At 39.4% G+C, this 57,671-nt stretch carries 42 protein-coding genes, 3 tRNA genes and 1 other RNA gene (2 of these 46 running past the window's edge); 5 read left to right on the top strand and 41 right to left on the bottom strand.

What is annotated here, in order from left to right; genetic code table 11:
* Window positions 1-1,747, bottom strand: the start of a protein-coding gene (gltB, locus tag BLV53_RS05700; RefSeq protein ID WP_090298352.1) for a glutamate synthase large subunit. Its footprint begins 2,786 nt before the window's first position; 1,747 of the gene's 4,533 nt are visible here — the first part of the coding sequence; it begins with the start codon at window positions 1,745-1,747; its stop codon lies off the left edge, out of view.
* A gap of 366 nt (window positions 1,748-2,113) precedes the next feature.
* On the opposite strand from gltB, the gene BLV53_RS05695 reads away from it, so the two are divergent.
* Window positions 2,114-6,364 carry a 2-hydroxyacyl-CoA dehydratase gene (locus tag BLV53_RS05695; protein WP_090298349.1) on the top strand — a complete coding sequence of 1,417 codons (4,251 nt, stop codon included), beginning with the start codon at window positions 2,114-2,116 and terminating at the stop codon, window positions 6,362-6,364.
* 58 nt (window positions 6,365-6,422) lie between these two features.
* Here BLV53_RS05695 and BLV53_RS05690 read toward each other — a convergent pair whose 3' ends face one another.
* The 26 genes from BLV53_RS05690 to BLV53_RS05565 form a co-directional block, all read right to left on the bottom strand.
* On the bottom strand, window positions 6,423-7,826 hold the full coding sequence (locus BLV53_RS05690) for an alpha-amylase family glycosyl hydrolase (RefSeq protein WP_090298346.1): 1,404 nt from the start codon (window positions 7,824-7,826) through the stop codon (window positions 6,423-6,425).
* A gap of 214 nt (window positions 7,827-8,040) precedes the next feature.
* On the bottom strand, window positions 8,041-10,119 hold the full coding sequence (htpG, locus tag BLV53_RS05685) for a molecular chaperone HtpG (RefSeq protein ID WP_090298343.1): 2,079 nt from the start codon (window positions 10,117-10,119) through the stop codon (window positions 8,041-8,043).
* Window positions 10,120-10,227: 108 nt separating this feature from the next.
* Window positions 10,228-11,205: a LacI family DNA-binding transcriptional regulator gene (locus tag BLV53_RS05680; protein WP_090298341.1), complete on the bottom strand. Its 978-nt coding sequence runs from the start codon at window positions 11,203-11,205 to the stop codon at window positions 10,228-10,230.
* A 189-nt stretch (window positions 11,206-11,394) separates the two neighbouring features.
* Window positions 11,395-12,249, bottom strand: coding sequence for a carbohydrate ABC transporter permease (locus BLV53_RS05675; RefSeq protein ID WP_090298338.1), 855 nt, complete (start codon window positions 12,247-12,249; stop codon window positions 11,395-11,397).
* The gene (locus BLV53_RS05670) at window positions 12,249-13,127 is read right to left on the bottom strand and encodes a carbohydrate ABC transporter permease (RefSeq protein WP_090298335.1); all 879 of its coding nucleotides are present in this window, start codon (window positions 13,125-13,127) and stop codon (window positions 12,249-12,251) included. Before BLV53_RS05670 ends, BLV53_RS05675 begins: the two co-directional genes overlap by 1 nt.
* 105 nt (window positions 13,128-13,232) lie before the next feature.
* Complete coding sequence (locus BLV53_RS05665; RefSeq protein WP_090298332.1) at window positions 13,233-14,528, bottom strand: ABC transporter substrate-binding protein; 1,296 nt, start codon at window positions 14,526-14,528, stop codon at window positions 13,233-13,235.
* Window positions 14,529-14,878: 350 nt separating this feature from the next.
* Window positions 14,879-15,337: a DUF6465 family protein gene (locus BLV53_RS05660; RefSeq protein ID WP_090298329.1), complete on the bottom strand. Its 459-nt coding sequence runs from the start codon at window positions 15,335-15,337 to the stop codon at window positions 14,879-14,881.
* A 228-nt stretch (window positions 15,338-15,565) separates the two neighbouring features.
* Window positions 15,566-16,552, bottom strand: a complete 987-nt coding sequence (locus tag BLV53_RS05655) for a peptidylprolyl isomerase (protein WP_090298328.1) — start codon at window positions 16,550-16,552, stop codon at window positions 15,566-15,568.
* 9 nt (window positions 16,553-16,561) lie between these two features.
* A complete protein-coding gene (locus BLV53_RS05650) occupies window positions 16,562-16,816 on the bottom strand; it encodes a glyoxalase (protein WP_090298325.1) in 255 nt (84 codons plus the stop codon).
* Window positions 16,795-20,421 carry a helicase-exonuclease AddAB subunit AddA gene (addA, locus tag BLV53_RS05645; RefSeq protein ID WP_090298322.1) on the bottom strand — a complete coding sequence of 1,209 codons (3,627 nt, stop codon included), beginning with the start codon at window positions 20,419-20,421 and terminating at the stop codon, window positions 16,795-16,797. The genes BLV53_RS05650 and addA overlap by 22 nt, the downstream gene beginning before the upstream one ends.
* The gene (locus BLV53_RS05640; RefSeq protein WP_090298318.1) at window positions 20,405-23,872 is read right to left on the bottom strand and encodes a PD-(D/E)XK nuclease family protein; all 3,468 of its coding nucleotides are present in this window, start codon (window positions 23,870-23,872) and stop codon (window positions 20,405-20,407) included. Before BLV53_RS05640 ends, addA begins: the two co-directional genes overlap by 17 nt.
* A gap of 70 nt (window positions 23,873-23,942) precedes the next feature.
* Window positions 23,943-25,490 carry an amidohydrolase gene (locus BLV53_RS05635; protein ID WP_090298315.1) on the bottom strand — a complete coding sequence of 516 codons (1,548 nt, stop codon included), beginning with the start codon at window positions 25,488-25,490 and terminating at the stop codon, window positions 23,943-23,945.
* A 91-nt stretch (window positions 25,491-25,581) separates the two neighbouring features.
* Window positions 25,582-26,820 carry a 6-phosphofructokinase gene (locus BLV53_RS05630; protein ID WP_090298313.1) on the bottom strand — a complete coding sequence of 413 codons (1,239 nt, stop codon included), beginning with the start codon at window positions 26,818-26,820 and terminating at the stop codon, window positions 25,582-25,584.
* 83 nt (window positions 26,821-26,903) lie between these two features.
* The gene (locus tag BLV53_RS05625) at window positions 26,904-27,167 is read right to left on the bottom strand and encodes a hypothetical protein (protein WP_090298310.1); all 264 of its coding nucleotides are present in this window, start codon (window positions 27,165-27,167) and stop codon (window positions 26,904-26,906) included.
* A 33-nt stretch (window positions 27,168-27,200) separates the two neighbouring features.
* Complete coding sequence (locus BLV53_RS05620; protein ID WP_090298307.1) at window positions 27,201-27,734, bottom strand: phosphatase PAP2 family protein; 534 nt, start codon at window positions 27,732-27,734, stop codon at window positions 27,201-27,203.
* A 5-nt stretch (window positions 27,735-27,739) separates the two neighbouring features.
* Complete coding sequence (locus BLV53_RS05615; protein WP_090298304.1) at window positions 27,740-28,273, bottom strand: CarD family transcriptional regulator; 534 nt, start codon at window positions 28,271-28,273, stop codon at window positions 27,740-27,742.
* Window positions 28,274-28,556: 283 nt separating this feature from the next.
* Window positions 28,557-28,930: RNase P RNA component class A (gene rnpB / locus BLV53_RS05610), an RNA gene on the bottom strand.
* Window positions 28,931-29,031: 101 nt separating this feature from the next.
* A complete protein-coding gene (locus BLV53_RS05605) occupies window positions 29,032-30,696 on the bottom strand; it encodes a nucleoside kinase (RefSeq protein WP_090298300.1) in 1,665 nt (554 codons plus the stop codon).
* A 12-nt stretch (window positions 30,697-30,708) separates the two neighbouring features.
* The gene (locus tag BLV53_RS05600) at window positions 30,709-31,410 is read right to left on the bottom strand and encodes a tRNA (adenine(22)-N(1))-methyltransferase (RefSeq protein ID WP_170830762.1); all 702 of its coding nucleotides are present in this window, start codon (window positions 31,408-31,410) and stop codon (window positions 30,709-30,711) included.
* A 35-nt stretch (window positions 31,411-31,445) separates the two neighbouring features.
* Window positions 31,446-32,576 carry an RNA polymerase sigma factor RpoD gene (gene rpoD / locus BLV53_RS05595; protein ID WP_090298401.1) on the bottom strand — a complete coding sequence of 377 codons (1,131 nt, stop codon included), beginning with the start codon at window positions 32,574-32,576 and terminating at the stop codon, window positions 31,446-31,448.
* Between the two features lie 306 nt (window positions 32,577-32,882).
* Window positions 32,883-34,655 (bottom strand): DNA primase, encoded by a 1,773-nt coding sequence (gene dnaG / locus BLV53_RS05590; RefSeq protein WP_090298295.1) that lies wholly within the window; start codon window positions 34,653-34,655, stop codon window positions 32,883-32,885.
* A 12-nt stretch (window positions 34,656-34,667) separates the two neighbouring features.
* Complete coding sequence (locus BLV53_RS05585; protein ID WP_090298292.1) at window positions 34,668-35,684, bottom strand: deoxyguanosinetriphosphate triphosphohydrolase; 1,017 nt, start codon at window positions 35,682-35,684, stop codon at window positions 34,668-34,670.
* A 260-nt stretch (window positions 35,685-35,944) separates the two neighbouring features.
* Window positions 35,945-36,028: transfer RNA gene (locus BLV53_RS05580), tRNA-Leu, on the bottom strand.
* Window positions 36,029-36,560: 532 nt separating this feature from the next.
* Window positions 36,561-37,319, bottom strand: coding sequence for a nucleoside/nucleotide kinase family protein (locus BLV53_RS05575; RefSeq protein ID WP_090298289.1), 759 nt, complete (start codon window positions 37,317-37,319; stop codon window positions 36,561-36,563).
* A gap of 895 nt (window positions 37,320-38,214) precedes the next feature.
* Window positions 38,215-38,679: an HIT family protein gene (locus BLV53_RS05570; RefSeq protein ID WP_090298286.1), complete on the bottom strand. Its 465-nt coding sequence runs from the start codon at window positions 38,677-38,679 to the stop codon at window positions 38,215-38,217.
* A 38-nt stretch (window positions 38,680-38,717) separates the two neighbouring features.
* Window positions 38,718-38,897 (bottom strand): sigma factor-like helix-turn-helix DNA-binding protein, encoded by a 180-nt coding sequence (locus tag BLV53_RS05565; protein ID WP_090298283.1) that lies wholly within the window; start codon window positions 38,895-38,897, stop codon window positions 38,718-38,720.
* A gap of 173 nt (window positions 38,898-39,070) precedes the next feature.
* Between BLV53_RS05565 and BLV53_RS05555 the strand changes: the two genes are divergently transcribed.
* Window positions 39,071-40,957, top strand: a complete 1,887-nt coding sequence (locus tag BLV53_RS05555; RefSeq protein ID WP_170830761.1) for a flagellinolysin — start codon at window positions 39,071-39,073, stop codon at window positions 40,955-40,957.
* Between the two features lie 383 nt (window positions 40,958-41,340).
* On the opposite strand, the gene BLV53_RS05550 is transcribed toward BLV53_RS05555, so the two are convergent.
* The 4 genes from BLV53_RS05550 to BLV53_RS05535 all read right to left on the bottom strand — a co-directional run bounded on the left by BLV53_RS05550 (window position 41,341) and on the right by BLV53_RS05535 (window position 45,745).
* A tRNA-Leu gene (locus tag BLV53_RS05550) sits at window positions 41,341-41,425 on the bottom strand.
* 169 nt (window positions 41,426-41,594) lie between these two features.
* Window positions 41,595-42,476, bottom strand: a complete 882-nt coding sequence (locus tag BLV53_RS05545) for a GDSL-type esterase/lipase family protein (RefSeq protein ID WP_090298280.1) — start codon at window positions 42,474-42,476, stop codon at window positions 41,595-41,597.
* Window positions 42,477-42,487: 11 nt separating this feature from the next.
* The gene (locus BLV53_RS05540; RefSeq protein WP_090298278.1) at window positions 42,488-43,855 is read right to left on the bottom strand and encodes an MBOAT family O-acyltransferase; all 1,368 of its coding nucleotides are present in this window, start codon (window positions 43,853-43,855) and stop codon (window positions 42,488-42,490) included.
* A 72-nt stretch (window positions 43,856-43,927) separates the two neighbouring features.
* Window positions 43,928-45,745, bottom strand: coding sequence for a carboxylesterase/lipase family protein (locus BLV53_RS05535; protein ID WP_090298275.1), 1,818 nt, complete (start codon window positions 45,743-45,745; stop codon window positions 43,928-43,930).
* A 197-nt stretch (window positions 45,746-45,942) separates the two neighbouring features.
* Between BLV53_RS05535 and BLV53_RS05530 the strand changes: the two genes are divergently transcribed.
* The 3 genes from BLV53_RS05530 (at window position 45,943) to BLV53_RS17820 (ending at window position 46,616) form a co-directional block, all read left to right on the top strand.
* A tRNA-Leu gene (locus BLV53_RS05530) sits at window positions 45,943-46,027 on the top strand.
* A 239-nt stretch (window positions 46,028-46,266) separates the two neighbouring features.
* Window positions 46,267-46,440: a DUF1016 N-terminal domain-containing protein gene (locus tag BLV53_RS17825; RefSeq protein ID WP_090298269.1), complete on the top strand. Its 174-nt coding sequence runs from the start codon at window positions 46,267-46,269 to the stop codon at window positions 46,438-46,440.
* Window positions 46,407-46,616: a DUF1016 N-terminal domain-containing protein gene (locus BLV53_RS17820; protein WP_090298266.1), complete on the top strand. Its 210-nt coding sequence runs from the start codon at window positions 46,407-46,409 to the stop codon at window positions 46,614-46,616. Before BLV53_RS17825 ends, BLV53_RS17820 begins: the two co-directional genes overlap by 34 nt.
* Window positions 46,617-46,672: 56 nt before the next feature.
* Here the strand turns inward: BLV53_RS17820 and BLV53_RS05515 are convergent, their stop codons facing one another.
* The 10 genes from BLV53_RS05515 to tig form a co-directional block, all read right to left on the bottom strand.
* Window positions 46,673-47,482 carry a PD-(D/E)XK nuclease family transposase gene (locus tag BLV53_RS05515; RefSeq protein ID WP_090298262.1) on the bottom strand — a complete coding sequence of 270 codons (810 nt, stop codon included), beginning with the start codon at window positions 47,480-47,482 and terminating at the stop codon, window positions 46,673-46,675.
* Window positions 47,483-47,787: 305 nt separating this feature from the next.
* Entirely contained in the window at window positions 47,788-49,680 is a 1,893-nt protein-coding gene (locus tag BLV53_RS17815; RefSeq protein ID WP_278335377.1) for a flagellin N-terminal helical domain-containing protein, read from the bottom strand.
* An 877-nt stretch (window positions 49,681-50,557) separates the two neighbouring features.
* Window positions 50,558-51,598 (bottom strand): ATP-binding protein, encoded by a 1,041-nt coding sequence (locus BLV53_RS05505; RefSeq protein ID WP_090298261.1) that lies wholly within the window; start codon window positions 51,596-51,598, stop codon window positions 50,558-50,560.
* Between the two features lie 312 nt (window positions 51,599-51,910).
* Window positions 51,911-52,702: a metal ABC transporter permease gene (locus BLV53_RS05500; protein ID WP_090298258.1), complete on the bottom strand. Its 792-nt coding sequence runs from the start codon at window positions 52,700-52,702 to the stop codon at window positions 51,911-51,913.
* Window positions 52,695-53,438: a metal ABC transporter ATP-binding protein gene (locus BLV53_RS05495; protein ID WP_090298255.1), complete on the bottom strand. Its 744-nt coding sequence runs from the start codon at window positions 53,436-53,438 to the stop codon at window positions 52,695-52,697. Before BLV53_RS05495 ends, BLV53_RS05500 begins: the two co-directional genes overlap by 8 nt.
* Before the next feature lie 312 nt (window positions 53,439-53,750).
* Window positions 53,751-54,752 (bottom strand): metal ABC transporter substrate-binding protein, encoded by a 1,002-nt coding sequence (locus tag BLV53_RS05490; protein ID WP_090298252.1) that lies wholly within the window; start codon window positions 54,750-54,752, stop codon window positions 53,751-53,753.
* 62 nt (window positions 54,753-54,814) lie between these two features.
* Window positions 54,815-55,435, bottom strand: coding sequence for a ribosome biogenesis GTP-binding protein YihA/YsxC (gene yihA / locus BLV53_RS05485; RefSeq protein WP_090298249.1), 621 nt, complete (start codon window positions 55,433-55,435; stop codon window positions 54,815-54,817).
* 2 nt (window positions 55,436-55,437) lie between these two features.
* The gene (clpX, locus tag BLV53_RS05480; protein WP_090298247.1) at window positions 55,438-56,730 is read right to left on the bottom strand and encodes an ATP-dependent Clp protease ATP-binding subunit ClpX; all 1,293 of its coding nucleotides are present in this window, start codon (window positions 56,728-56,730) and stop codon (window positions 55,438-55,440) included.
* A 50-nt stretch (window positions 56,731-56,780) separates the two neighbouring features.
* The gene (gene clpP / locus BLV53_RS05475; protein ID WP_090298243.1) at window positions 56,781-57,365 is read right to left on the bottom strand and encodes an ATP-dependent Clp endopeptidase proteolytic subunit ClpP; all 585 of its coding nucleotides are present in this window, start codon (window positions 57,363-57,365) and stop codon (window positions 56,781-56,783) included.
* Window positions 57,366-57,505: 140 nt separating this feature from the next.
* Window positions 57,506-57,671, bottom strand: partial view of a trigger factor gene (gene tig, locus BLV53_RS05470; RefSeq protein ID WP_090298240.1) — the end only. Its footprint extends 1,175 nt past the window's final position; 166 of the gene's 1,341 nt are visible here — the last part of the coding sequence; its start codon lies beyond the right edge, outside the window — the gene reads right to left on this strand; the stop codon is at window positions 57,506-57,508.

The following is a 57,671-nucleotide window of genomic DNA, read 5'->3' as shown; positions in this document are numbered from 1 at the left end:
GAACAGTTTCAGCATGAAGGCCTAGTACCTTCATAGATTTAATCTTCATCAAATCTGTCACTGTAAGGATAGGATTGTTTATCTGCAGCATGTTGCAGTTTTCTTCCTTTTCCTCAAGGACATTTCCAGCTGTTCCAAGATAGATGGTTGTAGCTGTAACAATCTCCTCACGAATAGAATCGATAGGTGGATTTGTTACCTGAGCAAATAGCTGTTTAAAGTAATTGAACAATGGCTGATGATTGTCTGAAAGCACTGCAAGTGGCACATCAATACCCATTGCACCTGTGTTTTCACCACCATTTAAAGCCATAGGAAGGATAGAATCCTTTATCTCCTCATAGGAATATCCAAAGGCCTTCTGGAGTCTGTCTCTCTCTTCATTTGAGTGCTTTGGAACAGGCTCATTTGGGATCTTAATATCTGAAAGATTGGTAAGATTAGCATCAAGCCACTGTCCATAAGGCTGACGTGATGCATACTTTGCCTTAAGCTCATTGTCATCAATCAAGCGACCCTCTACTGTATCAACGAGAAGCATCTTGCCTGGCTTTAATCTATCCTTTAATTTGATTCTGCTCTCTTCAATTGGAAGTACACCTACCTCTGAAGAAAGAATCAAATAGTCATCGTTTGTAATATAGTATCTTGATGGGCGAAGACCGTTTCTATCAAGGACTGCACCCATGATATCACCATCTGAAAACAGGATTGATGCTGGACCATCCCATGGCTCCATCATTGTAGAGTAATACTGGTAGAAATCGCGACGAGCTGAATCCATTGCCTTATTTTTCACCCATGGTTCCGGAATGGTAATCATAACTGCAAGTGGAAGTGGCATTCCGTTCATTACCAAAAACTCAAGAGCATTATCAAGCATTGCTGAATCAGAACCTGCCTGATTGCATACTGGTGTAATTTTTGACATCTGAGGCTCAAGCACCTGTGAAACCATTGTCTCCTCACGGGAGAGCATTTTATCTGCGTTACCCTTTATTGTGTTAATCTCACCATTATGCACGATAAAGCGGTTTGGATGTGCTCTCTCCCAGGATGGATTTGTGTTGGTTGAGAAACGTGAGTGAACCGTTGCAATGGCTGATTCATAATCCTCATCCAAAAGATCCCCAAAGAAAAGTCTGAGCTGATTTACAAGGAACATTCCCTTATATACGATTGTTCTGCTTGATAGAGAAGCTACATAAGTATCCTCTGCTGTCTGCTCAAACACACGTCTTGCCACGTATAGTTTTCTGTCAAAATCCAATCCCTTAGGACAATCCTTTGGTCGTTTAATGAAAGCCTGGTAGATAGTTGGCATACAGTCAACTGCAGCTTTTCCTAATATTTCAGGCTTTGTTGGAACCTCTCTCCAGCCTAAGAACTTAAGATTTTCCTTTTCAACGATGATTTCAAACATCTTCATGGCCTGCTTTCTCTTCAGCTCTTCTGCTGGAAAGAAAAACATTCCCACACCATAGTCTCTTTCATCACCAATGGAAATCCCTAACTCCTTTGCTACCTTTGAAAAGAATTTGTGAGATATTTGAAGTAAAATACCTACACCATCTCCTGTCTCTCCAAGGGCATCCTTTCCTGCTCTGTGCTCTAGGTTTTCAACTATTTTTAGAGCATCTGAAACAATCTGGTGTGTTTTGATTCCCTTTATGGAAACCACAGCACCTATTCCACAATTGTCATGCTCAAACTGGGGACTATATAATCCCATCTGATGATTTTCCATTGATTGCTACTCCTTCCACTTGTCCTTAACATAACCGGATGGCACTCATTTAAAAATCGCTTTGCGATGGTGTGCCGTGACAAACAGGCTCTCCAACTTCGTGGACCCCTCCTATTTGCATTAAAAAAGGCGCCTAAAGAAACACCCAATCTGGGTACTTCTTTAGACGCCTTTGTCTTGTGCAAAACTATACAACTATTTTAATAATTATGCAAGAGGTGTTTCAACAAATTTAATAATTTGTTTATTGTATATTAGAATTATTACATTTATAATACGTAAAGTTGAGTTTTATTATAATAAGAAGTTAAACACTTCATCCCTTTCGGGATACTCTTTAATTTTAAAGGGTTAGTTAGGAGATTTATGGAAAACAAACAGTTCAAGCTCGGTATCGACATCGGCTCTACTACTGTCAAAATAGCCGTTTTAGATAACGAGAACAATTTACTATTTTCAGATTATCAGAGACACTTTGCTAATATTCAGCAGACTCTCACTGATTTACTTACACAGGCCAAGTCATTGCTTGGAAAAATCGAAGTACGTCCTATGATTACAGGGTCCGGTGGACTTACTCTCGCTAAGCATCTTGGTGTTGAATTTGTACAAGAGGTTATCGCTGTTTCCACTTCACTTACTCACTACGCTCCACAGACAGATGTTGCTATCGAGCTTGGTGGTGAGGATGCCAAAATCATTTATTTTGAGAATGGCAATGTTGAGCAGCGAATGAATGGTATCTGTGCCGGTGGTACTGGTTCCTTCATCGACCAGATGGCTTCTCTTTTGCGGACTGACGCCACTGGACTTAACCAATATGCAAAGGACTACAAGGCTATCTATCCAATCGCTGCTCGTTGCGGTGTATTCGCAAAGACAGATATTCAGCCTCTTATCAATGAAGGCGCATCAAAGGAAGACCTTTCAGCTTCTATTTTCCAGGCTGTAGTTAATCAGACTATTTCAGGTCTTGCCTGCGGTAAGCCTATCCGCGGACACGTTGCTTTCCTCGGTGGTCCACTTCACTTTTTGGACCAGCTTAAAGAGACCTTCATCCGCACATTAAAGCTTGATGATGAGCACGCTATCACACTTGATAACTCACATCTTTTTGCAGCTATAGGTTCTGCCCTTAATTCAAAGGAAGAGAACCATGTTCCAATGGACGACCTTATCGACAAGCTTTCTGAAGGAATCAAAATGGATTTCGAGGTTGCCCGACTTGATCCTCTATTCGAATCAGAGGAAGACTTCAGAGCCTTTAAAGACAGACATGCAAAGGCTGAAGTTAAAAAGGGGGATTTAGCCAACTACCACGGAAATGTTTACCTTGGTATTGATGCAGGCTCTACCACTACAAAGCTTGCTGTTGTTGGTGATGACGGAACACTTCTTTATTCATTCTACTCTAGCAACAATGGTAGCCCACTTGCTACTTCTCTAAAGGCATTAAAGGAAATCTACTCTATTATGCCTGAGGATACACATATCGTACATTCTTGCTCTACAGGTTATGGTGAGGCGCTTTTAAAGGCTGCATTACAGCTTGATGATGGGGAAGTAGAAACAATCGCTCATTACTATGCCGCTGCTTTCTTCAATCCAGATGTTGACTGCATACTTGATATCGGTGGTCAGGATATGAAATGTATCCGCATCAAAAATGGCGTCGTAGACAGTGTTCAGCTTAATGAAGCTTGCTCTTCAGGCTGCGGTTCTTTCATCGAGACATTTGCAAAATCACTTGATTTTACTGTACAGGATTTCGCTGAGGAAGCTCTTTTTGCCCTTAACCCAATCGACCTTGGAACACGTTGTACTGTATTTATGAATTCAAAGGTTAAGCAGGCACAAAAGGAAGGTGCTTCCGTTGCAGACATTTCTTCTGGTCTTGCTTACTCTGTAATCAAAAACGCATTATTTAAGGTTATTAAGCTTTCTGATGCTTCAGAGCTCGGAAAGAATATCGTAGTTCAGGGTGGTACCTTCTACAATGACGCTGTTCTTCGTTCACTTGAGAAAACAGCAGGTGTAGATGTAGTCAGACCTGACATTGCAGGTATCATGGGTGCCTTCGGTTGTGCTCTTATTGCCAAGGAGCGCTATGAGGAAAATCCTACTACCACTACTCTTGGCATCGATGAAATCAACAACCTTACTTTCGATACAAAGCTTACACGTTGTCAGGGTTGTGTGAACCACTGCCTCCTTACAATCAACAGATTCTCAGGCGGCCGTTCATTCATCACTGGTAACAGATGTGAAAAGGGTGCAGGCGGTGTTAAAAATAAAGAAAACATCCCTAACCTTTACGAATATAAATTCAACAGATTATTTGATTATGAACCTCTTTCTGAAGAGGAAGCTGTTCGTGGCTCCGTTGGTATTCCACGAGTGCTCAACCTTTACGAGAATTATCCTTTCTGGGCTACATTCTTTAAGGCGCTTAAATTTAGAGTAGTACTTTCACCTCGTTCAAACCGCAAGGTTTATGAGATGGGTATCGAATCTATTCCTTCAGAGTCAGAGTGCTACCCTGCAAAGCTTGCTCATGGACATGTACAGTGGCTTATCAATGAGGGAAATGTGGATTTCATTTACTATCCATGTATCCCTTATGAGAGAAATGAATTTCCTGATTCAAACAACCACTACAACTGCCCTATCGTTACTTCTTATGCAGAAAACATCAAGAATAACGTGGATGAAATCACCACAGGCAAGGTTCGCTTCTTAAATCCATTTATGGCATTTACCAGCGAGGATATTCTAGCTACCCAACTTGTAAAGGTATTTAAAGAAGAATTTGATATCTCAGAAGGTGAAGTCAGAGCAGCTGCACATGCTGCATGGGCTGAGCAGGAGCATTTCAGAAATGATATGTATGCTAAGGGTGCCGAGGTACTTAAGTATCTTGAGGAGACAGGAAAACATGGTATCGTTCTTGCAGGTCGTCCATATCACGTAGACCCTGAGATTAACCATGGTATTCCAGAGCTCATTAACAGCTACGGCATTGCAGTCCTTACAGAGGATTCCATTTCAAACCTTGGAGAGGTTGAACGCCCTCTCATCGTTATGGACCAGTGGATGTTCCACTCACGTATGTACTCAGCTGCCAACTATGTTAAAAAGCATGATAACTTAGATTTGATTCAGCTCAATTCCTTTGGATGTGGTCTTGATGCTGTTACAACAGACCAGGTTGCAGATATCCTTACACACTCAGGCAAGATTTACACCTGCCTTAAGATTGATGAGGTTAACAACCTTGGTGCAGCACGTATTCGTATCCGTTCTTTACTTGCAGCCCTCCGTGTAAAGAAAAAGAAAAAACAAGAGCGTACTATCGTTCCAGCAAGCTACAACCGTATCGTATTTACGGAGGAAATGAAGAAGAATTACACAATTCTTTGTCCACAGATGTCACCTATCCACTTTGATTTAATTGAACCTGCATTTAATGCGGCAGGATACAATCTGGTGGTACCTGATATCCCAACTCGTACATGTGTAGATGTAGGTCTTAAATACGTAAACAACGATGCCTGCTATCCATCACTTATGGTAATTGGACAGCTTATGGCTGCTATCGATTCCGGAGATTTTGATATGAGCCGCACTGCTCTTTTAATCTCTCAGACAGGTGGTGGTTGCCGTGCTTCCAACTACATCGGATTTATCCGTAGAGCACTTGCAAAGGCTGGTTATCCAGATGTTCCGGTTATCTCATTAAACCTTAGCGGCCTAGAGAAAAACCCTGGATTTAAGCTTTCACCTAGCTTACTTCAGCACGGTTTATACGCTCTTACATTTGGCGATATTCTTTTACGTTGCGTATACAGAGTTCGTCCATACGAAGCTGTGCCTGGCTCTACAAATGAGCTTCACGAAAAATGGAAGAAAGAAATTATAGACTTTATTTCAAATAAAAAGATTCTCTCTCACAGAAAGTTTAAAAAGATGTGTAGAGAAATCATCAGAGACTTTGACAATCTTCCTATCATTGAAGGTTTATCAAAGCCTAGAGTTGGTATTGTAGGTGAGATTTTAGTTAAGTTCCTTCCTGCAGCCAACAACCATTTAGCTGACCTTCTTGAGCAGGAAGGTGCTGAGGCTGTTATTCCTGATTTAACAGACTTCCTACTCTACAGCTTCTACAATGCAAACTTCAAAGAAGAAAACCTTGGTACAAGCCGCAAAACAAAATTCTACTGTGACATGGGAATCAAGTTCTTTGAATGGCTTAGAAGTGCTGCCAGAGATGAGTTCAATAAGTCAAAGAGATTTACAGCTCCTGCTTATATTACAAACACCGCTGCGCAGGCTAAGGAAATTGTTTCAATCGGAAATCAGACTGGTGAAGGCTGGTTCCTTACAGGTGAAATGCTTGAGCTTATTGAAACAGGTGCAAGCAACATCGTATGTATTCAGCCATTTGGTTGTTTACCAAACCATGTTGTGGGTAAGGGCGTTATCAAACGTATCCGCCATGAGCATCCATCAGCAAATATCGTAGCCATCGATTACGATCCTGGTGCTTCTGAAGTAAATCAGCTTAACAGAATTAAGCTTATGCTTTCGACAGCAAATAAAAACCTAAAAGAAGCATAAATATAAAATAAGAGCTAGTTTAGCTATTAATAGTTTAACTAGCTCTTTTATTTTTCTGCTAAATGTTTGAAACTACAATACGAAATTCAAATGGCCTCAAAGTGAATTCCTTGATTTCCGAAGTATCGTAGTTGCTAAAAATTATTCTGTCACCATAGAATTCTGCGTCTTTGTTAAAGATTGAAAAATTACAATAAACGTATAGTCTCTCCTCAGGTGCCTCTCGTGTGAATATGAAAACATCATTTCTAGATGCTATTCGTCTATATCTTCCCTCAGACAATGCCTTTGATTTTTTCCTAAATTCAATCATGTTTGCATAGAATTTAGAAAGACTGTCAGGTTCCTTCAAATCATCTGGATTGCTACAGGATTTTCCAGCACTTATGAAAGGTATCCCCTTCAATGAAAGATTTAATCCTGTTAGCATTTTCTCGAAATATAAACGACTTCTTTGATCTGAACCAAAGTACCTAACGTAGTCTGCATCATCGCCGGTTTCAAGATAATTAACAGGGAATTCAAGGCTGTTCTGCCCCTTATCCACATATCTTAAAAGGCTTCCTACATTGCGGTATTTACGTAAACGTCTGACTTTTTTACTATCAGCTTCCATTCTTCCAAAGAAAAAAGCTGTATCCAACTCTCCATTATTGTCACCGCAAAACAGTCTTATATCATCCACTGATGTCAAAACCGTTTCACCAACAATGAAGCTTTTATAATTGGACCATACTTCAGAACGAAACTTTTTTAATATTTCATCACAACCATGAGTATGTAGATAGTGCTCTTTACCTGCTAAAACCGGGCTAAATTTGCCGTTTTCCAGGGTGTTTTTATATATAATGTTTACATTATCAATTCTAAATCCAGACACGCCTTTATCAAGCCAGAAACGCATGATATCGACAAATTCATTATAGACATCCGGGTTATCCCAATTTAAATCCGGCTGGCTATCTCCAAGCAAATGTAAATAGGATTCACCATTTTCTACTTTGGTCCAGGCACTACCGCCATAAAATGAATGCCAATTATTCGGTTTAAAAAGTCTACTTCCTTTTCTGAAGTAATAGTAGTCCTTATATTTTTCATCTCCATCTAATGCTTTTTTGAACCACTCATGCTCATCAGACGTGCAATTAATGGCAATATCCATTATTATCTTTATTCTGAGTCTTTTGGCTCGACTAATAAGCCGATCCATATCCTCCATAGTTCCATAGTCGGGATTGATGCCCTTAAAATCAGAAATGTCATAACCTTTGTCGTTACGAGGGCTCGGAAATACAGGGCTAAGACAAATAATATCTACCCCTAATTCCTTAAGATAATTAAGTTTTGATATGATTCCTTGAATATCTCCTATACCGTCATCATTACTATCACAAAAAGAATCGGTGTATACTTGATATACGATAGAGTTTTTCCACCATTTCTTGTTACCAGCTACAGCCATGCTCCCCCCAAATAAAAAAATACGCTTTCTGTTTGCGTATCCTCCCCATACATCTATAATAATTGAATAAACATACTTTTTCAATAAAATATTCACATTTCTATCACATTACGGTATGTAGATTATGAATTCTTGCTCTAAATAAAAGCAATAATTAGAAAATGGCAGACAATAATGCCTGCCATTCAACTAAAGAACTAATATATTGTTTTTATTATTTTGCAAGTAACATCATAATTTTGTTAGAACGAGAAACAAATTCAGTCATTGCTTCTGGTGAAAGTGGTGCATTTGAAATCTTTGCAAGGTCATAAAGCTGAGCTGCAAAAGTTGGCACGTTTTCAGAATCCTTATTGTTAAGGATGTACTGAACTAAATCGTTGTTAGCATTAAGAACTAAAGTCTCAGATGCTGAGCCAAACATTCCCATGTCCATTCCACCCATAGCATACATCTTCATCATGTCCTGCATACGGCGGCTCTCTTCTGATACAGTAAGCATAGAAGAAACGTCCTTATTCTTGAACTTTTCAACTTTTACTGTAAGACCTTCGTTATTAAGAGCCTTTCGGAACACTTCTGTAAGTGTCTCTGTCTCTGTCTTAAGCTCATCCTCAGAAGTCTGCTCTACCATGTTTTCTGTAACATCTGCATCAATGCGGCAGAACTTGTAGTTCTCATTACGCTGCTCAAGCTGAGTGATGAATGATGTATCGATAGCATGATCAAGAATTACTGCATTTTGTCCCTGTTCCTTGAACATGTTTACATATTGTGACTGCTGCTGAAGGTCTGTTACGTAGTAGACTGTCTTTCTCTTATCCTCTGGCTCAGTTGTAGCCTCAGCTTCTTTAGTATCATCTACAACCTCAGCCTCAACTGTCTCACCATTTTCATCAGTAGCCTTTTCCTCTTCCTTAACAAGGAGCTCTGGAAGGGTGATGTATGCATCATTAATATCCTTGAAAAGGATGTAGTCGTTCATCTTATCGCAGAACTTGTTGTCCTTGAGGCAACCAAACTTGATGAATGGTGCAATGTCGTCCCAGTATTTCTCATAAGACTCTTTGTCAGTCTTGCACATACCAGTGAGCTTGTCTGCCACCTTTTTGGTAATGTATTCAGAAATCTTTGTAACAAAACCATCATTCTGAAGTGCTGAACGAGAAACATTAAGTGGAAGATCTGGACAATCGATAACACCTTTAAGAAGCATTAAGAATTCTGGAATAACTTCTTTGATGTTGTCAGCAATGAATACCTGGTTGTTGTAAAGCTTGATTGTGCCTTCGATTGAATCGTACTCTGTATTAATCTTAGGGAAGTATAAAATACCCTTGAGATTGAATGGGTAATCCATGTTAAGGTGAATCCAGAAAAGTGGCTCCTTGTAGTCATGGAATACATCACGATAAAATGCCTTGTACTCCTCGTCTGTGCACTCTGAAGGGCTCTTTGTCCAAAGTGGATGTGTCTCATTGAGAGGTACTGGACGCTTAACAATCTTAAGTTTATCCTTTGCAGGAGAAACCTCTACCTGCTCCTTCTCTCCGTTTTCATTTTCCTTTTCTTCGAACTTTGCTTCCTCGTGGATTTCTTCGATTACTTTATCTGTATCTCTCTTGTCAGCTGCATCGATAGTCTCATATTCCTCTGGTGCATCCTTCTTTGAAAGATAGATTTCTGTAGGCATGAATGAGCAGTACTTTGTGATAACTTCACGAGCACGATACTCATTTGCAAACTCAAGGCAATCCTCGTTTAAGAATAATGTAATTTTGGTACCTACCTGGTCCCAATCGCCATCCCCCATCTCAAACTCTGTACCGCCATCGCATTCCCAATGAACTGCTGTAGCGCCATCCTTGTATGAAAGTGTGTCGATATGCACCTCATCAGCTACCATAAATGCTGAATAGAAGCCAAGACCAAAGTGACCAATAATCTGGTCTGAATCAGCCTTGTCCTTGTATTTTTCAAGGAAATCTGTTGCACCTGAAAATGCAATCTGATTGATGTATTCATCCACCTCATCAGATGTCATACCAAGACCATTATCAATGAATGTAAGAGTCTTGTCCTCTGGGCTAACGATAACCTGAATCTTTGCCTTGTAGTCAAGTGGAAGTGAATATTCTCCCATCATATCAAGCTTTTTAAGCTTGGTGATGGCATCACAGCCATTTGAAATAAGCTCTCTATAGAAAATGTCATGGTCAGAATATAACCACTTTTTGATAACTGGAAAAATGTTTTCACTAGTAATTGATAAACTACCTTTTTTATTGCTCATAATCACGTCACTCCTTTGTAATTAATCTCACTGAAATATATGATAATACTGGAAAAATTATAAGTCAATAAAAAATTAGCACTCAGACAATCTGAGTGCTAATAATTTTCATGTACTTTCTCTAATTACCAAAGATACTGGCAGTAAGGTTCGCTTTGGCACGGTTTTGCCTTTTGATGCGGCTATTACCATATCAACAGCGGCCTCAGCCATTTCCTTTATTGGTTGGTGGATTGTGGAAATTGGTGGATTGGTGATTTGTGAAATCATAACATCATCAAATCCTATCAGTTTCAAATCCTCAGGAACTCTTCTGCCGATTTTAGTACAAACCTGAAGCACCTGAGATGCTATAAGGTCCGAGCTGGTAAAAATACCATCTATTCTTTCGTCCATCTGAAGAGCATCCTGTAATAACTCATGATAATCCAGACTGTTGTACTGACCAATGCTTGTGGATACGATTCTATAAGTAACATCATTTTTCTTACATACATCCTCAAAACCGATTGCTCGGTCATCGGCCGGCATGGAGCTTTCAGTAACACCACTAATCATCAATAGATGCTTACATCCTCTATCAATAAGGTGCTTGGCAGCTAGCTCACCACCCTCACGGTTATCGCATTCAACGGCCGCAGTTCCGTTTTCAACGAATCGTTCAACAGTGACAAGTGGAATCTTACTGTCTGTAAACTCCTGCACTGCAACAGACGCCGAGAAAAGAATAATCCCTGCAACTCTATTGCTGGTACACATGTCAAGATACTCTTTTTCTTTATTATTTCTCCCCTTAGTGTTACACAGTATAATCTTGTACCCTTCCTTACTTGCGGCATTTTCGATGTTGCTAATCATGTCTGCAAAGTAAGGATGCCTAATGTGGGGTACAATTACACCGATTGTATTTGTTGTTTTTTTAGAAAGTGATCTAGCGACTTCATTTGGCTTGTAATTGAGTTTCTCCATAGCAGCAAAAACCTTTTTACGAGTCTCATCACTTATGTAGCCCCTATTATTTAAAACCCTCGAAACGGTTGTAACAGTCAGTCCGCATTCTGCTGCTACATCTTTAAGTGTCGCCATCGGTCCCTCCTAGTTAGTGTATGTAATGCACTTTTTCTCTGGCCCACGGGAAGGCGCAGCATTATGATTGCCTTCGGCAAACTCATCCTAAAACATGTTTTAGGATGTACACAAGCTCTGCTTGTGCTAAGCAAAGGGGCTGCGCCGTGGCAGACAGGCAACTCCCACAAGTGGGGCCCTCCTGCCTGCTTATTTAACTGCCCCAGCAGTGATTCCCTCAACGATGTATCTCTGTAAGAAGAGATAGAGAAGAAGGATAGGAAGCATTGCTAAAAGAAGCGCAGCCATAATCAATCCTGTATCAGTTGAGTAAGTGCCGTAGAATACCTTTGTTGCAATAGGAATAGTATATAATTCCTTACGTCCAAGTACAAGTGATGGAAGAAGGTAATCGTTCCAAAATGCCATTGCATCAATAATAGCTACTGTTGCGATTGTTGGCTTTAAGATTGGGAACACAATCTGACAGAAAATCTGCCATTTGTTACATCCATCAATTGTAGCTGCCTCCTCAAGTGAGATAGGCACGTTAGTGTGGATACTTCCATGGAACATGAATGTTGCCATAGAAAGTGAAAATCCGATATGCATCAGGATAAGTGTAATTCTTGAATTAAGAACACCAAAGATACCACCATAAAGTGATACAAGAGGTACCATCAATACCTGGAATGGAATAACCATTGATGCAATCATAAGTACGAATAAAATCTTGTTTGCTTTCCAATCGTTTCTAACAATAAGATATGCTGTCATAGCAGATAAAAAGATAGTTCCGATTGTAGCGCAAATTGTGATGATAAGTGAGTTTCCAAATGAATGGAAGAACTTCATTTTGTTTACCGCATTTGGGAAGTTTTCCAATGTGAAACCGTGCTTACCAATAAGTGCAAGTGGGTTAGCTGTGATATCAGCTTTAACCTTAAATACATTTATTATTACCATAATGAAAGGGAATATAAATGCTACAAATAATAATGCCAGGAAAATAATCATAACGGCATGTTTGATTTTTTTGTTGCGTGCTGCCTTTTCGTTTTCCATTATGCCTGCACCTCCCCTTTCTTTCCAACGTAAACCTGAAGTCCACCGATTACTGCACAGATAACAAATAAGATAAGGGCCTCAGCCTGACCGATACCATAATTTTTGTTGATGAATGCCTGGTTGTATACGTGCATAGCTGCAAGAGCTGAGCTACCGTATGGGTCACCATTTGTCAGTGAAAGGTTAACATCGTATACCATGAAACATCTTGTGATTGTAAGGAATAAACACTGTACAAATGACGCTGTCATAAGTGGAATTGATATGTGAATGATAGACTGTGTTCCAGTACAGCCATCAATTTTAGCCGCCTCAATAACATCTTCTGAAACACTCATGAATCCTGCAACATAGATAAGCATCATATAACCAGCATACTGCCATACAGATACGATGATAAGTGCTGCTATCGCCCCATTTTCTGTTGCAAGGAGTGATTTAGCATGGCCTGTTGAAAGATTGCTTGCAAGTTCAACTAAGGCTTTATTAAATACAAACTTCCAAACGTAACCGAGTACGATACCACCGATAAGGTTTGGAACAAAGAAACCTGCTCTAAAGAAATTCTGACCCTTGATTCCGCTTGTAACCATGTAAGCAATAATAAAGGCCACTGCATTAACAAGTACTACAGCAATTGCTGAGTAAATAAATGTACGTCCAAGTGATGTCCAGTATCCTGCATCCGCAAATGCATTTACGTAATTGTCAATTCCAACGAATGGCTTACTACGTGATACTCCATCCCAGCTTGTAAATGTAAGGTATAAACCATAGATAAAAGGTATGATAACCACACACGCAAATATCACAGTGGAAATACCTGCAAAAAGCAAATACTGCTTAAATTTGTAGCTAAATGTATTTGTTTTCATAATCTTTCCCTTTCAAATTTTAAGGGCTCTAGGCTTACCTAGAGCCCTAATTAACAAGGTTGTTACACCTTTAAACCGGTGCTAGTATCTAACCAAAACTAATGATTAGTGAGCGATTGGTGTAGCTGTCTTGAAGTAATCTGTAACTTCCTTTGCTACTTCTGCTCTATCAATAGCCTCGTCAAGGTACTTCTGCATGATTTCCTGACCAACAACTGTCATGTGATCATCTGGAAGATAGTTGTAGTTAGGAACAAGCTTGTCGTTGTCAGCGTATGACTTAACTGAAAGTGAAAGTGGATCAAGTGCTGAAGCATCAATGTTGTCGAATGCTGGAACAAGTGCACACTTCTCTGTAAGGAATGCATTTCCTTCAGCGTCGCTTACGAGCCAGTTAAGGAAATCAAGTGCAGCCTGTCTCTGGTCATCTGATGTAGCTTCTGAGCTATCAACGAAGATGTACTTAGAACCGCCACCTACGAGCTTCTCATTTGTACCATCTGTTGTGTTCTGTGGAACTGGCATCATACCAAGGTTCTCTGTGTAGTCATACTGGTTGATTACTGACCAATCCCAGTTACCACCAAACATGAAAGCAATCTGGCCTTCAGCGAGCATCATTGATGTCTCTTCACGATCTGCATTTGAAGCAGAGCCCTTAGCGTAGTTGTACTTAACAAGTGTTTCGAATGTATCCATTAACTCGTTGTACTTTTCATTTCCTGCAAGATCTTCTGTACCAGCAAGAAGTCCGTTTACGAATGCATCTGGATCAGCCTGCTCTTCGTATACCATTGGGAACCAGTGAGCACCAAGTGACCAGTACTCTGAAAGGATACCAACTGGAGCTTCCATACCACCTGCTACAAGCTCATCAAGAAGCTTTGTGAAATCATCAAGTGTCTTAACTGATGCAGGATCGAAATCCTTACCTGTGATGTTCTTGATAGCGTCAGCGTTGTAAAGAATACCTCTAGCCTCTACACAGAATGGGAATCCTGCGAGCTTGTCGCCTACAGTGATACCAAGTGTTGTGTGGCTAGCCCAGTCTTCATTTGAAAGATCATAAGCATAATCATCAGCAAGTGAGTAAATATCTTTTGCATCTACCATTGTGATTGTGTATGGGTCATTTGATGCATACTTTGTAGCAACCTGTGATGCTACAGTTGTATCTGTGTCAGCGTTGTAAACCTCAACGTGAACACCTGTAGATTCCTCATACTCTTCAGCCATCTCCTCGAACTGTGTCTGGATTTCTGTCTTAGAGTTAAGGATTGTGATTGAAACCCCTGTGCTTGCTGCTGAGTCAGATGAACTTCCCGCATCACCTGAACCACATGCTACCATTGAAGCTGACATAGCAGCCACCATTAATAGCGACAATAACTTCTTCTTCATTACTATTAACCCTCCTTCAAATTAGGTTGTGTGTTGTTTATGTGAAGATATTAGCATCGGTATATGTTTATGTCAATCGGTTGACATATGATTTTAGGGTCAAAATGCACGATTTGTGAATTGGATGCAAAAAATATAGTCTGTTTTTGTGCACATTTATGCTAATAATTGCATGTAATTGATTGTGTATGATTCAATTTGTGCGGTTATTGTGCTTTTGTAAAATAGGCATATGTCATACGCATGACATATGCCACAAAAAAAGAGCTATACCGTATATACGATATAGCCCAACGCTACAACATTATAATATTAAATCTCAAAAACAAATACTTTATTAAATCCAAATCTTAAAAAAGATCTACTGAACCTACGCAGTCCTTATTAGCTACGTAATAAATCTTGCGCTCCTCTGGCTTGATGTAGATGTTAAGCTCCTCAAGTGTCTTACCCTTGTAATCCTTCTTGAACTGAGCCTCTGCCTTCTTTAAACATTCAGCCTCAGAAAACTCCTGATCCTGATACTGAACAACTGCTGATGTAGCAACTTCTTTCTTAGCCTTTGCTACAGCCTTCTTTGCTGTTGTTGTAGCAGCCTTCTTAGCTGTAGTAGCCTTCTTTGCTGCTGTCTCTTTTGCAGCTGTTGCCTTCTTAGATGCAACCTCAGCTTCCTTCTTTACTTCATCTACTGCTTTCTTTGTAGCAACTGTTGCACTAGCGGCTGCCGCCTTAACTGTTGATGCTGCAGTTGCAGCTGACTTCTTTACGTCATCAACTGTAACCTTTGCGCCCTTAGCGTTAGTAACCATTTTTTCACCCTCCTATTTGAGCAATAAAATTATTTGTTTTTTCATTTAAACAGTATTATAGTCATTCTTTGTTTTAATTGCTAGTCTATTGTTGTAATTTTCTACCAAATATATAATAAATACGGCATTGTAAAGTTATTTTGTATCATAATGACATAAAAAAACACTCTATTTACAATAAGAATAAAAGTGAGAAAAAGCTGCCTATAAAGACAGCTTTTTCTCACTTTATAAATTATCATTTAGAGTCTTAAAAAATGTTCCAGAATTAAGGTCTGATACATCATCCGGAAATACGATTTGAGACCATAATTTTTGATTCATATCTGAGAAATATTTATCCTGTAAATCGGTGACTATATCCTCTAGTACCTGCTTACGGCGGTTCTCAATTATGACCTCTTTATTCTCTTCAGAAAGCTCTTCGTTATACTTGTCTAGACACTGGAAGAAGTAGTAGCCCCCATCTGCTGCAACAGCATGTGAAACTTCATCTGTATCCAGATTAAATACAACTTCATCTACTTCTTTTGGATATTCATTTCTGGCAAATGTAACCTGATATGAATCAAGCTCTGTGTAAGTAGATGCAAGGCGCTCAAAGGTATATCCATAGTCAATCATCCCCTGTATTTCCTCTGCCATTTTTTCATCAGAAACATATAGCACAAAAGCTTCCATTACCCTGGCTTCATCCTCTGATACCTCTTCATCCACGGAGTCCATAACAGCCTTGTACGCCTTAGTTGCAATGGTGTATCTTTCATACATTTCCTCTATACTTTTTTTGTTTGCACCAGTGAAATTTTTCTCCGTGGAATTCAGTGATTTGTAATATTCTTTGGCAGCTTTTTCACAGGCTGCTTTTTCTGAATCCGTAATTACGATATTATTTTCCTGAGCGTATAGATTCAAAACATACACCCTGGTCAGGTGCTCCATCGATAAATCTTTGATAGAGCCTGTCATGGTATCAGTATCAAAATCTTCATTCCAAAGACTTACTCCATCTACACTTCCGTAGATGTTTTTTTCGTTCAACAGGTAAACCAAAGCCTCTTTCTTTGAGCACTTTAAATCTCCGATTTTGAACAAAGTATTGCGACCGCTGGAAGCATCAAAATAAACTGTTTTATCTCCAACTGCGCATCCAGTTACCGATAAAGCCATAGCTGAGACAAGCGCAAAGGCACAGAGTTTTTTATAAAACTTCATAATCTAAAACTACCCTTCTACTATAAGATATCTTCCATCACCAATATCAAAGACTTCTTCCGAAGAAAGAATTTCCGCTTCTGACATTCCGGCGATATCCATTTCATCTTCCAGATATTCAATAACTTCTTTTTTATTTTTGCAGACTACAGCACAAACATCCTCTAAAAATTCTGCTGCTTCTTCTTCGTTCTCGGCAACTTTTTCAGGGAAAAGTTTGAGTTGGTTGTCTAGGAAGGCTTTTATTGTTTTTTTATCGTACATAGTTGAATCTCCTTTTCTAATGCGAATGAGTATATCAAAACTTCCTTCACTGGAACGTTGTAGGCTTTTTCGATTGCTGATTTATATAGTTGCAATTGCTTCTCATATCTTAGCACTAATTCCTCTTCCTCGTCCACTCTATCTGTCTTGTAATCGAGAAGAACTATTCCATCCTCCTCTTCAAAAAACACGTCGATAATTCCCTGAACGAGAATCATTTCATCACTGGCGCTGTCATCTGAAAAAAGATTTTTTGCATCGCTTCCAAACACGAAAGGCTTTTCCTTGTATAGCTTACCATTTAAAGCAGCACTTGCCATTCTTTTTGCTGTGGATGATTTAATAAATGCTATAAGCTTTTTATAGTTGATTCTCTTTTGCTCATCCTCTGAAAGACTATTTATCGCCTTCATATAATCAAGCTGCTCTGAAAATGATGTAGCAAAATCTTCCCTGGCAAAATCAAAGCACTCCATAAATCTGTGCATGGCAGTTCCGTACAAGGCACCTGCCGGTATGCCTGTGCCCTGCTCCTTAGGTTCAGCTAAATCCCTCTGTTTAATGAATTCAGGAATATAGCTTTCATCGTCCTCATGGATAAATGCTGGGGCCGCATCTGAATTAAATTCAAATGCCTCTTCCATAGCCTGATGCTTGATTTCTGATACAGAATATTTACTCTTGTAGCTACTATCTGCTTCGAGGGCATATTTAAAGGATAACGTATTTACGATATTATTATCCGTAATATCACCTGCATCATTTATTAGTGCTAATATTCTATCCTTGGTGTCCTTCTTAACAATTTCCTTTTTAACCTCATCCACAAACAGCTCAGCGCAATCCACTATTCTGATTGGAACTGTTGAACCAGAGGTTCTGATGGAGCGAATAATAAGTTCTATGATGGTGCCGGCTTTTTCCTTTGTGATGTAGTCTAAAACTTTTCTACCAGGCGTATATCCAGCGATGATTTCAGGCACAGAAGTTTTGCTGGTAGGCTTTACAGCAGCTGTAATAATAAGCTTGTCTACAGGACGGGTAAGGGCAACATAATATTTTCTGAAAAGCTCTCCCTTGTCGTAGGCTGCAGCCCTAACCTTTAACAGATTATAAAATGCAGTGCCGTGTTCTATTCTTGAAATTGGATTTTTATATTTTAAGGCAATACCAAAGTCTCTATCCACAGCAAATGGCGCCATATCATTTCTTCCTGACGAGCCGCAACCGCAGACAAAAACAACAGGGAATTCAAGACCCTTACTTTTATGAATAGTCATGATACGAACTGCATTGTCATTTTCTCCAACAGTTTTTGCGATGCCCAAATCCTCATCGTAGGTCTTCAGTCCTTCGATGTAGGCTACAAATCTAGATAGCCCCTTGAAGCTGGTGCTCTCAAATGATACCGCCTCATCTATCAGCTTATCTAGATTGGCCGATGCCATTTTACCGATAGGAAGAGCACTAACGTAGGTGCCATAGCCTGTATCCTTTAAAACAGCCTCTATAAGCTCATGAATCGGCGTATCTATCGCCATATCTCTAAAGTGGTTTAAAGTATCTATAAAGTAGGAAATATCCTTGCTGTCATGTTTGCTCTGGTAGTCTAAAAGGCTGGCATAAAGAGATGTCCCTTCTCCCTTTGCCTTGATCTGTGCAAGGCGATTTGAGGAGAATTTAAACATAGGAGAATGCAACACTGCTGCAAGTGGAATATCGTTAAAAGGATTGTCGATAACCATAAGCATGGCAAGTATTGTCTCGATTTCTTCACGCTCGAAAAATCCCTTTTCTTCTGCAACATAAGCTGGGATGCCCTTTTCCTTTAAAGCATTTATATAGTTAGTAGCATGCCCCGAAACAGCACTCATCAGGATAACAATATCAGAATACTTCATTGAGCGAAGCTGTCTTTCATCGTCAACCTTTGTGCTGACCTGAAAATCCTGTTCCATAAGCTCTTTAATTCTTTTGGCTACCACTAATGCTTCTAGAGTATCTTTATTGTCGATATCAAGCTCACTCATATCCTCTGGGTTTTGAGTGGCAATTAAAATCTCTGAGGTGAAATCTTTAGTATCTCCTTTAAAGGTCTTATCACCCACTTTAAGGGCTGCCTTTTCATCATAACGAACACCGCCCATATCCTCTTGCATTAAAGGAGCAAATACCTCATTACAGAAATTAAGGACCTCACCACGACTTCGGAAATTATTATCCAAGTCTATACGGATAGAGCCAGATACGCCATCTATCGGATAGGAATTAAGCTTATCTATAAACAGCTGCGGACTGGCCTGTCTGAATGCATATATGGACTGCTTAACATCACCTACAGTAAAGTAGTTATTACCAGAGCAAACAGCTGTAAGAATCTGCTCCTGCAGCTCATTGGAATCCTGATACTCATCCACCATTACTTCCTTAAAATGATTGGCAAGCTCTACAGCTACTGGTCTTCTCTCATGCTCCTTTGAATCTTTGTTGCGAAGAATCTCAAGAGCCATATGCTCTATGTCATTAAATGAATAGATGTTTTTGCTGGTCTTTTCTTCGTATAGACGTTTTGTGTAAACTCTGGCAAATTCTATTAAAGCCTTTGCCTGTCTGCCCACAAATTGAAGAGATGCAAACATATCTGATAAGCTTTCAGCATAAAAATCCTCGGCAAGCTTATTAAGCATAGGCTTGAAATCTTTATCACGAAAAGCACGTGCCATGCCCATATCATTTTCATCTAGACATGTGTCCTTTGTAGAGCGTGGAAATGTAGCAAAATGTAAATTAGAAAATGCCAGGTATTTTTCTTCAAAGGTGTTCGCCTCATTGATTGCTCTTAGCATATTCAAATCTGTGTTGAATAAATCCTTATCCTTTGAAACACAATCCTCGTCATAAAGTCCTACTATGTCTGATAGCTTCTTTTCAAGCTGACCTGTAATCATATTTGTTCTTTCAAGTATCAGCTCTACAAATTTAGAATTAGCAAGCTCCTCTTCTGTAGAAATATCGTATAGACGAAGTGCATCATCATACCATTCATCAATCCAAGGAAAGCTTGATGCTTTTTCATGAAGAGATGTAACCATGGATTTTAAGGTGTCTGTTCTTCTGCCACTGATATAAGCATCGGCCAGGAGCCTGAAATCTTCATTGTCACCCTCTAAATACTCGGAAAGTAAATCTGAGAAAACCTCATCCTCAAGCATCTTCATTTCCCCTGTGGTGGCAATACGAAAAGCGGGATCTCTGTCTATTTCGTAAAAATAGTTTTTTACCACCCAGCTACAAAAACTATCGATTGTACGAATATGGGCACCATGAATAAGTGTGGCTTGAGCTCTGATTCGTAAATCCGAAGTGTTTTTTGAGACAGCATCATCGATGGCTTTTCTGATACGCTCCTTCATCTCAGCAGCTGCTGCATTTGTAAAGGTAACCACCAGAATTCTATCTACATCAATTCCATTATCTTTATCCAATATTTCAGATATAATTCGCTGAACAAGTACGAAGGTCTTACCACTACCAGCGGCGGCACTGACAAGCATATTTTTATTTCTTGTGTCACGAACTAATTCCTGTTCAGCTGTCAGCCCCATTGCCTTCGCCTCCTTCCTTTGTCATAGCATTTTTCATACGCTCTATTATCTCTTCGTTACTATCTATTTTTTCTGTTTTTTGGATTTCAAAGCCTTCAACATTTTCATCAAAATGGCAAATGCTTTTGAAACCACAATATTTGCAGGCATCTATTTTTCCTATCCTTGCAGGCTTGCAATCAAACTCGCCTTCAATAATTTTTTTAGCCGCATCTGCTGCTGCATAAAAACCATAATCTATAACAGTACCCATATCCTCTCTACTGATAGCCTTTGTCTTTTTGGTGACATTTCCCTTGGAATCAACAGAATAAGGTACTATAGACGAAGCCTTCACCTGACCTTCCTCAATGCCTACAGTGGAATCATTTGCCCGCAAATCAGACTCATCTGAAGACAGCAAACCATTCATTTTATTCAAGGATAATCTACTTTCTTTGGTGGCCTCTGGTGTGGCTCCTTCCCCTTTGATATAGTCATCACTCATCTCATAATAAAGCATGGCAGATGGATGCAGTGTGGCATTTGGGTATTTATCCTTTAGCTTGTTTAGTACCACTCCCATATAAATAGGCAGCTGCATTGAAAGACCATAGTAGCATTCCTCAAGGCTCAGCTCATGACCACTGGACTTGTAATCCACTATTCTAACTGCCATATCTGCAGATTCTGTCAAATCGATTCTGTCAACCTTACCCCTAAGATTTGCCACAACCTCTCCTGTTTCAATATCTGTAATAGGAGAATTTATTTTTTCTTCAAATAAGGCCGGCTCAAACTCTCCACGGCTGACCTGTGTGGTGATAACCTCCACCGTATGGCGCAGAGTTTTCTTTAACGTATTTACGATATATCTTTGGGTGCTGTCCTCTAAAGTGCTTACCTTTGGCATGGCATCCAAGGTCTGGCTGATAGATGTATCAATATAGGCTTCACGCTCATCTGCTGTGAGATTTCTCCAGGATTTACCATCGGCTTTGACACTATCTGAAAATCTCTGCAAGGCCTCGTGGCTGAAATTTCCTAAATCGATACTCGTTAGTTCAAACTTTTCTCTTTCCTGAAGATTCATGATATAGGTCAGGAAATATTTGTAGGCGCACTCATTGTAAAGCTCAAATCTAGACACAGAACCTGACACTGTTTCGTCCTCGTTAAAGGCTTCATTGACAGCCTCCATAATATCTGCAGACACTGTCTCCTTTGAGTGCTTATAGAAGGCAGCATCTATAATAGAATCGATATCAAGGTCTTTTTCCTTTGCACCCCATTCTAAGAGTTCTTTAAAATAGACTTTTTCATCATCTGTAAGCTCATCCAAGCCAAAGAAAACAGCCTTTGACATCAATTCAATAAGCAAATCGGTGGCGCTGTTTTTGGAAAGGATTCTGTCCTCATTTTCAAAGTCCTCGATTTCAGTAATTGATAATCCTGGAAACATTTTTGTCAAAAGCCCTACCAGATAAGATGAGCTGACACTTTTTCCAGCTCCATCTACTCGTGGCATTGTAATGTATAATTTTTGATTTGGCTTTGTGAGCATCAGATAAAGATAAAATCTTTGTCTAAAGGTCTTTTGCCTGTCTGATGGTGCAAGCTCAAAACCAGCTTCAAGTAATTGTTCTCTTTCAAGTTGAGAAAGAATACCTCCGTTTTCCACCTTTTTAGGAATGGCATCATCAGAGGCACCTATACAAAACAATACTTTGATATTTGACAGACGGGTTCTTTCGATATCACCCACGATTACGCTATCGTTGGCAGGTGGGATAACACCGATGGATGCAGCTGAAAGTCCTGCGCTGAAAATGTCCTTAAATTCCTGAAGATCCATTTCTTCCTCATCAAGAATAGAAACCATTTTATTAAGCACGTTCATTATGACCTGATAAATCTGACTGTATTCCTTGGCCTTAACTGGATTGTTGCTATCCATATACAGATTTCCGCGCAAAGAAATCTTTTTTTCAAAATCAAAAGAAACTACAAAATCATAGATTGCAGTTGCTATTTCTCGTACTGTGGATTTACCTGAAAGCTTTTTATCAAATGCTTCAAATGGAGTTATAAAACGACTTCGTAATTCGTTTATACAAAGCATGTCCTCATCCTTTGAAAATGTATTGGCTCTGATGGCAAATGGATGAAAATATTTGCTTTTTCCGCGAATTCCGGTGGCAAGCAGGTAATTATCCACATAATCTATTTCTTCAAGGGTAAGATCAGTTAACCCTGATCTTAGGAATCTAAGTACATCCTCCCTGCGGAAATTCCTGGTGTAAATATCAAACAATGACTCTATGGCTTCGGTCATTGGGTGGAACAAAATCTCAGTTTTGGTATCGATGAAATATGGGATATCATAGTCATTCCAGATTGGTCCCAAAAGATATCTGTATTGTTCCAGGTCCGGAGCCACCACAGCTATATCCTTATAATTCATTCCAGCCCTAACCATTTTGTTGATTGAGATGGCTACATTTTTAAGCTCCTCTCTAGGATTGTTTAGACTTATGATGGAAATAGAATCAGACATCTCACCATCAAAAACTGCCTTCTTATTTCTAAAGATATTACGTTCTAAGAATTTTAATGCATCGTTATTTGAAAGCCATCCATTATCATCTGATATAATCTGAGGCTCATTAATTGTAACCTTTGCTCTTTTGGCAAGGCCTGTCATCTTTAGTGCAAACTCTGATGACATAGCAAAAAGCTCGTCATCTGCCTTTGCTTCAAGAAGTGATGTATTTTCATCTGCAGTGATGGTAACCGCTACCTCATCGCAAAGCTGTAGCATGTGCTCCACAAGCTGATATTGTATAGGGGTAAAGCCTGTAAATCCATCAAGCACCACAGTGGAACCATTTACTATTTCCGAACTATCAAGCATATCATTCAAGGTGGACAGGATGGATTCTGTGGTAACATATTTCCCATCAATAAAATCAATAAATGCCTGATAAAGCACCAGCAAATCTGATGCACGTCTTTTAAAGCTTTGAGACATAACAGGGGTGTCTATCATATCCTTTAGACGCTCTGGTGTAATATTGTACTGTGTGAGTTCGGAAATCAGGGATTTAACCTGAGTGATGTAGTTTATCCTTGTAATATTGTTTCTAAGAGCTGTAAGCTCCCCTAAATGATTATTTACCAGCTTTCTGATAACAAGAGCCTTTCCTGTATCATCTAAAACTGCATGCACCGCTGCACCCAACTCTTCAAAGACACGATAGGCCAGTCTATTAAAGGACAAAACATCGATATTCATAATGCAATGATTTGGATGCATGGAAACTAAAAGCCTCTGAGTAGACATTGTGTACTGTTCAGGAACGATAATCAGAAAGTTTTTATCCTTGTTTTTGATAGACTCCTGAATAATTCTATTGTAAATGGTGGTGGATTTTCCACTACCAGAACTTCCAACGATTAATGATAATGACATATTTATTACTCCAAATAAAAAGGCACCTGTCTGCCACAAGCTTAAGGTGCCATTTTAACAATCAATTATTTTACTGTGGGAACATGCCTCGAAGCATCGTAGCCATTGAGCCGGTGCGTGAACGCTTGTAAGGCTTTCCCTTTAAGTAGAGCTCAGATACATTTATTGTTTTAAGCTCCTCCTTTGGCGTATCAAATGGGTTTTTATCCAAGACTACCAAATCGCAGCTCTTGCCCATTTCCAATGTGCCTCGTTCCTTTTCGTCGAAGCAAGAATAGGCGCCGTAATAGGTAGCCATCCTAAGTGCTTCGTAAACAGACACTGACTGATCAGGATTTTTATTATTACAAGCATCGTGTATCCACATGATAGGATCAGGGTCTGATGCTGGAGCATCGGAATTGAAACAAACAGCGATTCCCTTCTCCCTAATCTTTTTAATTGGATTGATGCCCTTTACTCTCTCTTTTGAGATAAGGCTTGCAAAAAATTCATCAACTCCCTCTACATGTGAAAGAAGTGATGGCTGAACAGAAATCACTATGTGATATTTCTCGCAGACCTTAAGCGCAGACTCTGTAGGAAGACAGCCATGAATAATCATGTGTCTGTGATCATATCTAGGATAATCCTCCAATGCTGTAGCAATGGCATTGACAGCCTGCTCAAAAGCAGCATCCCCTACAGCATGTAGCGCAATCTGGTAGCCTGCTCTATTGGCGTTGATGCAGAATTTCTGAACTTCAGCATCTGTATAATAGGATACACCCTTATTTTTAATTGTAACGTACTCATTGTTAAGAGATGCATCAGCATTGGCGAAGGTTCCGTCCAGATTGCCATAAACTACTCTGGTTAAATCTTTTTTTGAAATCTTGTCAAGCTTTGTGCATTGATAAGCTGCTCTAATCTGCATGCCATTATCAAGACCCTTGGCAACTGAACGTTCCATGTCAAAGTCGTAGTCTCGCACAAACCCTATACCGCTGGCTGAACAGATAAGACCTATACCTCTGCTGGCAAGGAAGTCAGCTGTTTCAACCATAGAATCTATGACTTTTTTAGTAGACATTCCATGGGTCAAGAAATCGCAAGCATTCATAAATGCTTCCTGTTTTAACTCACCGGTCTCTGAATTGTAGCCTCTGAGATTAGAGGTTTTAGATTTGATTGCATCCAAAAAAGCAGTATTGGCAACTCCCGAATGAGCATCGTGCTTTATGATAAATACCGGCTTATCTGGACATACTCTATCAAGCTGTTCTTTTAAAATAAGATGCCCTTCAGAGACAGCAAATTCTGTAGCCCCAAAACCAACTATAATATTTTCTTTGGTATTATCTGCATATTCTTTTATCTTATCAAGAATTTTGGCATTGGAATCCGTGTCATTGATAGGAAACATTTTGTGCAAAACTGAAAAACCAGAATAATGCATATGGGTGTCAACAAATGCAGGTACCAACACATTGTCCCCTAGCTCTATAGGTGGAATAACCTCATACTGAGTTGGAAGCTTTTGACCGATATATGCAATACGTCCCTCACGCTCAACCAGATAATTGGCTATCGTATTATGCTCATCACAAGTGATAATAGTTCCATGAAATACCTGCATATACACCCTCCATTTCCTTTATGCTCTTTCTCTCTGATTTTTTTAGAACACTCCCCCTTTTTAGGGGGAGGCTAGAGTTTAAGAGATTCTTTTATTTTTTGGTTGGTCTATAAATGTGTCTTGGGATACCATCAACCATGATAGGTGATACATCTCCCTGAATTAATGGCTTTACATATGTGATGAAAGCCTCTGTTACGTATGTACCATCATGTGTGATCCAGTTACGTGGAACAAGCTTTTCATCATTTGCAATCTTGTGGACATCCTTAACCTCTGTACCACACTGATATGGATCATCAGAATGACGGATAAGTGTAACCATTTTGCCTGAGTCTCCCTCATCTGCAGCAAGAACTGCAGCACCACCAACTTGATAAGCCTCAAGAATATCAACACGAGATGCAAGATGTGAACCTGCACGCTGAAGTGTTGAAAGCTCAATAGCTCTGGTCTTGCAACCAAGCTCACTGCCAATATAGTTGCACAGATAAGATGCTGAACCTGTGAGCTGCTTGTGATTGAAGGCATCTACAAACTCTACGTTGTTTCCTAACTCGCAAACATATTTGCCATCTTTTGTGTGAATACCTTCTGAGATACAAACTACAACTGATGTCTGTGTCTTTAGAAGCTTAACAACTCTCTCTTTAAATTTCTCGATGTCGAATGGAACCTCTGGTAAATAAATCAAATCAGGACCTTCACAATCCTCACCTTTTGCAAGGATAGAAGCACCAGTAAGCCATCCGGCATTACGTCCCATAATCTCAACAATAGTAACTAAGCCTTTTCCATATTCGAGACAATAGCTATCACGAATAATCTCCTTAACAGAGGTACCGATATATTTAGCTGCACTACCAAAACCTGGAGTGTGATCTGTAAGAGCTAAATCATTATCAATGGTCTTTGGACAACCAATGAATCTGATATCAGAGCCTGTAAGAATAGCATAATCTGAGAGCTTTTTGATTGTATCCATGGAATCATTTCCACCGATATAAATAAGTGCCTCGATTTCCAGCTTTTTAAGAATTTCAAAGATTTTAACGTAAGTATCCATGTCTTCATGGATTTCAGGAAGCTTATATCGACATGAGCCAAGATATGCTGCCGGTGTACGTTTAAGAAGCTCAACATCCAAATCATTCTTAATGTAATCGGAAAGATCAATGTAGTCCTCTTCCATCAACCCCTTGATGCCGTGTAACATACCGTAAACCTTGCCTGCCCCACGGTCTATTGCTGTCCTGTAAACTCCTGCCAAAGAAGAGTTAATTGCGGCGGTTGGTCCGCCTGATTGCCCTACAATTACGTTACCAGTCATTACATTTTACCTCCCACTACTTTATAGTTGTATTTATATTTAGCCGCCTATTTATGTAAAATAAACAACTATACTACCTACCCCTAATCGTCATCCTCAGGTAATCCTTTGATATGACTTGCAATAATATCGCACAAACACCATATTGCCCCGCCGACGGTGGATGCGATGAAAATCTTTATTACATTAATCAACAACATTCCAGCGGTAAGAGTCCCACCTGTGAAACCAATCACAAGCCAATACACCGGACGCGCAAACAATAGATAGCCACCGATATACAGACCCAAAACCGTTCCAAGAATGCTAACTAATATTGCTAAAGCGTTTCTTGCATTCTTTTTCATGAAATAAAATGTACTCCAAAAAAATTATCCTTTCTAAAATGGTAGCATAATGAGTCCAAAAACGCCACAAAAAAACCAAAAGCAAATGATTCCAATTAAAATAGCCATGATGGCGCCAGCCACAACATCCTTGATAAAATGCACTCCGCCCACTACCCTAATGACTGCAAGGCCAATTCCTAAAATCATAATAAATATTCCAATTGGAATGCTAACCTGGAAATATGTGCAGGCAATCATGAAAATTGAAAATACATGTCTGCTTGGAAAACTTTTACCAACTGTGTCCTTATCGAGGGCTGGTGTGAAATTATAAACCTCGTATGGACGTGGCTCACTAAGCTTTTTTCTGAACTGGCTGACAAAAATAAAAGAAACACCTGGAATCAGTATACTTCTGTAAAGAAGGGTTCCTCCCTGACTTGGGATTAGGAAACCACTGTAGATTAAAAGTCCAAGATATAATAAAACTGTAACATAAGTAATGGCCTTGTCCAGTACTTTAAGAACTGTGACAAGACCATTATTATTTTTTATTCTAGCTGATAAATCAGAGTATGAAATCATGTATATTAAATACCTACTAACATAGAATTTGAAGTTTTGTGCTTTAGAGCATCCTCAAATAAATGCTGTGCATATGGGATATCTTTATGCATTGCAAAAGCCATTTCTTCGAATAGCTTACGACCTGCAACACTAAGTGTCTTTTCATCTAAAGCCATAACTTTTTTGCCTGATTCAAGGCGCTGCCACTTTCTGAGAAGTACAGTCTTTACAACTCTGGCAAGAGCTTCTGGAGTGAACTCTCCCATAACTTCCTTGAATTTTTCCTGGAGCATTCTGTCGTTTGGTTCCTTGATGCATTCGATTTCATCAATGTTGTCAAGAATGTAATTAAATCTAGCTTCTTCTGCAACTGGACGAAGTTTAACAGTCGAACCTGTAATTGGAGTAAAAACTTTGGCACCTTCCTTAAAAACAGGGGCCATGCAGTAGTAGGTCTTTCTCGAACCCTTGCCCATAAGCTCCATGTCATCTATATCCTCGATTTGACAAACACCACTTCCCTCATGAACTAAAAAATCGCCTACCTGATATTCCATTTTTCACCATCCTTCTATGACATTAACAACACGTACCTCCACAACTTCTCTCCCACGAATATGGTTATATTATATCACGTTTTTACTGATTTTACGCCGTTCAAATCACAAAAAGTTCACATTCGTTAATAATACCCACGCGCATGTGTGTTTTTCACGTCTTTTTAGTCATTTTACCTATATCGTCAGATAATTTAAATTGTAGTAATTGATTACACGTTGTAATAGTGAAAAATATTGTTATAAAATAAAGCATTGTAGCTAAAATATAAACTCTAATAATAAAAAAGGCCCGACTGTGAGCCGGGTTATGTCTTTTAAAGTAGTCATCTATCTAGGGCCACTGTTGCCAATGGTCTCAAGCGTTCAACCTAGTGCTGGCGGGCCGCGTACGCACTTATTAGAACTTGCTCCGAATGGGGTTTACATGGCTACCGCTGTTACCAGCAGTACGGTGGTCTCTTACACCACCTTTCCACCCTTACCATGCTATGAGCGCTCCCTCGAAAAGTTGCACTCATAGCTTGGCGGTATATTTCTGTTGCACTATCCTTGGAGTTACCTCCACCGGCCGTTAGCCGGCATTCTTGCCCTGTGGAGCCCGGACTTTCCTCTCCCTGACCACTACAGTCAGGCAGCGACTACTCATCGGACCTTTAATGTATTAAAGAGGGGCCCGCCCCTGCGGGAAGATTCCTTAATACCATGAACTGCCCATTGCCGGAGGCAATCTTAAATGCAGTTCTTTATTGTTTAATTTATAAAATACATGATCCTCCAATGAACTCTCTAACTAAAGAATTGTTAGGAATAACCTCTGGTGCCATTGGAAGGAAATAATCCAAAAGCTTTATCAGACGCTTTGCCTCACCATATGTAGGCTCATCTGGCTCAATAGCATAAAGCAATGGGTCAACATATAGTTTAAGCGCTGCCATCTCATAAATCAAGGCCGTATTGAAAATATAATCAGCCTGTTCCTGGAATGGGAAGATATTTTTCTCCTCACCTCTACGAACAGAATCCCACATAGCTATGGTTTCTGAGGCTGTAGTTGCCCTAGTTCTGGCATCTCTTACAATACGACGAATAAGTCTTCCATCTGCTGTAGACAGTGGATTATGCTCGTCAATCGACAGCTGAGTCAACGCTGACAGGTAAATTTTGTACTTACTTTCTGCAGGTAATGAAGAACTCATTCTATCGTTTAGACCGTGGATACCCTCGATAACGAGAATATCGTGTTTACCTAATTGCATATAATGATCATTATATTCTCTTTTACCTACCTTAAAATTAAAGTTAGGCAAAAGTACTCTTTCTCCATTTAGGAGCTTAACCATACAATCATTGAAATATGGTATATCAAGTCCTTCTATAGACTCAAAATCCTTTTCACCATATTCATCTATAGGCATTTGATCTCTGTCGAGATAAAAATCATCTAAAGGGAGAGGATGCGGAACACATCCTAATGCCCTCAAATGTGCTGAAAGCTTGTGAGAAAAGGTTGTTTTTCCTGATGATGACGGACCAGCCATCATAACAAATTTAATGTCCTTATTATCCGCTATGGTTATGGCTAAATCACCAATATTGCCCTCCATAATAGCTTCCTGAGAAAGCACAATATCCCTGATGCGACCATTTGCAATAGCTTCGTTTAAAGCCCCCACTGTAGGGACGCCCATTGTAGAGCCAAACAATGATGCTTCCTGCTGTACTCTAAAAAGCTTCATAGGCTTTTTAAAGGTAGCAACCTCTCTGGTATTGATGCCTGGAAGACTTCCATCAGGATACATAAGCATAAAACCATTCTCAAACTTGATTAAATCGAAATATTTAAGCAAGCCTGTGGTTGGCACCATATAACCATAAAAATAATCAATACATCCATCCAAATCATATACATTGATGTTGGAACTTGTACGATATTTTAACAGCTGTTCTTTTTCCTTCATGTTGAAGGATTTGAACATTTCTTTGGCCTGAGTGGTCTTAATGGAATATTTTTTTAGTGGAATATCCTTTTCCACAAGGTTAAGCATAATCCTCTTAAGTTCTTGCAGCTCTTCCTCTGAAGGTGGTTCTACGCCGTCTAACGTGCAGAAATCCCCCTGTCCAAGAGAATGTTCAACCCTAAGATATGCATGTTTTGGCAAAGGATAAGCTTCCATAAGGGCTCTTTGAAGCATGAATGCCACACTTCGTCTGTAAGCCCTGCGTCCATCTTTTTCGGCTGTAGTAAGAAACTCAAGCGTTCCTACTCCAGTTATACCCTTGTTAAGTTCCGTAAGACTTCCCTTATATTTTGCAAGAACAATATCATCCTTAAAATCAGGTTGATGCTTTTTTGCAATGTCCACTAAGTGAGTTCCATCTTCGTAGGTTTCTTCATTGCCATTAATTATTACTTTTGCCATAGCTTCCCCCTCCTAAAGTGAATTTCTTATTTCTGAGATTATGTCTAGCTCTTCTTTCAGCTGACGACATCTTAAAGCTATAGCCTCAGAGTCGCTTCCCCCATTTTCAAGCTTACTAAGAATAGAGCTGTATTCACTTTCATTTTTATCCAAAAGCTTTTGTAAAAGCTGTGGTGATTTCTCTATGACTTTTGGCCCGTATACGAGCTGAGCCTTTGTGTATGTTGGACGATTTTTAACATCAGGCTCATAGTGGATTTTGATGATTGGATAGATTTTGTTTTCCTCTGTACAAAGGGACTCATCATCTATCACAAAACCCTTTTCTGTAAGCATACTACGAAGCTCATAGTATTCAGATTGTGGCTCTATTATCATGCATTTAGCTGATTTAGCCACATCAAAATCCTTTGATATGATTCTGCCAATCAGGGCTCCTCCCATTCCGCAAATGCATATTACATCAGCCTCAGCCACTTCAAGTTTGGCAAGACCGTCAGATAGACGGGTTTCACATCTATCCTTGAAACCTGAAGCCAAAATATTCTCATTTGCTTTTGCAAGTGGTCCCTTATTTATGTCCATGGCTATGGCTCTTTTGGCCACTTCTCTTTCAAGCAATGCAATAGAAAGATAGCCATGGTCACAGCCTACATCGGCTATAGTGTCGCAAGCAGGCACCATGTCGTATACGATTTGCAATCTTGTAGACAATTTTATCATTTAATTATGTATAAACCTTGATATATTTACTGATCTAGATAATCCTTTAATTTTCTACTGCGGCTTGGGTGACGAAGCTTTCTTAAAGCCTTTGCTTCGATCTGACGGATACGCTCACGAGTAACGTTAAACTCCTTACCTACTTCTTCAAGGGTACGAGCCTTGCCATCCTCAAGACCGAATCTAAGGATAAGTACGCGCTGCTCACGCTCTGTAAGTGTATCAAGCACCTCGTGGAGCTGTTCCTTCAAAAGAGTAAATGTAGCTGCTTCTGCTGGAACTGGTACATTTTCATCTGGAAGGAAATCTCCAAGGTGACTATCTTCCTCCTCACCGATTGGAGTCTCAAGAGAAACTGGCTCCTGAGAAATCTTGAGGATTTCATGAACTCTGTCTACAGTGATACCCATCTCTGCAGCGATTTCCTCTGGAGTCGGTTCACGGCCGTACTCCTGGAGTAACTGACGTGAAACTCTGATGAGTTTGTTGATGGTTTCAACCATATGTACAGGGATACGGATAGTACGGGCCTGATCGGCGATAGCACGTGTAATAGCCTGTCTAATCCACCATGTAGCATATGTAGAGAACTTGTAACCCTTGTGATAATCGAACTTTTCTACAGCCTTCATAAGACCAAGGTTACCTTCCTGAATAAGGTCAAGGAAAAGCATACCACGTCCAACGTAACGCTTTGCGATAGAAACTACAAGACGAAGGTTAGCCTCTGCAAGCTTGTTCTTTGCCTCCTGGTCACCTGTCTCCATTCTCTGGGCAAGCTCTACCTCTTCCTCTGCAGAAAGAAGTGGTACCTTACCGATTTCCTTAAGGTACATACGAACTGGATCCTCAATGCTGACAGAATCAGGCACTGACATATCGATATCTTCTAAATCCTCATCATCACTTGCAAGTAAAAGCGCATCAGAAGGACCAGATGAGAAGTTTACATCGATACCCTTTTTATCAAGGTGAGTAAGGATGCGCTCCATCTGCTTTGCATCGATTTTGTAGTCCTTTAAAAACTCCGAGATTTCGTAATCTTCAAGAATGTTCTTCTGAGTCTTGGCGATTTTGATAAGCTCTGCGATTTTAGAATCAAGCTCGTCGCTACCAAAGGTATCAACGTCATCGTCATCATCATCTACATCATCCATGTCGATTGAAGTCTTAGCACCAACAGATGCCAGGAATTCGTCTACATCGTCATCATCCTCTGTCTCATCAATGTTGTCGAAATCATGCTCATCGAATTCAAGATCCTCAGCTGAGATTTCTTCAAGATCACCGAAGTCAACATCCTTATCTTCAGTTTCTGCATCATCAACCTCATCTGCTTCTGCATCAGCTTCAGCCTCAGCTAGAAATGCCGCAGCGGCAGCATTTAAGTCTCCGCTTTCGATTAACTCATCAACTTTCTTTTTTGCCATTTTTATTCCTTTCTATTTGAAAAAATGAAATAACTAAACAAATGAAATATTCAAACGTTCAAGTTGTTGTAATGTACGCTTTCCCGCTAAAAGACTTTGAAGGTCTGTTCCACCCTTTTGTGCTCTTTCAAGGGAATGCTTTTTTATTCTAAGCAAAGTCTCTTTTAGAGCCTTGCTAAGATCACTGTTTCCTGTGAGCTCGCCAACTGTAGTGTTAAACAAAGCCGCTACAGTTTTGCGGTCTTCGTCCTCCATAAACAAATCTACGATACGAGCTGTATCCACTGGGCTATTATCATCACAATATTTGAATACCTCAGTGGCAACGGTGCGATAAACACCGTCTTCAAAATCATCTATATTGATATAAGGCTTAACCTTTGGATATATGCTTTGGTTCTCAACCAGCCATGTTAAAAGAAGCCTTTGTGACATTTTCATTCCATCGTCCTTTGGCTTAATACCACGTTTCTGTTCAGCCTGAGCCCCACTGTCACGTTTGGCAGTGATTCCAGACTGGCCTAGCTCCATAATATATCTGGCTAGAGCATCCTTTGGAATGTTAAACCTGGCTGCTACGGATTCCGTGTAGTTTTCCCTCTCAAGCTGAGTAGGAAATTCCGTGACAATCATCCTTGCAGTTTCTTTTTGGAAATCAGACTTTTTCTCAGGGTCTGTCATGTCGTAATTCTTCTGAAGCATTCGAACCTGATACATAAAGCTATTTTCGGCATTTTGGATACGTTTTTCATATTCCTCTGCGCCTAGATTCTTAATGAATTCATCAGGGTCCTTATAAGGGGACATATTGATGATTCGGCAGGATATTCCAGCATTTTTTAAAATAGGAATAGCTCGAAGTGCAGCCTTTTGGCCTGCCCCATCTGAATCATAGCTAAGGTATACGTCCTTGACGTAGCGTTTAAGCATACCAGCGTGGCCCTCTGTGAGAGCTGTACCCAAGGATGCAACTGCATTGTCAAAGCCTGCCTGGTGCAAAGCTATAACGTCCATATAGCCTTCGCACAGTATAAACTGCTGACGTCTGGTCTTTCTGGCGAAATATAATCCAAAAAGGGTTTTGGATTTGTTGAAAATCTCGGTTTCCGGCGAGTTTAGATATTTAGGCTCACCATCACCCATAACTCGTCCACCAAATGCTACAACCTTACCATTGGCATCAAAAATCGGAAACATGGCTCTATTCCAGAATTTATCATGACCACCTCTTTTTTCATCGATGGTGATAAGACCACAATCCTTTAAAATATCATCCTCATAGCCCTTTTCCCTGAGATATTTATACAGGGAATCTGAATATTTGCTAGAGCAGCCAAGGCCAAATCTATGCATGGTCTCTGGAGTAAGCTGACGTTTGGTGAAATAATCAAGGGCTTGCTTTCCTGCATCGGAGCGAAGCATTTTATAATAGTATGCTGCGGCAGTTTTGTTAATTTCAAATAAACGGCTACGTCTGTCCGCCTGCTGTCTCTCCTGATAGGTCATTTCCCGCTGTGGCAATGTGACACCAGCTCTGCCAGCAAGTTCTTCCACTGCTTCCTTGAAGGTCATGTTTTCATAATTCATAAGAAAGCTGAAAACATTGCCTCCAGCCCCACATCCAAAGCAATAATACATCTGCTTTTGAGGGCTTACTGAAAATGAACCAGTTTTTTCATTATGAAAGGGACAAAGGCCAAAATATTGGCTTCCCTTTTTTTGTAAATTTACATAGTGCGAAATAACATCTACAATGTCCGATTTAGTGCGGACTTCTTCTACGATGTCGTCTGAATAATAAGGCATTTATTCTCCCAATTAAAATCCATCAACAACCCATGCCTTTGGCATGAAGAATTCGTTGAATTTAGTAATACAATATTGGTCTGTCATACCAGAGATATAGTCACAGATGATTCGTTCCTGGCTTTCACCATCTTCTTCCATAGCACGATACCTTGGAGGAAGTTCCTCAAAATGATTGGTATAGTACTCATATAATTCACGAATCATACGCTTTGCCTTGACCTCTTCAACCTTTGCCACAGAATCCTTGTAGACGTTGGCAAACATGAATTTGCGGAGGTCAGACATAGCCTCTTCAACCTCAAAAGACATTTTTATCTGAGGACTATCCTGGCTTTCTATAATTACGTCGTGTATAAGTGTATCTAAGCGCACTGCAGAAGACATTCCCAAGGTCTTTCTGATTTCAAGGGGAATATCATCCTCTGTTAAAATCTGCGCACGAATGGCATCGTCTATATCACTATTAACATAGGCGATTTTATCTGAGAGACGAACAATCTGTCCCTCTGGTGTGGCCGGCCTTCCACTGGTACGATGATTGCGGATGCCATCTCGAACCTCCCAGGTAAGATTTAAGCCCAAACCACCTTTTTCAAGCTTTTCTACAATGCGAACGCTCTGCTCAGAATGGACAAAACCTGTGGAGCACATGGCATTAAGCTGTGCTTCTCCTGCATGTCCAAAAGGAGTATGTCCCAAATCATGACCTAAGGCTATAGCTTCAACGAGATCCTCATTCAGTCTCAGCGCTTTGGCTATAGTTCTGGCATTCTGTGAAACTTCCAACGTATGGGACAATCTGGTTCTATAATGATCACCCTGAGGAGTAAGAAAAACTTGAGTTTTGTTCTTCAAGCGACGAAATGCTTTGCTATGAAGAATTCTGTCCCTGTCTCTTTGAAACAAAGGACGAATATCACATTGTGGCTCATCCTTTTCGCGGCCACGAGAATTTTCATTGAGCGTAGCATAAGGGCTAAGTGTTTCCCTTTCCATCTGCTCAATCATTTCGCGTATTGTGCCCATTTTAGCCTCCCAATTTTGCTTATAAAACGACACTCCTATAAAACGAATTACACACAAAAAAAGGATATCCTTTTTTTGTGTGTAAAAAAATGTAATTGATTTAAATAAGCCACCGCAAGTGTGTGATGGGATGCCTTAGGCTCATTTTTGAGATCACTTTGTTATACTCCTCAAAAATAATCCTAAGGCATCCCATCACACACTTACTTACGTTTTGCATAAACACAAAAAACCTAGACGCGATGCGCCTAGGTTTGGGCTGCAGGAAATGGGACTTGAACCCACACGATATTGCTACCACAGGCACCTGAAGCCTGCGCGTCTGCCAATTCCGCCATTCCTGCGAACATATTGTATTTTAAGGATTAATTATCATTAAGTCAAGAGTTTTGTGTTAGTTAAAGTAACATTTTTACACAAAAAACGGGCGACACCAACTCGGAAACCACTTGATTCCTAGCTGATGCCGCCCCTAGAATTCGATCCCAATGGACTATACCTCTCAATCTGTTTCATTTTGATATGTTGCTGTCCATTTGAAAACTTTTAATCATTGATGGACCTCATCATAAAATTGTCGCGTGTGTTTAAATGTTAAATCTCTGGTGGACTATACCTTCCTTTCCTGAATTTTAACAATTAACATTTGGTTTTAAAACTTAATCCTCTGGTGGACCGTACCTCCAATCACTAGATTTTGATATTACATTAGTTTTAAAACTTAATTTTCTGGTGGTCTGTACCTCCCTTTCTCTTTTGCATTTGTTATTTTGTAATTATTATTATAGCGTGCGATTTGTATTTTGCAAGATAATTTTATATTTTTATCTCAAATTGTCAGATAGCTTAATGTTCGAAGGTTTGTTTTGTGAATGATTACGGGTTGTAAATCTCGGAACCCGCTTGAATACTATCATCTTCCAAAACCACCAATTTTAAGTCTGGATTTTGAGATTTCAAAAGACAAGTTCTAACATTTGCCATGTCGCTATAATCAACGAATTTTGTTGCATCATCAACAGAATTTCCGCTCGCAGCTTTTCTACAAATAAGACGTCTTCTGAGCATATCTTCATCAGCAGTCATAAGTATTGTGTAGTCAGCATAGGATTTTAAATCACTCCAGCCAGGTTCATCTAACAGTAGATAATTCCCCTCAAGCAACACAATATTTGATGATATGGTAATCACATTATCCTGTGGATTATGGGTGGTTCTATCGTAAATTGGCCAACCACAATTTTCCCCAGCTACAATCCTTTTTATACGCCCAGTAAGAAGATGCAAATCAAAAGTTTCTGGAGCACCTTTGATTTTTACCATAGGTATCTCAACACCATCTCTGACTGTAGTGTGATTAATCAAATAGTCCTGCATACGGTGAAATCCATCCATGCCTATAGACTGAATTTCGGCTACCCCATCAACTTCTCTGGAAAGTTTTTCCAAAAACGAACACAATGTGCTTTTTCCAGTACCCGGAGGAGCCGCCAACATTACCAGAATACGTCTGTCTTTTTCTTTTTGAAGTTCTGTTAATCTTCTTAACAATGGAATAAAAATATCATTTATATTGGACTCAGTGTAATGCGCATCAACATCCAAACCGTTTATATTTACCTTATAATCATACATAGTAATATTTATCGAATTAATATCCTTTTATTTATTTTATCTCAATGATTATAACTCATTTTTCTTATTTCTTATACATTTGCATAAAAAAACAACCACATTTAAGTGATTGCTTCTTACCAATGCGGAAGGCGGGGGGAGGTGGATAAAGAAAAAGGTCCGGTGGACCTTTTTCCCACCGAACCGACCGACGAAGACCGTCAGGTCGAGGAGACCTTGAACAGTTCTGTCAGTCCAGAAACCCGCCAAGAAAGGAGGTTCTGATACCGTCCCCCGAAAGGGAACCCCTTAGGGAACCCTTAAGATTTCAAATGAGAGCCTTTCAGCTTTTAATTAAAGATTTTCTTTAACAAAAATAGGATTTTCAAAATCGCATATATCTTGTTTTACGCAAACTGGAATTTAACGAGCTCTCCCTTTTATAGAAGAGCCCTACAAACTGATGTTTTTCAATAATCTATGACTTCTTGCTTACCCAATAAGGAAATTGTCAGCAAGAATCCTGCTTTGCAGGACATGAAAATAGACAAATCTATTTTCATGGTATTTACGGTTCCTGTTTTTCTGAGGAAAAACAAGAACCTATACATATTTATCAAATTGGGGACAAATTGGTTAAATTATAGTTGTTCCCTAGGCACTACGTGTATATTCGCATTTTTTTAGTATACTCACGTAATATTTTTAGAAAATCCCCTAGAGTGAGTATTATCTCAGTGATAATGATACTCATTAATCTAAATACGACTATTATCTTACCATCTGACCATTGTAACATCAAGGAAACCAGCAACATCCTACGTGCATAATTCAGCTTTTTAGCAAGAATCACGTAATTCATGAAAACCGGTACTAGAGTTATGCCACAGCTACATCAGCAAGGCTTGACTCCGATTTATCTTTTCGTTAAAACATCAAGTTCTTTGGATAGTACCGCTTTCATTTCTTGTAGTTTATCATCCGTAGGTCTGTTATCATCCGAATACATCTTTTCGAATGGATACCACCATACTGGTCCTTTTCCATTGTTTCCATATTCCTCGATATCTCCATTCACTCTAGGAAACAAGTGCCAATGAAGATGAGCATCTCCATTTCCCAGACACTCATAGTTCATCTTTTCTGCTCCAAAAGCCTTTTTTACAGCCTCAGCTACTATAACCATTTCATCGAGATATTTCTGCCTAAAATCTTGTGATAGATCAAATAATTCAACAACATGTTCTTTGCACAAAAATAATGAATATCCCTTAAAATGCTGATAATCGCCTATAACAACATAGCCAGTTTCAAGTTCTTTTACAAAGTAAGGATTATTCTCTTCTTTTATTAACTTTATTCTATCGCATATTATGCACATAGTTTTCTCCCTCCACAAAATTCGATTTATTTTACATCTTACCGTTCTTTTCTAAGAATAGCAAAAGCTTCAGATTCAATGTCCCTCGCAAACTTCTCGCTAAGATGGAAGTATGCCGCTGTTTCTTCAATACTTCTGATGTCTCTCTGATTCAGACCATAGTGATGAATCAAAACCTTTCTTTGTCTGGGTGATAAATCCACAAGCCTGTTAATCATTTTTACAATTCCCTGATTTTTGAATTTTCCCACGTATTATCTATATTATCTACGTAAAGCTTATAAGAATCTAAAAAGTTAAAAAAAATAATTATATGAGGTAAATTTTAACTTCAGAAAACCGACATGATAGTTGTAACCTCGAAAAAAATGAAGATAAAGGGCAGTGATTAATGGTAGTAAAGCACAATCTAAATGCTAGTAATTCTAGCCGCATATACAACTTAACAAGTGATTCCCTTGGAAAGAGCATGGAGAAGCTTTCCAGCGGATATCGTATTAATCGTGCAGCAGACGATGCTGCAGGCCTTTCTATATCTGAAAAAATGCGTCGCCAGATACGCGGGTTGAACCAGGCGTCAATGAATGGCGGCGATGGCATATCTTTAGTTCAAATCGCAGATGGAGCTCTTAATGAAGTTCACGACATGCTCCAGCGCAGCAATGAGCTTGCAGTACAGGCAGCTAACGGTACGCTGTCAGATAGCGACCGCAAGAACATCAACGCTGAAATAACTAAGCTTAAAGAAGAAATAAACTCCATTACCGCAAGAACAAAATTTAATGATATTCAGGTGTTTTCCAAAGATGGCTTTGTGCCAAATCTAAAGGCTATAGACGCAACATCTACTCAGGAAACCGTAGTAGATAATCTGGCCTCCAAGATTTCCGATGAATATTTTCCAAACGCAGTAAGCCAGATATTGTCAGCATTTCCTTCCCTTGGAAATAAAGTAAATGAGCTGGCATCAGGGGATAAAACACCTTACGATACAAAGCTTTCAATCGAATATATAGATGGTATATCCGGAACATTAGCATACATGAGCGCAAGCTTCAGAATATTGGGCTCTAAACAAGAATTTGCATCAGGCACCCTTGGCATGACCGTGGATGAGGCAGATTTTCCTTCTCTAAATCTAACAGAAGATCAGATGCAACAATTAGAGAGTACCATTGCTCACGAGACAATGCACGGCATCATGGATGTGACCATGCCTAGCGGAATGTACTCGCGCGATGGCTCTGCAAGCGACATGCCAAAGTGGTTTGTAGAGGGTACAGCCCAGCTGGCAGGTGGAGGATACACAACAGGATGGAATTATAATCTCACAATTCTGGTAAAAGGCCTTACTGGCTCAGAGGATACCAGCCAGGATTCTGCAATCGCAGCATACCTGAGTCAGGGCGGAGACTACACAGTGGAAAGCAGACCATATGGCCATGGATATTTGGCTGCAGCATATGCCAGCTACCTGGCTGCAGATGGCAATGATGTGAGCGTTGCAAACCTAAGAAAGGGTGCAGACAAGATATTTGGAGCTCTTATTAATGATCAGGCCGGAAGCTTCGACTCTGTAGTGCGCGGACAAACAGGCATAGATGTTAGTGCTATTGTTAGCGCAATCAATTCAGCAAGCAAATCGCGCTTTTCAGAAAAGCATGATAAACTAAGCGCCGTTGAGTTCGTACGCCAGTTATCTTATTACAGTTTAGGCGGCGCAGGCTCACTTATCACAGACGATTTGAAAATTGGCGGAACTGCAATCCTTGGAACTACAGCGGATAAGGATAGTCAGCCTATACGAATAACAAATGTTGAAAAGACATACAGCGCACTTACATCAACAGCGGCAAGTGGCGGAAGTGGCGGAAGTGCCAACGTAGTTCTTCATTTGGGAACCGATGCGGATATGACAAACAAGCTTGAAATCAGGCTTTATAACATGAATTGCCAAGCACTTACCATCGATACCACCGAGGTTTTGACGGAGGATACAGCCACAAGCGCAATCGACGAATTTGGCAAAGCAATAAGAATAGTCAGCGGTGTTCGCAGCTATTTTGGTGCAATGCAAAATCGTTTGGAACACACCATCAAAAACCTGGACAATGTAGTGGAAAATACTGACGCTGCAGAGTCAAGAATTCGCGATGCAGATATGGCAGACGAAATGGTAAATTTATCTAAGGATAAAATCCTTGCCCAGGCAGGCGAATCCATGCTTGCGCAGGCAAATACCAGCACAGAAGGAGTCATGGCACTCCTGCAATTCTAAACATTCCGTGAAAGCGTCCATTCTGGGCGCTTTTTTCACATTAAATTAACATATTTTTAATATTAACTAGATGGCTGCAATGCTTGGTCACTCAATGTTTCTAGGCCTCTACAACCAATGCGGAAGGCGGGGTGAGGTGGATAAAGAAAAAGGTCCAGTGGACCTTTTTCCCACCGAACCGACCGACGAAGACCGTCAGGTCGAGGAGACCTTGAGTCTCGCCTCCCGGCTCGGTCGGTGCTTCTGCTTACGCAGAGGTGTCCACTGGACACCCGCACCCCGGATTCAAGGGACTCTTCGGCCTGTTAATTAAGAACCAGGATGCATTATATTATTGAATATAAAAAAAGAACTAGGAATGCATCCTAGTTCTTAATTAATCATGCGGAAGGCGGGACTTGAACCCGCACGCTCGCAATGAGCACAAGATCCTTAGTCTTGCTCGTCTGCCAGTTCCGACACTTCCGCATTTGCGTTAGTGACTGATGTCTCTTAACGACAAAAATTATGTTATCAAAGTATGCCTCAGGAGTCAACAATTTTGCGCAGAAAATGTGTCTAACTTTTCCGGTCTATATCTGAAAATTCAGACCTTTTAACAGCATGATAAAAATCCCCGCTGCTACAAGGCTCACCCTTAATCTACTATGGCATTATAAAGTAGATATTGATGCCAAGGTTCGTAGCACGAGCCCTTCAGATGAACACCATCACCAGAAAGCTCTGCTTTAAGATTCCCCTCTTCATCATCCAAAATATCATTGACATTTAAAAAGAAAACATGCTGATAATCTACATACTTCAAAATGGCGGCATTTCTTACATTTATAGCTCCGTTATTAAAGATTGGATCATTATCACTCTTCTCTTTCGTTACATGCATTATGCTGTTTATATATATGATAGTATTTGGATTTATTTCAAGAATCCTATCTATAACTGTCTTGTATGCTTCAGCATAGCTTTCATTAGTACCACGCCCCAGTTCATTGATTCCAACCATCATATAAACCTTTGAAAAAGTAACTTCCTGGAGAGCGTCAAAAACGGTGATTTCCCTACCATCTTCTGTCTCTACCCATTCTTTATCTCGAATATCATAGATTGAAAGGGATTTTTTTGCAAAAAATGTGCTTCTTGAATCAAGAGCTGAACAGTACATAGAAAGACCTAAAACTCGGGAATCTCCAATAAATACCGCATCATCAAAATAATCATCCTCGACGTGAGTAAAGGTCTTAGCTTTAACTGCTGGTGTTTCATCTGCATTTTCAGATACTGACTGTTCATCAGCCACATCATCAGATGATTCAGCCTTTGTTTCCTCCGGAGCCACATATTCAGACCAAGGGTACACCCCATCAGCCGCAGCCTTTAAAAGAGGCACCATCACAGGTTCCTGTGCCACACTTGTGGTATATTCTTGATATTTAGTGGATAGATTGATAACGCTACATATTGATAAAGTTATCCCACTAACAACTACTAAAATCAATAAAAGAAAAGTTTTTATTTTCATTGATTTTACCTCTAAAAACGTAAATACATAAATGGATTTCCTGAAGAATTAGCAAGGCTAAAAACAGATATCCAAAACATAACAAATATAATTAAAGTCACAAATATATTATCCTTGTACTTTTTGTAAAATGACTGAACCATAGGCAGCGCAAAAAATACTCCAAGGATTAAATATGGTAAATATTGTGGAATAAAAAGCTGGACATCATTGCGATTTACTGCGATGCCATTATCCACAAATGGGAATAATCGTAGGAAATAGGTTCCAATTTTTCTAGTGGAATGGATTGCAAAAACTACCCATGTGCAAGGAATTAACACCAACACATTTATGCGACCTATTATTTTAAGTGCCATCTGTTTTTTAGAAATCAGGAACTTTTCAAAGACAATTATTTCAAAAATTGCCATGGCCCAAATAATGAAATTTAAAGTCATACCATGCCATAATCCAGTGACCACCCAAACGACAAACAGATTAAGAATCGTTCTAGCATTGCCCTTTTTACTGCCCCCCAAAGGGATATAGATATAGTCTTTAAACCAGCTGCCAAGTGTAGCATGCCATCTTCTGTAAAAATCAGAAACACTAACGGCACTATAGGGCTGAATAAAGTTGTCGATAAATGGAAAGCCAAGCATAATTCCAACTCCGGCAGCCATTAAGGAATAGCCCCAGAAGTCAAAATACAGATTCATGGAATAAGTATAGGCGCCAATCCACGCCATAGGTGTGGAAATACTCTCATATCCAATGGTCTTTATATCGGCCCACAGCACTGCAAGATGATCTGCGATTATCACCTTCATAAAAAGCCCTATTGCGAATAGCTTTAGGCCATTATCAATTTCAGAAAGTATTGAAAATAATCGTTCTTTTTTACCGATTTGATTCTGTGGCGGAGTCCAGAATTTATTTGCTGTAACAAAATCATATCGGCTGATTGGACCTGAAATAATCTGCGGAAACATGGAAAAATATACAGCCATATTAACAAAGCTGATTTCCTGAATCTTTTTTTTATAAATATCCACCTGATAGGATATCATTTTAAACACATAGAAACTAAGTCCTAGCGGCAAAAGGATGTGTTTATCCAGGCGCCCCCCCACCTTAAAGCCTATGAGTAGTATCGCATTTAAAATGACAGCTATTATGAAAGCTGACTTTTTTTCTTTTAAATTAAGTTTTGCAAGGAAATAGTTTAAAAAAGTGAATACAACAAGAACCCCTAACAACAGATAGTCATTAAGGGCATAAAAAATCATGCTGGCCAAAAGCAAAGCCCATGGCTTCACCTTTGCTGGAACAATATAATATATTATTAAAAAAAGAGGCATACCTCTGAATATAAAATTTAAATCGGATAAAGTCATTAATAGTCTCCCAACTACCCCACCGATTTAAGTATAACCTATTTAGGCAGTCCGTCAAAGACTGCCTAATGATTATTTTTCTTTTTTAGAATTTTGATATTTATCTATTACCTTGTATAGCTCCAAATTTGGATCTTCAATCATCTTAATATCAACGTCTAACTGTAAAATCTGGTTAGGGTCATCGCTTTTTTGATTCCACTTTGGCAAGCCTTGTCCATTTGGATTTCCTGTCTTGGCAAAATTCACCCAATATTTTTGCATGATTTCTGAAAGCTTATAATCTTCTTCATCATAAAGGCCCGGGTGTCTCCAAAGATTTCCATATGCATAAGGTATTTCACCAGCATGATAGTTTGACAAGGATTTATTTGTCTTTGTAAAATTATACTCATATGATGGTCTATTTTGATCAATCATATAATTATTCCATACATAATGAGAGTAGCTAAACCATATAGCCGAGTACGCAGTATTTAAAGCGCCTTTTGCATCTCCTAAAGCATCAACTATGAAATACTGATCTCTTTGAGGACTATCTGCCGGGACAATATCTGCCATTTCTTTTGCATAATCACCAAGTGCTTCTGCTAGAAGCTCCTGATAGTTTTCCTTTGTAGCTCTTGTATCAAGCATGAATGCATCAGATTCCTTTACATTGAAGCCATTCAGCAAAGCTTTTTCATGATTGTTTCCCTTTTCATAGGTCAGATATGGTTGCTCAATGATAGCATAGCCATCTACTGTCATGGCAGATTGGTCTGAGTCATTTTCTAATAGCTTTTCAGCCGGAATATTTCTTAATTCATCTGAACAACTAACCTTGAATGTATCTCGTACCTTTTTTCCTTCTGTTAGAGCTTCCTCGTAGTTGCGGAATGTATGAAATGGTTCCACCGCAACAATACCACTGGATTCTGCAATTGCGTAATTAAACATGCCTTCTGTCAATGGTGATACACACAAAGCATTTACACTAGAAGATCCAGCCGACTCTCCAGCTATGGTAATCTGGTCAGGGTCTCCTCCAAAGTAGGCGATATTTTCTCTAACCCAGTTTAAAGCAGCAATCTGATCCAATAATCCGTAGTTTCCTGTAGTGCCATTAGGTGACTCTTCTTTTAAATCATCTGCTGTATAATAACCAAATACTCCAAGCCGGTACGCAAAGTTTACAAATACCACGCCCTGCTTTGCCAAATCCTCACCTCGGTACTCAGAATATGATGACTGGCCTGTGGTAAGACTTCCACCATGTACATAAAAAATAACAGGCTTTAACTCTGTAGAATTGTCTTCAGGCGCAAAAACATTTAGATAAAGACAATCCTCGCTCATTGGTTCCAGGAATTCATCACCAGCCTGAACCACATAATCATGCCAGCCTAAAATGTGTGACAAGCTATTAAAAGCAGTATTTCCTCTAGGCTGCATAGCCATCGGACCAAACTCATCACAGGCTCTAACGCCCTCCCATCCATCTGGCTTTTGTGGCTCCTTGAAACGTAAATCCCCAACTGGCGCTTTAGCGTAAGGAATGCCTGCATAGACTTTTACAGATTTGTCTGCGTTGTAAACTCCTGTCAGGTCACCCTGAGGGATATGAACCACCTCAGTAACTTCAGGATTTTTGTTATCTACTGCAGGTAAATTTTTATAAGGAGGAGCAGTCAAAATATAATTTCCACATAATACAACTAAAAATCCTATCCAAAGTAATGTAGAATTCTTAAAAGATTTCTTTCCAGCTAATGTGATCTTTCTTCTGGCAAACAGCATAAGAACCATTGCAATGATTCCGATGCACCACCCTAATAGAATGTTTTTTGATAGTTCAAGTAAAGCCAGATAGAAAATTGTCACAAGCAGGACAACTATTGTAAATACCATAATAAACCTCTTTTTCAGCATCACTGTTCGCACTATTTAATTTAGCACAAACGTTATCGTTTCATATCACATTTTTCTCTCCTAGCAAATATTTTATTAAAAAAAAGTGAAATTAATGTAATTTTAGTGTTGACTCTTTGTGGATACTTTGATAATATACTTCTTGTCGTTAAGAGACATCAGTCACTAACGCAAATGCGGAAGTGTCGGAACTGGCAGACGAGCAAGACTAAGGATCTTGTGCTCATTGCGAGCGTGCGGGTTCAAGTCCCGCCTTCCGCATTGACTGTGAAAGCTCAGAAAGCTTGATTTATCAAGTTTTCTGAGCTTTCTTTTTGGAAAAAGAGATGATTTTGTGGGGTTCCCTATGGGTTCCTACACCTTCATTGTCCTGTGAGTCCAGTGTATCTCTTACATTTTCTAAATAACCCTTCTGAGCAAAGCTGTAAAACTGTAGATTGTTCTGGATTGAATGACCTAGTGAAGCTGAAAAGAAATATGGTAGTAACTTTTATAATAAATTGAGCCATGATTTGAAAAAACGTTTTAACACTGACTCTGGTTTCTCTAGTAGAAATATACGCTATATGCTTCGTTTTTATCAGTTATATGAACTTGATTCAAATTTGCCACAGCTTGTGGCAAATTTGGGACTAGAGATTTGTTCTCTGTACCTTGGGGACATCACAAATTAATTATTGATAGGTGCAAGGGAGATTCTGATAAAGCAGCATTTTTTGTTAAAAAGACAATACAAAATAATTGGTCTAGAGCTGTCTTAGATAATTTTATGGGTACAGATTTATACGCTAGACAGGGAAAAGCACTTTTCTGTGGTCATCATTCTTCTAAAAAATCCCAACGTTTTTAGTCATGCAACAAGGCTATAACTAGTCACGTAGGGATTAAAAATTTAGCTAAGAATTATTATCTCTGAAGCTGCTGAGAAATAATCTTTCTCTCGTTACCTTTAATTTCTAAGGTATTAAGAGCTTCATCTAAAGTACACTTCATATTTTTCATAATAAGTTTTACACTATCAATTTTATTCTGTTCAACAAGTTCCTCACCATATTTTATTGCATAATTTTTTACTGATTCACACATAACATCACGTCCTTCCTCAGTTTCTTTGAAATAATGAACTCCTTCAGCTAATTCTTTAAAATTCATATCATCAGAAGATTTTGCATGGAAGTCATGCATAAGTTTGCCTATTTCATCATTACCCTTATAGTTACCATTCACATAAATAATATGTGAGCCATCGTTAAAATCCTCACCTGTCTCTTTGATTACTCTATCTGCTCTATATATCGGAAGCCCTTTTCCAAACTTATCATGCTTATAAATAAAAATAACATATGAGTCTCGTAGGATTTTAAATGGATTATTTTCCTTGAGCATTCTTGAATCAATTACACTACTGTGAAAACGAGCTCTTCTAACATGGGCACCTTCTGAGTTTCCTTGCACTTCAATATTTATCTCTTCACCATCTTCATCAATAGCTAAGATATCAAGTGTAATATCTCTACCTTTGATATTTGGGCTTCTCATCTCTATCTGAGCCTCAACATCTGTGACTCGTATATTTCTGCCTAGTATTATTCTAAGAAGAAGTTCGGTTGCTGAAATATTTTTGTTAAAGACAAGGGTCATCAAATCATCGTCAAACAATGTCATATCATCGATAAGGTGATTAACCTCGACATCATTTAGAATTGTTTTTGCCATATATTTTTTGTATCTCCTTGTAAACATATAATAGCATCATATTTTGATGCTGACAATTAGTAAAGAGTAGGCAACGTAATATATTATATAATAGTTGATTTTTCGAATTCAAAAAAAGAATCTCCAGAGGAGGAGATTCTTCTTTGTTTATATTTGGGTTTACTTCCGTGTAAGTACAGTTGAAGTCCGTTTCAAAGGTGTGCGCATGCACTTTATTTAGAAATTAGGGGCTAGAGGGAACTAGCCCCCAACATTTCACTAGTCGCTAACTAGTATGCGCGATTTATACTGTTAATTTACTGAAATTATCCAAGTATTGAAAGTACGCCCTGTGTTGACTGGTTAGCCTGAGCAAGCATTGACTGGCCTGCCTGAGCAAGAATGTTGTTCTTGCTGTAGTTAACCATCTCTTCAGCCATATCTGTATCACGGATACGTGATTCAGCAGCTGTAGTATTCTCAACTACGTTATCAACGTTAGCGATTGTGTGCTCTAATCTATTCTGAACAGCACCTAGTGCAGATCTCTGCTGAGATACCTTTGCAACAGCATCAGCGATGGCGTCGATTGCGTATGTAGCAGCATTACCTGTATCATCAGCTACATTAATGCCTTTAATACCAAGACCAGCTGAACTCATAGCGTCAACATCAACATTAATCTTGTTTGTCATATCAGCATCAGCACCAACGTGAAGGTTGAATGAAAGCTTATCCTTGTAGGTTACAGTACCCTGAGTAATCTCGAATGTGCCATCGTTGTTGCTTAAAACTTTAGCCTCTGTGTCTGCACCAATAGATGATGCCTTCTGGAGCTCTTCTGCCATTAATGTATAAGCGCGTGCCTTTGAAATCTTTGATGAATCTGCTGCTTCAACTCCTGCAACTGTCATTTCAGCATTATCTACCTTAACCTGCTGTCCCTCCTTTAAGAGCTCTGTAATGTGTTCACGAGTAAGTGTAAATGTTGCCTTATCTTCCTGAGCAGCTGTTTCAGCGATGTTATATTCTTGTTCATTTGATCCATCAATATTTCTTATGGTAACTTTCTTAGTATTATCTAATTTGCCAATTGCCTGAGCAACTTCTTGAAGTGTCTTGACAGTCTTATTAGCTGTGGCTACTGCAGTTTTCTCCTCACCACTCTGTGTAACTGTATCACCAGCGGCAAGATCTGTACCCTTAACATTATCTGCAGTGATTTTTCCAGCATTGCCCAAATCAAATGCTGACTTTTCACCATTTTTAATATTCTCTACAATATTAAACTCATTCAAACCGCTCTTAGCATCAGCATGTTTCCATGTTGAGCCTTCAACAGCAAGCTGACCTACAGTCTTTCTATTTCCTGATGCTTCATATAAATCAGTATCCTGATATGTAGACTTGTCATACCAACCTGCGGTTGTTTTAGTTCCTGCAGCATAGTACTGATATACAGTTCCATCCTTAGCAATAATCTGATCACCTGCAACTTCTGTAGTGCTAATTACAGAAGATGCCTTTACATCTTTTGTAAGTGTAGTAGTCTTTCCATCTACTGTTACACTGTCACCTACCTTCATTGTTGTTGTCTTTAAATCAGATACATTTCTATAGCTATCGGTAGACTTACCAGAACCAATGTTGTATTCCTTGCCACCAATCATAACTTTGTCGCCAGTTTCGAGCTTCTTGTTAAGTGTAAACTTTGTTGTTCCATTTGTAGCATTCTCTACAAGCTTTCCATCAAGACCTGCATCATGAGCCTTTACTGTCTTTGTAACCTCAGCTCCCTGAGCATTACCTTTAAGAAGGTATGTCTCGTTGAACTTTGTTGTCTCAGCTACACGGTCAATTTCTGTTGTAAGCTGTGCGATTTCATCCTGGATAGAATTACGATCTGTCTCACTGTTTGTACCGTTAGATGCCTGAACTGCAAGCTCATTCATTCTCTGAAGCATTGAGTGAACTTCTGTAAGAGCACCTTCAGCTGTCTGCACTGCAGATACACCATCCTGAGCGTTTGTAGATGCCTGATCAAGACCTCTAATCTGCTTACGCATTTTTTCTGAAATTGAAAGACCAGCTGCGTCGTCAGCCGCACGATTGATTCTGAAACCTGAAGAAAGTTTCTCAGTAGATTTAGCCTGAGCGCTAGATGTGATACCGAGCATTCTAGATGCGTTATGTGCCTGTAAATTGTGTTGTACTACCATAAATTCTACCTCCTTGTAGATACTCCCTGGATTCCATTCCTGGGAGAGATGTGTTATTACACACTATTGTCAATAATTTCTATCTGCCTGTAGGGACTCCTTCCCTTAGGCTATGTAATCAACAGTACTCGCGCGACATACTGTAGATACCATGGGATTATGTGTTTCTTTTTTCAGAAAGCACATACTATGAGTGACCAGTTCTGCTTCCATGCAAATATCAATGGTCATCTCGTCATTAAAAATAATTCAAGTAATACATTTGAGTAACAAGCTACTATTCGTAAAAAGTAAAAACTGCGAATAGAAACATCTGTATGCATAAAATATTCAATTGTGAATGTACAATCGATAAATGGAAAAATAGATTTGAAATTAACTTCGATACTTAACATCCTTGTCCTGTGTCGAAAAACGATATTAGATTTTGATGTTGCTTACGAAGATAATGAAATCCGTTTCATTTACCTTACATGATTGTTATCGGATGATGGGGGGATTACTTAACCCCTTTTTGAAAAATTTTTTTATTTTTTTCTCAGGCGGTAGATACGGCCCTCATCCGTCAGCTGGCGCTGACACCTTCCCACTCGCCGTGGTGGCAGATAACGCTAAAGCATTATCTCTTCCCCAGAGGGGGAAGGCTTACACCTCATCCGCCCTTCGGGCACCTTCCCCTCAAGGGGAAGGCAAATATTTTTGCCTTACATTTTTTATATCGGATGGTCGGTTATTAAATTAACCCCTGTTTGTAAAATTTTTCAAAAAATAATTTCGTTATTAAAAAAGTGCTACAAACATTTTTCCGTCCGTTTGTAGCACTATTATAACATCTATTTTTTATTATGGGGGATTTTCACAGAAATGTCACAGAATTCTAGGGATATAATTCTATCACCTCTGCGAATCTAGGGAGTGCCAGCTCCACTATTCCTCTACTCACAATAGATAGTATTCCTTTTTTTAAAAGCCTATCTCTATATCTTGGAAAACTCGTATTGTTAATACCTAATTTTTTGCATATATCAGAAGAGTTCATTTTCTCCGTTCCTAATACTCTTACTATTTCTCTATCCTTTTCTGACAAACCTTCCCAGATCTTTTTATATACAAAGTCATCTAATAAATCATCTAATTTAGAAAGAATAGCCTCCCATGAAAGAGAATCACTATATTCATAATAAAGCATTCCCAAAGCTTGAAATGCAAAAGCATAACCTTTTGTAATAACAGCCATCTCCTTTGCAAATTCCATGTCTATATCAAAAATCCGTCTATACTGTTTTGTAATTTGTGGAATACTAAGAGGTTCCATGTTAATCTTTGGCGTTCTTAGCAAAAATGTCAGCGCCGGATCATTTTGAATTGCGTAGATATTTTCATATAATCCATTCATTAATAAATAAAGTGGATAATCCTTTCTAATAAATATCTGAAATTGACTAGCAAAATATCTCATGTTGTCGCTAGGCATAGCCTCATCTATGGTAATTAAAACTTTTCTTCCTTTTTTACTAAGAGATAACAATATTTCCTCGATAATACTAACATTGTCTTGCATAGGAGCTCCACCGCTCAATCCAATGCCAATACCTCCAATAGAAAAATTTATATTCGCATTTTTTATTTCAGGAAATTTATTACATGCATGATTTAATCTATAGGCAAAATCTGCTACCAAATCCTGCGTAGAATTTAAATCCACAATTACCCATTCAGGCTTATCTGCTAAAAGATTTGCTATAGTTGTCATTAAAACTGTCTTACCACTACCTCTTACACCCTCAATCAAATATGCCTGACTAATTGGATTATCAGCCTCAAAAGTGCTTATAATTGTTTCAGTGTTTTCATATCTGGAAATATATTCTCCAGGCTGTTTTCCAAAAGTCAGAGTAAATGGATTATTTTTTTTCATAACTGAACCTCATTATCATTTTATTCTTTAAAGATATTCTATCATAAATAAGCATAAAATGTAATTATTATCATAATAATGCATAAACTATCATAATTTGCATATTTTAGCATAAAGTATCATAAAAGCTTCATAGTTTTGACCTATATGTTTTCTAAGTTTCATTTCATAACTTATTACTACTTTATTTTCGTATTACTACTTATTACTACTTATTACCACTTTTATAAATGATTCATAAACTATCATAATCAATCATAATATGGATATTTTGTCATAAAGCATCATAAAAGGCTCCCTTGCGGGAGCCTGCTAGCGGTCTTTGCCGTATATATATGTAGCAAAATAAATGACGCTGGCTATGATTACAATCATAGGACCTGTGGCCATGTCGGTGTAGTAGGATACGAAAAGACCTGCAACACCGGAAAAGATACTAAATATAATAGAAAGATAGGTGTACTCTCTAAAGTTTTCTGAGATGTTTCTGCTGCTGGCTGCTGGAAGAATCAGCAGCGCATTAATAAGCAGAATACCTACCCATTTAATAGAAAGCATTACAAGCAAAGCGATTAGCACTGCAAAGGCATCTTCCATTACTCTGACGGAAATGCTTCGGCTTTTGGCCAATGTGGCATGTATGCTGATAGCTGTGAGTCTGTTAATGCTAATGCACCAGAACACTAAAATGATAATAAACAAGGCTATGAGCTGCACAATCTCTGCCACTGTAATAGAGAGGATATCTCCTACCAAAATAGCTGAGTAGTTGCTAAAGCTACCACCTCTGGAAAGAATAGCCAGACCAAGTGCAGTGGCACAGCTGGCAAAAACTGATATCAATGTGTCTGACGAGCTTAAGCCCTTTCTGCTGATATAGTTTAAAAGTAGGGCGAAGCATATTCCAAACACTATCATAGAAACTGTAGTGTTGCCGATGCCCATGATGACACCTGCTGCTATACCAGTCAGTGCAGAATGACCTAGAGCATCGGAAAAATATGCCATACGCTTTTGGACAATCATGGTACCTACCATGCCAAACAAAGGGGATATCAAAAGAATTGCGATGGTGGCACGCACCATAAATGCATAACTAAACATTTCCTGCTGCCCCCTTTCCAAATACATCTCTAAATGCATCTGTCTCATAGACCACTTTAGGACGGCCTGCTGCTGTGACAGTCTTGTCAATAAGGATGACATTGTCCGCGTATTTGTATACATAGTCCAGGTCATGGCTCACTAGAATAATAGCTAAATCATGAGTCTCCTTTAGGTATTTCATCTTTTCATAGAAAGCATCCATACCATTTTTGTCTATACCTGAAACTGGCTCATCAAGAAGCAAAAGATTTGGTGTATCGTGCACTGCCATAGCAAGTAACACTCGCTGCAGCTGACCACCAGAAAGTGTTCCTACTGGCTGATCTATCAGCTCTGCCACATCAAACTCTGCCAAAGCTTCTCGCACATGGTCATGCTCCTTTTTACTGTTAATAAGTATTGGAAGCTTACCTGTAAAGGACTGAAACAGGTCATACACTGAAAGCGGTGTGCTTCTGTCGATATTTACTGTCTGTGGAACATAGCCTATCTTTAAACTAGGCATGTTGTTATTCATTTTATTTTTGAATTGGATCTCCCCTGTATATGGAACTTCACCAAGGATAGCTCTAACCAATGTGGATTTACCTGCTCCATTTCTGCCAACAATGGCTGTCATCTGGCCGCAGTGAACATGGAGGTTTATATTGTCTAGAACCTGCTGTTCACCGAAGGCTACACCTAGGTTTATGAATTTTATACAGTGGAAACCGCATGGGATAATTTTTTTCATGTGGATCCTCATTTGTCAGCTGGGGCTGACTTCTTTTTCTTGTTGGGTGGCAGATATTACTATTGATTCTCTAAGGAGGAAGGTTAACACCTCATCCGCCCCTCGCCGGGGTGGCAGATAATGCTAAAGCATTATCTCTTCCCTCCGGGCACCTTCCCCTAGAGGGGAAGGCAAGGACAAAGAAATAGCCGCCCCTGTAGCCTCACAAACTTAGGAGCGGCTTTTCTGTTTCAAGTTGTTTAGGGCTGACCGTCTATCGGTAGCGCCTTTTATATTAAAATATTAGCATCGCCGCTATTTATAGTCAAGCTATTAAAGTGTATTGTTAATCTTTGAATAGTTTTCATTTATGACTTTTACATAGTCATCTGCACTATAAGAGCCGTGAACCAATGTCTCAAGATAAACCACTTTTGCATCAGTCTGCTCTTCTATGAGTTTACCCATGGCATTTCCGTAATCATATTCTGCAAAGACGATTTTGACATCGTTATCTCGGATGACATCTAAAAATTCACTAACTTCACCAGCGCTGACTTGGCGTTCTTCATCTAAATCCATAGTAGCGACCACATTTGCCCCAATTGACTGGGCTGTGTAGGCAAAAGCTGCATGCAATACAGCTACATTCTGTCCCTTTAATTTGTTATCAAGCCCCTGCTTATCTATGGTTTCAAGCTTTTCACCATAAGACTTTAAATTGCTTAAAAGAACATTTTCATCAATTCCAAGATCGGCTTCTACTAAGCCATTTACTATGCCAGCCGCCTGGGTATTGTAGAGGATTTCATTCATCCAAAGATGACTGTTTTCACCATGGTCGTGATGATGGTGTTCCTCTTCAGATTCCTCATGATGCTCTTCGTCAGCTTCTTCATGCTCATGGTCCCCTTCTTCACCTGCAAGTAATAATGCATCAAAGCCTGGAGAGTGCTCAACATATTCATAGGTATCTATGATAGGAAGTTTAGGATATGCTGCTATTACGTCCTCTAAATAGCCTTCCATACCACCACCGTTTACTACTAATACGTCTGCCTTAGAAAGATTCTTCATGTCCTCTGTAGTAAGGGTATAGTCGTGGAGGCAACCTGTTGTAGGCTGGGAAAGGTTCTGCACTGTAATGCCATCTATTCCATCTACAACATTTAAAGTGGCAATATATACTGGATTGCAGCTGGTCATGATTAGTAGGTCATCAGATGCCGCAGCATTATTATTAAGTTTTACATAAAAAAAAGTGCCACAGGTGCACACCACACTAATAGAGATGAGCAGGAGTAGCACGAATAGGTATTTGGTTTTTCTCAACATGTAGGTACGCCCTCATCCGTCAGCTGGCGCTGACACCTTCCCCCAGAGGGGGAAGGCTATGACTAGTCTAGGTCTTCTATATCTGTTAAAGATGCTTCGTTTTCGATTACCTGGTCTAGGAAGTCCTGGATGGTGTCTAAGCCTTGTTTGGTCTGGGATGAAAATGGGACTATGATAGTGTCCTTTCCTGCTCCAAGACCTTCACGAAGGATTTTGATTTGTTTGTCCAGCTGACTGCGTTTGATTTTGTCGGCTTTGGTGGCAATGACTATAGGATCATAGCCTACATAGTCCATCCATTCAAACATCTGCTTATCGTTAGCAGATGGTGCATGGCGAATGTCCACCAAAAGAAAAACGGCGCGAATCATGTCGGAAGTGTTTAGATAGGTCTCTATCATCTTACCCCAGCGCTCGCGCTCTTTTTCTGATGCCTTGGCAAAGCCGTAGCCTGGCAGGTCTACGACATAAATTTCATCATTGATATTGTAGAAATTTATGGTCTGTGTCTTGCCAGGCTGTGCTGAAACTCTAGCCAGAGATTTGCGGTTCATAACCGCATTTATAAGTGATGATTTGCCTACATTGGACTTACCGGCAAATGCTACCTCTGGTAAATCATTTTTGGGAAGTTCCGATGTAGGACCACATACTGTTTCAAGATTACATGAACGAATAACCATGATTATGCGCTCTTTTCCTGTTTATCTTCGATTGATACAACACTGCCATCCTCATCTGAATCCTTATCAATGAGAAGCAGGTTATCATCAACCATATCTTTAGTTACTAAGATTTCTGTGATGCTCTCATCTGAAGGAACATGATACATGTGATCCATCATAACACTCTCTACGATGGCACGAAGTCCACGAGCACCTGTCTTTCTCTCAATTGACTTTTTAGCGATTTCACGAAGTGCATCGTCCTCAAAGTCAAGCTTAACTCCATCCATCTTGAATAAAGCCTGATACTGCTTTGTGAGAGAGTTCTTTGGCTCCTTGAGGATACGAATCATGTCATCCTCTGTGAGCTGCTTGAGTGATACGTTGATAGGCACACGTCCAATGAACTCAGGGATAAGACCGTACTTGATGAAATCCTGTGGAAGTGCCTGCTGTAAGAGCTCATCAATCTTTTCGTTATTTTTATCTTTGACATCTGCACCAAATCCAATAGCGCTGGTGTTTGTACGCTGAGAAATGATTTTCTCAAGACCTTCAAAAGCACCACCACAGATGAATAGGATGTTCTTAGTGTCAATAGCAATAGTCTCCTGCTGAGGATGCTTACGTCCACCCTGTGGTGGAACGTTTGCAACTGTACCCTCTATAATCTTAAGGAGTGCCTGCTGAACACCTTCACCTGAAACATCACGTGTGATAGAGACATTCTCAGACTTTTTAGTAATTTTATCGATTTCGTCAATGTAGACGATACCTATTTCAGCCTTTTTAATATCGAATTCTGCTGCCTGGATAAGCTTGAGCAGAATGTTTTCAACATCCTCACCTACATAACCAGCCTCGGTAAGTGTAGTAGCATCAGCAATAGCAAATGGTACGCCAAGTACTCTAGCTAATGTCTGTGCAAGAAGTGTCTTGCCTGAACCTGTAGGTCCAAGCATAAGCACATTACTCTTTTGAAGCTCTACATCGATATCGTTTGGATTTGCCATGATACGTTTGTAGTGATTGTAAACAGCAACTGAAAGGACTTTCTTAGCCTCGTCCTGACCAATAACATACTGATCAAGAAATGCCTTCATGTCCTCTGGTTTCTGAAGATTAATCTCGATTGAATCACCCTCAGCTGCTGGTGTGAAATCATCTAACTCTTCCATGATGATTTCCTGACAAATATCTACGCACTCATCGCAAATAAATGCACCGTTTGGTCCTGCAATAAGCTTGCGAACCTGATTTTGTGTTTTTCCGCAGAATGAGCAGCGAATTCTATCTTCGTTTCTTGCCATAATAACCTCATTAATTCTAAAAATGCTAGAACGTTATTCCCCCTATGTTGGACTTAATTCTTTTTTGTAATGATTTCATCGATAAGACCATAATCAAGAGCTTCTTTTGCATCAAGCCAATGATCACGTTCTGTATCTAAGCAAACCTGCTCGTAATCCTTGCCAGTGTTTTCTGCAAGCATACGATTGAGCTTTTCTCTAGTCTTTAAAATGTTTTTAGCAGCGATTTCGATTTCAGTAGCCTGCCCCTTTGCTCCGCCAAGTGGCTGGTGAATCATAACCTCTGCATTTGGAAGTGCAAAACGTTTGCCCTTCTGTCCACCTGCAAGAAGGAACGCACCCATTGAAGCTGCCATACCAATACAAATAGTAGAAACATCACACTTGATATATTGCATTGTATCATAAATAGCCATACCTGCTGTAACGCTTCCACCTGGGCTGTTAATATAAAGATGGATATCCTTGCTAGGGTCTTCTGATTCAAGGAAAAGAAGCTGTGCTACAACAAGAGACGCTGTAACCTCATTAACCTCTTCACCAAGGAATACGATTCTATCTTTTAATAATCTTGAATAAATATCATAAGAACGCTCACCACGAGAATTCTGTTCAATGACATAAGGAATTGTTGCCATGTATTTATGCCTCCTTCATATGTAAAAATAAGCTTGTGCCATTAGCTTTTAACAGCACAAGCCTATTATAATGTTTTTAAATCACAAATTGTTGGATTTTACAAAATTTTAATACTTTTTTAGATTTACCTACACAGGAATTACTCTGCATCTTCAGCTGGAGCTTCTTCCTCTGTCTTCTTTGTAGCTTTCTTTCTAGCTGACTCCTTAACGTTGTCCATAACGAATGCTACTGCCTTTTCGATAGCAATATCCTTCTTCATAGACTCTTTCTCGTTTTCACCAACGAGGTTCTTAAGCTGCTCA

It is taken from the genome of Pseudobutyrivibrio sp. ACV-2, from assembly GCF_900107545.1.
Classification (GTDB): Bacteria; Bacillota; Clostridia; order Lachnospirales; family Lachnospiraceae; genus Pseudobutyrivibrio.
The sequence above is the reverse complement of the archived record's forward strand: the minus strand, read 5'-3'. Positions and strand labels throughout refer to the sequence as shown.

Excerpts from the sequence above, each read along its gene's own strand:
- BLV53_RS05695 (WP_090298349.1), top strand. The coding sequence starts at position 2,114 with ATGGAAAACAAACAGTTCAAGCTCGGTATCGACATCGGCTCTACTACT.
- BLV53_RS05690 (WP_090298346.1), bottom strand. The coding sequence starts at position 7,826 with ATGGCTGTAGCTGGTAACAAGAAATGGTGGAAAAACTCTATCGTATAT.
- htpG (WP_090298343.1), bottom strand. The coding sequence starts at position 10,119 with ATGAGCAATAAAAAAGGTAGTTTATCAATTACTAGTGAAAACATTTTT.
- BLV53_RS05680 (WP_090298341.1), bottom strand. The coding sequence starts at position 11,205 with ATGGCGACACTTAAAGATGTAGCAGCAGAATGCGGACTGACTGTTACA.
- BLV53_RS05675 (WP_090298338.1), bottom strand. The coding sequence starts at position 12,249 with ATGGAAAACGAAAAGGCAGCACGCAACAAAAAAATCAAACATGCCGTT.
- BLV53_RS05670 (WP_090298335.1), bottom strand. The coding sequence starts at position 13,127 with ATGAAAACAAATACATTTAGCTACAAATTTAAGCAGTATTTGCTTTTT.
- BLV53_RS05665 (WP_090298332.1), bottom strand. The coding sequence starts at position 14,528 with ATGAAGAAGAAGTTATTGTCGCTATTAATGGTGGCTGCTATGTCAGCT.
- BLV53_RS05660 (WP_090298329.1), bottom strand. The coding sequence starts at position 15,337 with ATGGTTACTAACGCTAAGGGCGCAAAGGTTACAGTTGATGACGTAAAG.
- BLV53_RS05655 (WP_090298328.1), bottom strand. The coding sequence starts at position 16,552 with ATGAAGTTTTATAAAAAACTCTGTGCCTTTGCGCTTGTCTCAGCTATG.
- BLV53_RS05650 (WP_090298325.1), bottom strand. The coding sequence starts at position 16,816 with ATGTACGATAAAAAAACAATAAAAGCCTTCCTAGACAACCAACTCAAA.
- addA (WP_090298322.1), bottom strand. The coding sequence starts at position 20,421 with ATGGGGCTGACAGCTGAACAGGAATTAGTTCGTGACACAAGAAATAAA.
- BLV53_RS05640 (WP_090298318.1), bottom strand. The coding sequence starts at position 23,872 with ATGTCATTATCATTAATCGTTGGAAGTTCTGGTAGTGGAAAATCCACC.
- BLV53_RS05635 (WP_090298315.1), bottom strand. The coding sequence starts at position 25,490 with ATGCAGGTATTTCATGGAACTATTATCACTTGTGATGAGCATAATACG.
- BLV53_RS05630 (WP_090298313.1), bottom strand. The coding sequence starts at position 26,820 with ATGACTGGTAACGTAATTGTAGGGCAATCAGGCGGACCAACCGCCGCA.
- BLV53_RS05625 (WP_090298310.1), bottom strand. The coding sequence starts at position 27,167 with ATGAAAAAGAATGCAAGAAACGCTTTAGCAATATTAGTTAGCATTCTT.
- BLV53_RS05620 (WP_090298307.1), bottom strand. The coding sequence starts at position 27,734 with ATGATTTCATACTCTGATTTATCAGCTAGAATAAAAAATAATAATGGT.
- BLV53_RS05615 (WP_090298304.1), bottom strand. The coding sequence starts at position 28,273 with ATGGAATATCAGGTAGGCGATTTTTTAGTTCATGAGGGAAGTGGTGTT.
- BLV53_RS05605 (WP_090298300.1), bottom strand. The coding sequence starts at position 30,696 with ATGGCAAAAGTAATAATTAATGGCAATGAAGAAACCTACGAAGATGGA.
- rpoD (WP_090298401.1), bottom strand. The coding sequence starts at position 32,576 with ATGGATGATGTAGATGATGATGACGATGACGTTGATACCTTTGGTAGC.
- dnaG (WP_090298295.1), bottom strand. The coding sequence starts at position 34,655 with ATGCCTTATTATTCAGACGACATCGTAGAAGAAGTCCGCACTAAATCG.
- BLV53_RS05585 (WP_090298292.1), bottom strand. The coding sequence starts at position 35,684 with ATGGGCACAATACGCGAAATGATTGAGCAGATGGAAAGGGAAACACTT.
- BLV53_RS05575 (WP_090298289.1), bottom strand. The coding sequence starts at position 37,319 with ATGTATGATTATAAGGTAAATATAAACGGTTTGGATGTTGATGCGCAT.
- BLV53_RS05570 (WP_090298286.1), bottom strand. The coding sequence starts at position 38,679 with ATGTGCATAATATGCGATAGAATAAAGTTAATAAAAGAAGAGAATAAT.
- BLV53_RS05565 (WP_090298283.1), bottom strand. The coding sequence starts at position 38,897 with ATGATTAACAGGCTTGTGGATTTATCACCCAGACAAAGAAAGGTTTTG.
- BLV53_RS05555 (WP_170830761.1), top strand. The coding sequence starts at position 39,071 with ATGGTAGTAAAGCACAATCTAAATGCTAGTAATTCTAGCCGCATATAC.
- BLV53_RS05545 (WP_090298280.1), bottom strand. The coding sequence starts at position 42,476 with ATGAAAATAAAAACTTTTCTTTTATTGATTTTAGTAGTTGTTAGTGGG.
- BLV53_RS05540 (WP_090298278.1), bottom strand. The coding sequence starts at position 43,855 with ATGACTTTATCCGATTTAAATTTTATATTCAGAGGTATGCCTCTTTTT.
- BLV53_RS05535 (WP_090298275.1), bottom strand. The coding sequence starts at position 45,745 with ATGGTATTTACAATAGTTGTCCTGCTTGTGACAATTTTCTATCTGGCT.
- BLV53_RS05515 (WP_090298262.1), bottom strand. The coding sequence starts at position 47,482 with ATGGCAAAAACAATTCTAAATGATGTCGAGGTTAATCACCTTATCGAT.
- BLV53_RS17815 (WP_278335377.1), bottom strand. The coding sequence starts at position 49,680 with ATGGTAGTACAACACAATTTACAGGCACATAACGCATCTAGAATGCTC.
- BLV53_RS05505 (WP_090298261.1), bottom strand. The coding sequence starts at position 51,598 with ATGAAAAAAAATAATCCATTTACTCTGACTTTTGGAAAACAGCCTGGA.
- BLV53_RS05500 (WP_090298258.1), bottom strand. The coding sequence starts at position 52,702 with ATGTTTAGTTATGCATTTATGGTGCGTGCCACCATCGCAATTCTTTTG.
- BLV53_RS05495 (WP_090298255.1), bottom strand. The coding sequence starts at position 53,438 with ATGAAAAAAATTATCCCATGCGGTTTCCACTGTATAAAATTCATAAAC.
- BLV53_RS05490 (WP_090298252.1), bottom strand. The coding sequence starts at position 54,752 with ATGTTGAGAAAAACCAAATACCTATTCGTGCTACTCCTGCTCATCTCT.
- yihA (WP_090298249.1), bottom strand. The coding sequence starts at position 55,435 with ATGGTTATTCGTTCATGTAATCTTGAAACAGTATGTGGTCCTACATCG.
- clpP (WP_090298243.1), bottom strand. The coding sequence starts at position 57,365 with ATGGCAACAATTCCTTATGTCATTGAACAGAATTCTCGTGGTGAGCGT.